Source organism: Embleya scabrispora DSM 41855, from assembly GCF_000372745.1.
Taxonomy (GTDB): Bacteria; Actinomycetota; Actinomycetes; order Streptomycetales; family Streptomycetaceae; genus Embleya; species Embleya scabrispora.
Window position 1 is genome coordinate 114336 of sequence record NZ_KB889563.1, and the last position, 57671, is coordinate 172006.

Genomic DNA, 57671 nt, shown 5'->3' on the forward strand with positions numbered 1-57671 from the left:
GCCGCCGATCCATACCGGGTTGGAGATCCAGTAGAAGACCTGGTTGAGGCCCGCGGTGAAGCGGCCGAAGGCCAGTTTGGTCCAGACGTAGGGTCCGCCTTCGTCCGGGAAGGCGGACCCGAGTTCGGCGATCAGGAGCCCGTAGGGAGCGAAGAACAACAACCCGAGAACGGCCAGCCACGTCAGTCCCTCGGGGCCGTTCGCGGCCACCGAGCCCAGGGTGTCCAGGCCGACGATCGCGCACAGCAGCATGGCCAGCACGTGGAAGCGCCGCAGCGCGCGGCGAGATTGGGGTGGGTCGGCCGTCGTCATGCGGCCTCCTTCGTGGTGGGGTGCCGCAATCATGGAGAGTCGCGTTCACAATCGTCAATGACTCATGCGTAAATTGATCGCGCTAGGGTGGTGCGGTGACCACGACCTTCGACAAGGGCCTCGCCCTCCTGCATGCGGTCCTCGCCGCGGAACTGGGCTCGGCCGGCTACCCGGGCAATGTCCGACTCGCCGAACTGATCGGCGTGGATGCGGCCCAGGCGTCCCGCATGCTCAAGGACCTGGCCGCGCTGGACCTCGTCGAGCGCGATGAGCAAGGACGCGGCTGGCGCATCGGCCCCGGATTCTTCGCGCTGGCCAAGGCGGCGGCCGACAGGCACCTGCTGGTCGCCGCCCGACCGCCGCTGCGGGGCCTGGTGGCGCGCTGGCACGAGCCGGCCTGGCTCGCGGTGCCGTCACAGGGCATGGTGCTCACGGTGGAGAGCCAGCTCAGCCACTGGTCGTCGTACGTCGCGGCGGCGCCCGGGGCCCTGACCCCGATCTGGTGTACCGGGCCCGGGCGGGCGCTGTTGCTCGATCACTCCGAGCAGGAACTCGCCGCGTTGCTCGGTGACGTCGAATTCGTCGGCGGTGGCCCTCGGGCGGCGCGCGACATCGCCACGCTGGCCGCCTACAACGCGACCGCCCGGGCGGACGGGGTCGTGATCGCGGACCGCGAATTCGAGCACGACGTGGTGGACTTCTCGGCAGCCGTACGGGACGGGTCCGGAGCAGTCGTGGCCGCGCTGAGTCTCGCCGTTCCACGATTCAGGCTGGCCGGCCGGTCCGCCGAGATCGCCGCGTCGGTGAAGGCGGCGGCGGCCGCACTGGAGGTCAGGGCCGCGGCCGGCCGAGCAACGCAGAGAGCCGATCGGCCAGATCCCTGATCGCCGCACCGTGCCGGTCGGCCAGCGGGGCCAGCCGTGCCGAGGGTCCTTCCGTGTGCAGCGCGCAGACGACCTCGCCGGAGAAGTCCCGCACCGGCGCGGCGACGGCGAACACGCCCGGCTCCGACTCCCCGTCCACGACCGCGTAGCCACGCTCGCGAGCCGCGATCAACCGCGCCTCGAACTCGGCCACTCCGGTCGGCGCCGCGGGGCCGTAGGCGATGAACTCGGTGTCGGCGAACACGATCTCCAACTCCTCGCGGCTGCAGTCCCACAGCAGCGCCTGGCCGGCGTCGTCGCAGTACAGCGGATACGAACGGCCCACCCACGACAGACCCGAGGGCACGTCCTCCAGGAAGGCCACCGAGCCGTCCCCGCGCACCTCGGCCAGGAACGCACTCGCCCCGGTCGCCTCCACCGCCGCGCGCAGGATCGGCGGTCCCTCGGTGAGCAGCCGCGCCCCGACCGCGCGGGACGCCTGGCTGTACAGCTGCCAACTCAGCGCATAGGCGAGGGTTTCGGGATCCCGGGTGAGCACACTCGCCGTTTCCAGACTGTGCAGCGTGCGGGACACCTGGACCCGGTTGCGTCCGAGACGCTCGGCGATCTCCGTCGACGTCGCCGGCCCCCCGCCGGCGGCCACGGCAAGCAGCACGTCGAGCCCACGGCCCAGACTCCTGACGGCTCCGGTATTCACCCGGCGATGCTATCGGCACGCGGGCAGCGGCATCCGAGCCGCACCACCCGCCTCCGCGAGGGCCGGCGAGCACCGGGGCGCGCAGCGCGCCGACGGCCCGCGCCGGCCTGTGGTGGAGCGCCGCCTCGCACGCCCACCCGGGCCGCCGACCGCTCAGCCCGCGTCGCCCGGCAGCACCCGGGCCAGGAAGTCGTACGTGCGCGTCCACGCCGTCGCCGCCGCGTCCGGGGCGTACTTGTCCGGGCGGGCGTCGCACGCGAAGGCGTGCCCGACGCCCGGGTAGGTGTACTGCTCGAAGGCCACTCCGGCGCCGGTGAGCGTGGCGCCGATCGCGGCCGCCTGCTCGGCCGGGATGGTCGGGTCCAACCCGCCGGTGTGCAGGAGCAGCGGCGCGTCGATCCTCGCCGCCCGGTCCAGCACGGCATGCGGTCCGGCGGCGATGCCGGGGCCGTAGAAGACCGCCACACCGGCCAGCCCCGGGCAACACGTGGCCGCGGTGAACGCGGCCCGGCCGCCGAAGCAGAAGCCGACGATCGCGGTACGGGCCGCGGGCACCTCCTCGTGCTCGGCGAGGTGGGCCAGCAGCGCGCCGATGTCGACGGCGACCGCGTCCGGCCCGATCGCGCCGATCAGCCCCATCGCGTCGGTGTGCCGGTCGTAGGGCAACTCGGCGACGCCGCTGCGATGGAACAAATCGGGGGCCACCGCGAGGTAGCCGTGCTCGGCGATCCGGCGGGCGACCGTACGGATGTGTTCATTGACCCCGAACGCCTCCTGCACCACCACGACGGCACCCGCGTGGGCGGTCGCGGCCGCGGGGCGCACGGTGAAGGCCCGCATCGGGCCGTCGGCGGTCGGGACGGTGATCCATTGCTCGCTCATCGGGGTGCTCCTTCGCTACGAAGTGGAATCGGACCGGTCACGGCCGGCGGTCACAGCCAGGGGGGCGGTGTCGGTGGGGCGGTGGCCGAGTGGGTCAATCCCGCGCCGTCGCCGCGGCCGGTGAGCCAGCCGAGCAACTCGGCGGCGCTGCCCTCGACATGGTCCACGATCTCGCCCGGCGCGGGTGACCGGGTGGTGCGGACCGAACCGCCCGTTCGATCATGGAGGACCAACGCGGGGCAACCCGCGTTCTTCGCCGCGAGCGTGCCCACGACGTCGTCGAGCAACGCCTGCGCCAGATCACCCGGCAGCTCGGCGAAGGTCGCGCCGGTGCCCAGGTCGACCACATGGATCCACACCTCCCGCACCCGCAACCACGGCACCCGATCCGCCCGGACCAGGCGGCCCTGCGCGGTGCGCACCTCCCGGCCCCATGCCGCCTCCGGCACCGCGGCCAGGCAATCGCGCAGGCGCGTGGCGCCGGCGCGCACGTCCGCGCGGATCGCCTCGGGCGGGCGGGCGGCACCCGCCTCGATGTCCGCCGCCCGCCGAATCGCGCCGTGCGGGTACATCGGCGACTCGACGCCGGTGACCGCCCAGTCGAGCAGGTTGCCCAGCGCGTCGGCGTTGCGGGCCACGTGGGTGAGCAGGTGTGCGTTCGTCCAGCCCGGCAGGGTGGACCGGCCGACCAGACGGGCGTCGTCGAGGGCATCGACCGCGTCGAGCAGCCGGCCGGTGCCCTCGCTCAGCCAGTGCGTGAGCACCGTCCGGGACGGCCGGTCAGGCGTCATGGGGCTTTTCCGCGACGCATCGGTTGCGGCACTCGCCGAGTCCCTCGATCGCGGTGGTGAGGACGTTGCCGTCGACGAGGTAGCGGGCCGGGGTGCGGGCGTGGCCGACGCCGCCGGGGGTGCCGGTGGCGATCACGTCACCCGGTTCGAGCGTGATGTCCGTCGACAGGTATGAGATCAGGTGCGCCGGGTCGAAGACCAGGTCGCCGATGTCGGCCTGCTGCACCGTCTCGCCGTCGACCTCGGTGCGCAGCCGCCCGGGCGCCTCCCCGGCCTCGTCGGCGGTGACCAGATACGGCCCGAACGGGGTGGTGGCCTCGAAGATCTTGCCCTGAAGCCATTCCTTGCGCGCACCGCGATGGGCGGGTCGGCGGGGTCGGTCCCCGACGAATGCGCCGGCCGAGACATTCGGCCGGGCCGGGGCCTCGCCGACCCCCCGCCGGCCACCCTGCCGCGGCCAGGAGTTCACCCCGCGGTGGTCGACCCGCAGCGTCCGGGCATCGATGCCATCATCGCGCCGAGTTCGTCCGGGACGGCCCTCGTTATCACGCACCCTCCATCGGATCACCGCAATCGACTTTCGGCGGTATCGCGTGGCCGCGGCGAACGGCATCGTGGGTCCGGTTCGGGTGTGTCCCGGATCCAGGCGGGCCCCGAGCACGATCGACGTCCCGTCTTCGATGGAAGGATCGTGCACTCATGAAACGTCTGTCCCGCGCGCTTGCCGGCGGCGTGCTGTCCGTGGCCGTTCTGTGCGGGTATCGGCTCCGCGGCGGCGGCCGGCCACAACTCGACCGCGCCCGCCGTCACATCGGATGGTTCCTCGGTCCAGGCGCGCACCGTCAACTCCTGCTCAGTGGACTACACGGTGGCCTACTACCACGGCATGCAAATGGGGTGGGGCCAGGGCTTGTCCGAGGAATACGCCGACATGGTCTACGAAGCGTGCATGGCCAGGTCGCAGGGATGATCCCGACCAGGTAGCCGGCTCCACCACGACCACAGCCGGCGGCGCGCCCGCGTCGATGCCCGGCCGGTCGGAATCGGCCGCGGATCCTCCTTCCGTCCCCGGAACGGAAGGAGGATCAATACCTCGCGGCCGGTGGGACGTTCGCCCTCGCCGGGCCACCGATGGCTCGCGAATCATCAACGTGGCACCGTCCGAACGATCGCCGTCCATCGGCGCGCTCATCGAACGGTTGGGGCGCGGGCGCCACGAGCGCGCCCGGCTGATCACGGGCGACACGGCCCGTGGGCGCCGGATCCCGTCTCGGACCCCGTCCCGGCCGAGGCCGTTCCGTGAATGTTTGTCGGTCGCCCGCTCAACCCGGACGCGACGGGCTTTTCGAGACGCGAATCGCCAGGTAGGTCGACCCGAAGACGACATGGACGACGGCCGGGTTCGCCGCGACGACCCGGCCCGAGGGCGGGTTCGGCACACGATCGGTCACAGCGCTCATGGCCTGTCCCTGCGCGGGACGGCCCTTCCGAAGCTCCGCCGAAAGCGGGCGGCCCGCACGCGAGCCGAACGCCCGGGTCGCGAAGCGCCGATGCCCTCGACGCGGAGCAGCTGGCCGGGACGACGGCCGGTGTCGAATATCGTGTCGCGCTCAGCGGGGCGCCTTGGCGGCGAGGTACTCCTCCCACGTCCTGACGCCCACCGCGTTCTCCCGCGTGACCAGGCCCCCGGCGCGGAACCCGGCGCCCGCCTTGCCCGGGACGCGCACGGGCAACACCCAGCGCCGCCTGCCCACCGCCTTCAGCCACGAACGTGCCAGGTCCGCTGCCCGGTAGATGTGCGGGCCGCCCATGTCCGCGACCCGCCCGGCCGGTGCGTCCTGGGCCAACTCGACCAGTCGGTCGGCCACTTCACCCTGATCGACCGGCTGGCACACGGTCCTCGACGGAACCAGGACGAAGGGCGCTTTGGACAGCACGCCGAAAGCCCTATTCAGCAGGTCCGGGAACTGCGTCGCGCGCAGGTTGGTCCACGGGATGCCCGACTCGGCGAGCAACCGCTCACCCGCGACCTTGATCTTGTAATAGGAGTACGGGATCCGGTCGACGCCGACGATCGAGATGTTCACGATGTGCCCGACTCCGGCCCGCTTCGCGGCGTCCAGCAGGTGCCGCCAGCCGGGAATGTCGTGCTTCGGCTTCCGCGTGTCCGACGCGCAGTGGATGATCGTCGCGACACCGTCGAACGCCGCGTCGAGGCCCGCACCGGTCTGCAGGTCGGCGGTCACCCAGGTCACTCCCGGGTCCTCGGGCAGCGTCGCCCTGCGGGTCATCGCGCGCACCGGCAGGCCCGTACGGCGTACCCGCTCCAGCACCTCGCGCCCGAGTACACCGGTCGCGCCCGTCACCAGGATCACGTTCTCGCTCATCGTTCCTCCTCGATCCGGGGGCACCGCTCCGCCGCGGCGTCGCCCTCGTCAGCTGAGAACCGGGCGGCTAAGCGTTATGTGACAACTCTCGGCACTGTTCTTCGAGAAATTTCAGCTTCTCCGGATTCCGGACGATCCGCACGCCCGCTATACCCTCCGCGCCGACTTCCACCACGGCCGCCGTCGTGAGTACCCCGCTCTCCCGGCCCAACAGCGCGGTGTCGCCGTTGACCTCGGCGAAGCCCAACTCCATGCCCGCCGAGAAGCGCTCCAGCAGACCCATGAGGAACCGGGCCACCTTGTCGCGGCCGGAGATCGGGCGCGTCGCCGCGGACACCTTGCCACCCCCGTCGGACCACGCCATGACGTCGTCCGCGAGCAGCGACTCCAGGTGCTCGAGCGCTCCCTCGGCCGCCGCCGTGAGGAAGCGCTCCAGCAGGTCGGCCCGCGCCTGTGCGGGGACCTCGAAACGCGGCCGACCGGACGCGAGATGTTGCCTGGCCCTCCGGTAGGTCTGCCGGGAGTTGGCCTCCGGCCAGTCCAGCACCTCGGCGATCTCCCGGTGGCTGTACGCGAACGCGTCCCGCAACACCACGACCGCCCGCTCCGGCGGCGACAGCCGCTCCAGCATCACGAGCATCGCCATCGACACGGCGTCCCGCTGCTCGGCGGTCTCCATCGGCCCGAGCGCCCCCGTGTCCGTTCGCACCGGCTCGGGCAGCCACGGCCCGACGTACTCCTCGCGCCGCGCCCGTGCGGACGTGAGCCGGTTGAGGCACAGGTTCGTCAGCACCTTGGCCAACCACGCTCCCGGCGCGTCGATGTGGCCCCGATCGGCCGCATGCCAGCGCAGGTACGCGTCCTGTACGGCGTCCTCGGCCTCCGCCGCCGACCCGAGCATCCGGTACGCGATCCCGAACAATCGCCCCCGCTCCGCCTCGAACTCGGCGGTCCGGTCGGGAAACGCGTCAGCCGTCACGAAATCCACCGTACAAGCCCCGCATGCCCCGCAGACCACCGCCTCGGCGATGCCCGCCTCGGCCCTGTGAGGTTCGCCGTCGAAAACGACGCGTTCGGTCCCGCCGTTCGTGTGGCCGGAACAGGCCCCGAGGTCCGTACCAGACTTCTAGGCTGGGCCGGTGACTTCACCGTTTGCGGTTTCCGGGCAAGAACAGCGGTTCGTCGACGCGGCGCGGGATTTGGCCCGGCAGTTCGCGGCGGCCGCGGACGAGCACGATCATGAGGCCACCCTCCCGGTCGCCAATCTGAAGGCGTTACACGAGGCCGGCTTGGACATGGCGGCGATGCCCCGGGAGCGGGGCGGTTCCGGGCTGTCGTACCAGGCGCTCGGCGAGATCCTCCGCGTCGTCGGCAAGGCGTGCCCGTCGACGGCGTGCGTCTGGATGATGCATCTGGGCGCGGCGCAGGCGCTGGTCGGCTACGGACCGCCGGTGTACGCGGAGGAGCTGGCGGCGGGCAAACGGTTCGCGAACGCGCTGTCGGAGCCGACCGGCGGGAACCTGTTCCTGATGCCGCTCCAGCGCGCCGAACCGGTGGACGGCGGATTCGAGTTGGACGGCGCGAAGCGGTTCGTGTCCGGGTGCGAAATCGCGGACCACTTCCTGGTCAACGCGCTGCTCGACGACGGACCGGCGTTCTTCGGGGTGAGCCGGGACGACAGCATCGAGATGGTGTCGATCTGGGACTCGATGGGCCTGCGCGGCACCCGCAGCCAGTTGGTGAACTTCCGCAACACCCTGCTGCGTCACGAGAACCGCTGCCGGATCGTCGACCCGACGGCGCCGAACATCATCGCGCTCGGCCTGCCGTGGTTGTCGATCGGCATCGCCGAGGCCGCGCTCGACGCGTCGGCCGCGCACGCCCGCAAGCGCGTCGTGCCGAGCACCGGCAGACCGGTCGGCGACATGCAATGGGTCCATTTCGACGCCGCCGACGCCCACGTGAAGCTCCTGGCCGCACGCGTCCTCGCGGAACGATCCATGTGGCTTGCCGACCGGAACGCGCCCGGCGCCCTCGACGCCGCCGTGGAGGCGAAGCTCTACGCCAATCAAGTGGCCAAGGAGATCGCGGAGTTCGGGCTCCGAGTCGGCGGCGGCTCGGGCTTCCTGCGATCCTCCCCGATTCAACGACACTTCCGCGACGCCCAGGCCGGCGCGCTGATGGCCTTCTCGGTCGAGGTCTGCCGGGACATGATCGGCAAGCGGCTGACCGGCAGCGAACAGCTCCGGTACGGCAACGACACTTCGTGACGCTCTGCGCGTCCACGTCCGCAATGGCCGATCCGGGTCGGACCGGCAGCGGCCGGGCCAACGCGGCGACCAACGCCGACCGGTGCACCCGCCTCGGCCGAGGCCGGCCGGATCAGGGGAGCTGATCCGGCCGGCCCCGGCCTTGGACACCGCCCCACCGGTGCCGTCAATCGCTGTAGACGCCGACCTCCCGGAGCGAGTAGCCCCACTGGGTGCCGCGCTCCAGCCCCTGGATCCGGACGTAGCGCGCCAAAGTTCCGGCGAACCGCGTCGTGTCCAAGCCGCCGTCACCAGCGGTCGTGGACCAGGCCGTCTGCCAGTTCGTGCCGTCGGCCGACAGCTCGACGCGGTACGACTTCCCGTACGCCGCCTCCCAGTCGAGGGTGACGCGCTTGATCAGGTTCGTGGATCCGAGGTCGATCCGCAGCCACTGGTCGTTGTTCCACTCGCTGGCCCAACGGGTGCCGTTGTCGCCATCCACGGCCCGGCCGGGCGCGAAGCTGACGAACGGGTTCCACCATTGCGACGTGGACGCCGAGGCGGCCGCGCCCGAGGCCAGGTTCACCCCGGACTTGTGCTGTTCGGAGTTCCCCCAAGTGCGGAGGTAGGACTCGGCGCCCGCGAAGAGGTCGTCCACGACTCCCTGGCCGCCGACGATCCGGATGTCCTCGATCCAGTCCGGGACCATGCCGTAGTGCGCCGCGCCATCGGTGTTGAAATCCCAAGTACGCTCGCCGGCGGTCTGCTTGTCGATCACCGAGCCGCCGTCCGTGCTGCGGAACGGGTACTTCACCGGGTTCGGGGTGTCCCCGCCCCGCGGGCCCGGCCAGCCGCCGACACCGTTCATGTCGGTGCCGTAGCCGTAGCCGACCCCGTACTTCTCGCGCAGCGCGTCCGTGCGCTTGGCCTCCGCGCTGAACGCCTCCGATCCGTTCATGTACTGGCTGACGAACCCGCCGAGCTTGTAGAGCCGCTCGGTCCAGCCCAGGTCCATCCAGCTGTGCGAGGAGATGACGCCCGGGTACGACTCGGATTCGAGAATGTCGAAGGCCTGACCCGCGGCCTTGACGCTCATGTGGTCCATCTCCAGCATCATCTTGCGCTTCATCATGCCGCGCACCGCGTACTCACCCAGGTCGGTCAGCCCGCGGGTGTTGCACTGCGCATTCGAGGCGTACGAGGGGACGACCACCCCCGCCGGAAGTTGCTTCTCCGCCTCCGACGCCGCGTTGCCGATCGGGTTGTCCTGCTGCGGGCCGCGGCAGACCTCCGTCTGCCAGAAGGTGCCGGTCGACAGGAACTGGCCGACGTTGATCGCGGTGCCGAGGGTGCCCTGGTCGAAGCGGACCCCGCAGAGCGCGTTGTCGAACTTGTGACACAGGAACATGCTGCGCACGCCCAGCTTGTACAGCTCGTCCAGGCCGCGGTCGATGTCCGCCTTGCCGCACTGCCCGACGTCCAGGATCTGCTTGCAGCCGAAGGGCTCGGAGGTCTCGACGCCCAGCACGACGGCGAGCTTGCCCTGCTTGATCACCTCGCGGGCCTGCGCGCTGTCGGTGACGATGCGGAACCAGCCCTTGCCCGGGCCGCCGTACATCTTGTCGATGAACGCCTGCATGTCGTACGACTTCTGGGCCTCGAGACGGATGGCGGTCATCTCGTCGCAGCCGCGGTCCTTGAAGAAGTAGACGGAGCAGATCACACCGTTGGTGACCAGGTCGTTGACGAGGATCCTCTGGCCGCCGCGCCAGGCGCGCTCGATCCACGCGTAGTAGTTCTGCTGGTGGGTCAGCGAGTCGTGCGCGGGCCAGTCCTTGAAGGTCGGCCACCCGTTGGGGTCGTGCTTGCCGTCGCCGCCCTTGGTGATGAAGTCGAAGATGGCGAGCGTGCCGTCGGGGTAGTGCTCGGGGCAGTCCTTCAGCGCGTCGGCGACGCCCTGCTCCGAGAACGGCTTGCCGCAGATGAGCCGGCCGCCGAAGCCCTCGTTGGCCATGATGTGGTCGTGGGCGTCGACGAAGCCCCTTACCCGCCCCTGGGCGTCGGTGCCCTTGAAGGGCTCCCCCGAGACGTTGATCTGCGAGTCGGGCGTGGGCCGCGCGGCCGGGTTCCACCAGCCGGGCTCCGCCGCGGAGTTGGGCATCGGACCGAGTACCAGGGCCATCACGGTGAGGAGCAGTGACACCGCCGTGAGGGATCCGAGTCTGCGACGCAGAGGTTGAACCATGATCATCACCCAGTTCTTATATGTGAGTTGGGCTCATGTTTCGCCTCTTACGTTAGGCATGCGCGCCCGCGACGCCAACCCTTGACGGGGCTATCGTCGCGAAATGGGGGAGATCGCTCCATCGGGAGCAGGGTAGCCATGCGGCCGCAGGACCGTCCTGTTGAGCAACCCGCCGAGTCCCGGGACCTTCCGGGGCTCGGCGGGTGGCGTGCATCGGCCGTGTGGAAGTGGGCGGTCGCCCGGAACTCCGGTTCGGGCGGCCGGTGTCCGGGCGCAGGGCGGTGGCGTGGCCGTCGAGACGGGCTACCACCGGCTCGGCGGTGACGTCGGTCCCGGCGGCCGCGACCACGACGGTGGGGTGGGGGTCAGTCGTCTGCCTTGAGCCCGGAGGGCTCCTGGGTGGAGGTGTAGTCCGCGACCAGGTCCGCGTCCGCTGCGTGGACGAGCAGGGTGCCGTCGGCGACCACGTTCGCGCACAGGTCGGGATCGTAGTGGTGGTCCGGCAGCGGGAGCGGCTCACCGGCGGGGGCCGCGAGGCGGCGGGTCAGGAGCAGGGGTATGGCCATGGGAAACCTTTCGCGTGCGTCGGGTGGTGGTGGTGGTGGTGGTGGTGCGAACTGCCGTGCGGCGGGGTCGACCGGGCCGGTGCCGCGGACGCGCGGGGAGCCGGCCGAGACGCCGATCCGACGAAGCGGCCCTCGTGGTTGTGTGTCGTACCGCGTTCTCCACCAGGCCGGTGACCGACTGACGCAGCAGCAGCGGGCCGCCTTCGAACCAGCCCCCCGTTTGTACGCGACCTCGTGTTGGCTCCGGATAACCGATTCGGGTAACGGCCTGGTAATGCGCCGGCACGTAGACCTATTGGCGCACCCCCGCCGTCACGGCGGGGACGGTGAGGGGTGACCACGCGCCACCACCGGCCGTCGGCCGGCGTGTCCGGATCGCGCCGGAGCATCGGGAACCCGTACGCGAATGCCCGGGCAGGTAGGGCCACCCGCACGGGTTGTGGCTGCTGTCAGCCGTCGAGTCGGGCGGTGCATGGGGAGGGTGTACACGGCCGCGGGGGCAGGAGGGCTCGGTTCGTTCGCTCCCGCCGAGTTGTCGACGGGTGCGAAGACGCGGGCCGCGCTGCTGCGTCTCGTGCGCGTCCGGTCTCGGTGGCGAGGCTTCGCGCGTGGAAGGAGGTGGCTTCCACACGTTCGAGAACACGGCGGACCCGGGCGCGTTCGGCGCGGCGGGGATTGAGTGGATGCACCAGGGGACGGCAGGCCGCGCGGAAGGCCTCCAGCGCCCGATCAAGATCACGTGCATCGGGTGCGGGCTTCGGGACGCCGGCCTGCGGCGCGCAGCGCACGTAGTGGTCGAGGAGAAGAAGCAGCTCCCTCAGGCGCATTTCGGCGACCGTGCGGACGGTCATGGGGACGACCAGCGCCGCTGCCAGAATCCCGCACCCGGCTCCCAGAGCGGTCTCCTGGACACGAAGCGCGAGCAGTTGCGGGGAGAACGTGTGCAGGACCGCGAGCACCATGCTGAGCGAGCCGGTGATGAAGAAGGTCACCGCCCAGTAGCTGCCGGAGGGGATGTAGAACATCCCGAAGACGCAGCCGAGGAGAAGGGCCAGGGCCGAGGTGCTGTGCCCGTCGGTCAGGACGGCGAGGCCGTATCCGAACGGCACTCCGGCGACGGTGCCGATCAGCCGCCGGCCGCTCTGCAACAGGACGTCCCCGGTGTGCTCGGCATTGATGAAGACGACCCATGCCGTGGCCACCGCCCAGTACCACAGGTGTGGGGAGAGAAGGTGTCCGCCGGCTACCGCGAGTGCGGCCGCGGCGGTCACCTGCAACGCCTGCCGCGTCGTGTGCCGCGACGGGCCTGCGGGCCGTACCGCCCCTGGACGCAGCGGTACACGGTCGCGCTCCGTTCGGTCGGTCGAGTCCCCCGTCTCCACCTCCCGCATCGTGCCGCCGGAGGTCCCCGTCGAATCCTCCGCGGCGCGGATCGCGAGTACGCCGAGGCGTTGCGCGATCGCGTCCGCACGTGCGGTCCGCTCCAGCTCCGCCGCAGTGTCGGGAAGCAGCCCGACGGGAGCCTCGTCCAGGAATTCCTGAAGCAGCAGCGCGCAGGCGTGCAGCCGGTCGAGACGTCGTTCGACTCGGCGGACGCCCGCTCCGCCGTCTGCGAGCAGATCCGACGTGGCCTGCTGTGCGTCACGAAGTCGTCTGTTGAACGCCGCCCTCAGCCGCCTCAGGATCTGGTGGGACGTCGTGGGCACCAGACAAAGGCGAGTGATCGCGGCAGCCGCGAAGGCGACGGCCGACGCCGCGGTCAGTTGCGGAAGTTGGTGGGGCTGAATCCTGGCGAACTGGGACAGGAAGTAGGCCATGAAGGCGAAGATCCCGAGGTCCAGGCCCCGTCGTCCGAAGCGGCGCGCATAGACCGCGGTGAAGATCAGCAGCAGGAAGGCCAGGTGGGACGCCAAGGGGAAAGGCGCCAGCAGGCCCCCAACCGACAAGGCGGCAAGGGTCACAGGCGCCCCGGCGAGCAGAGTGCGGAACTGATTGCGGGGGTGCGGGTCGCTGCTCGCCAACGAGGTGACCACCGCTGTGAAGCCGCCGGCCAGGAGCACGACAGGGGACTGATCCCGTACCGTCAGCGCGGCCAGGGTGAGGGTGAGACCGAGGACGGCACGCAGCCCGGCGGCCAGACGCAGCAGCCCGGGGTCGGCTGCGGCGAACCGGTCCCATAGCGACGCTGTCTTCGCAACCACCGTGGAATTCCGTTCCTTCGTCGTGGTTGGCCGTCCCCGTACCGCCACGACGAGCGAGGCCGTGTTCAGCCCGGCCCACCGGCCTCGGGCCCGCCTTTTCGCAAGGCTTCGGGGACAGCGGAGGCATCGGCATGCCAGGGCGAAGGGGTCACCCGGCGGGTTACCGCTGCCTCGCCGTTGTGGCCAGTCTGGTCCGGCGGGATGGCGCCGCGGTATGCGTCAGGTGACTGCTTCGACGGCCGGGCGTGTCCCTACTCCTGGTGTACCGCCGTCACTGCTGGTGGGCCGCCGTCGCGAGGGTCCCCTCGACGAGGTCGCGCAGCTGGGAACGGGCGGTGATGCCCAGCTTCGGGAAGCTGCGATAGAGGTGCGAGCCGACCGTGCGCGGGGAGAGGAAGAGCTTTTCGCCGATCTCACGGTTGGTCAGCCCGCGGGCGGCGAGCCTGATGATCTGCTGCTGTTGCGGGGAAAGTTCGGCGAGGGCGTCGGGGACCGCATCCGTGACGTCGAGGCCGGCGGCGCGCGATTCGGCCCGGGCACGCTCGATCCATGGGCGCGCGCCCAGGCGACGGAAGGTCTCCAGGGCCTCGGTGAGCGGCCCACGCGCCTCCGCGATGCGCCGACGGCGCCGCAGCCACTCGGCGAGGTCGAGCAGGGTCTGTGCGCGTTCGAAGGGCCAGTGCTCCAGTACCGGATCCGCCAGAGCCGCCCGGAAGTGCGGCTCGGCGTCCTCGGGGTCCGCCAGCAGGCCACGGGCTCGACTGATCAGCGCACGCAGACGAGGTGAAGCGTTGTCCGCCAGTGCGGATGCCGAGCGCTCGACGATCGCGACAGCCTCCGCACGGCGGCCGCAGCGCACGGCGGCGGCGGCCAGGTCCGCGAGGGCCGGGTAGGAGGCGTGGTAGTGCACGGGCGCGCCGTCTGCCGTGAAGGCCATGCGGAGTTGGCCGTACGCGGTCTCGTAGGCACCTTCGGCGACTGCCGCCGCACCGAGCGCACGACGGGCATAGACGGAGACCGAGCGGCTCTCCAGCGGATCGATCAGTGTGAGCGCGTCCTCGGCCCGGGCGCGGGCCGAGGACGCGTCGCCCTGGAAGGCCAGCACGGTGGCGTCCACGGTGGCCGCACAGGCCACGGCGTGGTCGAGGCCGGCCGCCCGGCCGACCGCGGTGGTGCGGGTGCAGGCCTCACGGGCCTGTTCCCACCTTCCTCGCTCCACGTAGGCCCAGGCGACCGCGCCGCCCAGGCCCTCGGGCAGTGCTCCCTGCGACTCCCAGCGGTCGAAGGCCTCGTCGAAGACGCGGACGGCCTGTGGGGTCTCGTCCAGGAGCCATGCCGAGATCCCGACGGCGGTGAGCCGCTCCGGCCGGATTTCCGCCTCGGCGAGCGATTGCCGCAGCAGGGAGAGGAGTTGGGCCCGATCGTCGAACGGATCCGAGACGACTCTCACCCAGGTGCGCAAGCCTGCGTGTGAGGCGTTCTCGGGAAGGCGCCGCAGGATGTCCCGGATGCGGTGGCGCTGGGTGTCCTCTCCGGAGTAGAAGCGGACCACGGCGGCGCCGGCCACGAGGTCCAGCGCGGCGGCGGGCTGGGAGACGGCCGACTCCGCGGCGGCGTCGGCCAGTCGGGAGAAGACCATGGTGTGGCGTCCGGTCAGGACCGCCAGCCGGCCGGCCTGCGCGGCGGCGGAGGCCAGCAGGGTCGCGTCATCCGTGCGCGCGCGTGCCGCGGCGACCAATTCCTCGACCCAGGCGATGTTCCCGGTGAACACGGCCGCACCGGCGGCTTCGACCAGCAGCCGGGCGCTGTCCTCGCGCCGCGGTGCGAGTTCCGCGGCGCGCTGCAGGGCCTGGGCCGCCGCCGCGTGGCCGCCGCGGCGGCGGGCCCGGCCGGCGGTCCGCTCCAGCTCCGCCGACACGGCCGCGTCCGGGCGCGGGCAGGCGGCGGCAAGATGCCAGGCGCGCCGGTCCGGTTCGTCCCGCAACATCTCGGCGAGCGCGAGGTGGGCCTCGCGCTGGGCGGTCGAGGACGCGGCGTGATAGACGGCGGACCGGATCAGGGGGTGGCGGAACCGGACGTCCCGGCCGGTCCGCCGGACCAGCCCGGCCTGCTCGGCCGGCAGCCAGGCCGTGTCCTCCGCGCGCGGCAGCCCCGCCGAGACGGCGATCGCGGAGTCGGCGCTGTCCATGGCGGCCAGGAACAGCAACGCCCGCGTGGTGGAAGCGGGGAGGCTGTTCAGGCGGGCGGCGAAGATCCGCTCCAGGCGATCGGTGAGCGGAAGCGGACCTGCGGACGGCAGCCCCGCAACCGTGTCGTGTGCCGATGCCGTCCTCGTCAGTTCCACCAGCGCCAGCGGGTTGCCGCCCGCCTGGTCGAGGATTCGCGACCTGGTGTGGCCAGTGGGGCTCTTCGGCTGCAGGTCCAGCAGTTGGTTGGCCGCAGCGTCGTCGAGCGGTCCCAGGGTGAGCATCGGCACATGACGGTCGAATCCCGGAAGGTGATCGCCACCACGGACCCCGATCAACATCGTGACCGGTTCACCTTCCAACCGTCTGGCAGCGAAGGACAGCGCATCCAGGGAAGCACGATCGAACCACTGCGCGTCATCCAGCACCACGAGCACGGGATGGCGGTCGCCCAGGCCCGACAACAGGCTCAGGAGGGCGACCCCGACCAGCATGAGATCGGGTCCCGCGATGGCCGACCCCTCGCCGAAGGCGTCCCGCATCGCAGCGCGCTGCCTCCCTGGCAGTTCGTCCACCTCGGCCGACACCGGCCGCAACAACTGATGCAGTGCGGAGAACGCCAGGCTCGCCTCCGACTCGCTCCCCTCGGCACGCAGTACGCGAGCACCGCCGGCTTCGGCCCGGCGCACCGCGTGCTCCAGCAGCGCGCTCTTGCCCGTGCCCACCTCACCGACCAGCATCAGCACCGGGTCGGCCGACACCGAGTCCACCGCACGAACCAGGCGTACCGATTCCGCGTCCCGGCCGACGATCAACTCCCCCGGATCCGGTCCCATGACCGCACCGCGGTCGCCTGTGCGCTCGTCCACGGAGTCTCCCGGATTGCGGCTTTCGATCGGAGTCGCCTTGCCCTGGCCCGCCCAGGCTACAAGCGGCCGGGCTCCGCGCCCGGACCATGCGCACAGGTGCAGTCACGTTACGGATACCGCGCGCGCCGAGGCCGCTCGTACGGTTCCGGGAATGCCTCCCCATTCCCAAGGACGCCCCATGGAACAGATCACGCTCGGCAACGTCACCATCACCCGGGTATGGGAGTACTTCGGTTCCGTCGAAATGACGCCCGGCACCTTCTTCCCGGAAAGTCCGGAGGAAGTGTGGAACGGCGGCGCCTCCTGGCTGACTCCGCATTTCCTCGACGGCGAGACCAATATCGTCAATTCCGCGATCCAGACCTGGCTGCTGCGCAGCGGAGGCAAGACCATCCTCGTCGACACCGGCGTGGGCAACCACAAGGACCGCCCGTACGCGCCGGTCTGGAACCGTCTCGAAACAGGCTTCCTGGCCAACCTCGCGCGCGCCGGCGTCGAGCCCGAGGACGTGGACATCGTGATCAACACGCATCTCCACATCGATCACGTCGGCTGGAACACGTACCTGGACGACCGGCAGTGGGTACCCACTTTTCCCAACGCCACCTATCTGATGCCGAAGGACGACTTCGACTTCTGGAACCCCGAGAACGACCACAAGCCGCTGCTCGGCCGCGGCAACCAGAACGTCTTCGAGGACAGCGTGGCCCCGGTGCACCGGGCCGGCCGGACACTGCTGTGGGAAAACAGCCACCGGATCGACGCCGACCTCCGCCTGGACGCGGCTCCCGGACACACCCCCGGCTCCTCCGTACTGACCCTCACCTCCGGGACGGACCGCGCGGTGTTCGTGGGCGACATGCTGCACAGCCCCGTGCAGATCCTCGAGCCCGACTCGAACAGCTGCTTCTGCGAGGACCCCGCGGCCGCCCGCGCCACCCGCCGCAAGGTGCTGGGCTGGGCGGCCGACAACAACGCACTCGTGATCCCCGCGCATCTGGGCGGCCACGGCGCCGCCGAAGTGGCCCGCGAGGGAGACAAGTTCGCCATCAAGGGCTGGGCCCCCTTCGCCCCGTACACCGAGCAGACCTGAGCTGCACAAGACACGAGACACGAGACACGAGAAACGAGACATGAGCCACCACCCCAACCCCGTCGTGACCACGGCGCAAGGGGCCGTCCGCGGCCTGCGCCAGGGCGACACCACCACTTTCCTGAACATCCCCTACGCCGCCCCGCCCCGCGGCGCCGGCCGGTTCGCTCCGCCGCAGCCGCACGAGCCGTGGGACGGCGTACGGGACGCCACCGTGCCGGGACCCAACGCGCCGCAGTCCGAGCGCAAGCTCGGCAGCATCGACATGTCCCCCTACTTCGGCACCGGTTGGAGCCGCGGCGAGGACTACCTCACCGTCAACGTCTGGACACCCGCCGCCGCGAACGGCGACCTGCCCGTCATGGTGTTCGTCCACGGCGGCGGATTCGTCGCCGGATCGACGCGGTCCGCGCTGTACGACGGCTCCGCCTTCGCCCGCGACGGCGTCGTCCTCGTCACCCTCAACTACCGGCTCGGCATCGCCGGGTTCCTCGACATCCCCGGCGCGCCCGCCAACCGCGGCCTGCTCGACGTCGTCGCCGCGCTGCGCTGGGTGCGGGAGAACATCGCCGCCTTCGGCGGTGACCCGCACAACGTCACCCTCTTCGGCCAGTCGGCGGGGGCGACCATCGTCGGCGGCGTGCTCGCCGCCCCGGAGGCCGCCGGTCTCTTCCGCCGGGCGATCGTCCAAAGCGGCAGCGGCCTGGGGGCGTTCACCACCGAACAGGCCGCCCGCGTCACCAGGGCAGCAGCCGAGGCCCTGGGCATCGAGCCTCGGGTCGACGCATTCGCAGACGTCTCCGACGAGCGCCTGGTCGAGGCCGCCTCCCGGCTCGCGGGCATCGACCTGCGGACCGACACGCACCACGACCCACTGATCGGACTCAGCCCCTTCAGCCTGGTCCTCGACACACAGCCCGCCGAATCCATCGCCGCCGGCCTCGGCAACGACATTCACCTGCTCATCGGGACCAACACCGAAGAGGGACACCTCTATCTGGTGCCGGTGGGCAAGTACGCCACCTCGACCCCCGGTGACGTCGACGATGCGGCGGCGCGCGCGCACCCGAATCCGGCGCGACTCGTCGAGACGTACCGGAAGACACGCCCCGAGGCGTCCCTCGGCGAGCTGCGCTCCGCCATCATGGGCGACGCGCTGTTCGGCGCGGGCAGCCGGGCCTTGGCCGGCGCACATGCCGCCCGCCCCGAATCCACGACCTACGCCTATGAGTTCGCCTGGCGCTCCCACGCCCTGGACGGAGAACTCGGCGCCACCCACGCGGTCGAGCTGCCTTTCGTCTTCGATGTCGCCCACCTTCCACAGCTGCACGGATCCGCCGCCCTGCTCGGCCCCGACAAACCCCCCGCGGATCTCGCCGCCCGTATGCACGAGACATGGGTCCGGTTCGCCGGGACCGGCAACCCCGGCTGGGACCCGTACGACGACGAGCGTCGGGCCACGATGCGCATCGACGCCGAGTGGACCCGGGTCGACGACCCCCGCAGCCAGGAACGACGGGCCTGGCACTGACCCTCCGGCCACCACTCCCAAGGACACACCATGACCAGAACCGTCATCACCACCGAGAACGCACCCGCCCTGGCAGCCCCACTGTCCCAGGGCATCCGCGTGGGCCCCGTCCTCCAGGTATCCGGACAGCTCCCGCTCGATCCGGACACGGGCGAGGTCGTCGGGACCACCGTCGCCGAGCAGACCGAGCAGACCCTGCGCAATGTCACCGCCGTACTCGAGGCGGGCGGCGCGGGCCTGGAGGACGTCGTGATGCTCCGCGTGTACCTCACCGATCCGGCCCACCTGGCCGAGATGAACGGGGCATACGCGGCGGCCGTCGGCGAGCCCTTCCCCGCTCGCACCACCGTCTACATGCAGCTCCCGCCGGGACTGCTCGTGGAGGTCGACGCCCTGGCGGTGCTGAACGACTGAGCACAACGGCCGGCCGTCCGACGAGGGCGCGCACCAGCCGAGGGTTCCGCCGGTGTTGTGTCGGGACCTCGAAATCCACGTAACCGGCTGCGTGATCGTGCGGTGAGAGGGCCGGAAGGGGGGCTGTGTCGGCGCGAGATGCTCGAGTGCGGACAAAGCCTCCCTTCCTCCCACATCATCCGAGGGAACGAGCCGGCGCGCGTTCCGGATCGGCACGCCCTCGATCTCACCTCACCCGAGTTGCCCGAGGAGCCGTGGTCGGTCCGGAAGGCGCGGACAGCCTCGAACGACACCCGGCCCGGTGTGCACCCCCGCACGGGGGCCCGCACGTTCCACCGGCGCGCCCGAACCCTCACGACCAGACCTGCCCCGCGGCCATCACGGATGCCAGGACACCACCGACCACCACGGCCGACGCTCCGGCGATCGGCAGTCGGTGCGTCCATGCCCGCAGGGCGGCCGACTTGGACGCCTGGGCCAGCAGCACGTCGCGTCCTCGCAGCACCGCCAGACCGACGCCCGCGAGGGTCAACGCCATCCCGAGCCCGAAGGCCGCCACCATCAGGATGGCGATGCCGAACCGACCGGTGAGCAGCCCGGTGAGCAACACGAGGAACGCCGAAGGGGAAGGCAGCAGGCCGCCGGATGTGCCGAGCAGCACGAGGCCACGCCTGGTCAGCAACGATTCGGTAGGGACAACATGACTGTGCCCGTGGTCATGTCCATGCCCGTCGTCATGTCCATGCCCATGGTCATGCCCGTCCCCGTGGTGGTGGCTGTGTCCGTGTGTGTGGATCGACCGCCGGCGCCGTAGCAAGTCCACCCCCACGGCGACCACGACCAGCGCGGCGATCAATTGCAGCCAGCCGGTCAGCGCCGCGACGTCCGGGGCACTCTCGGCGGCGAGCCACCACCCGACGGCGAGCGCGGCCACGGACACGGTGTGCATCGCGGCCACGATGAGGCCCAGCCACAGCGCGTGTAGCGCCCGACCCCGGCCGCCGATGAGAAAGCCCGCCGCAAGCGTCTTCCCGTGCCCCGGGGCGCACGCGTGGAAGGCGCCCACGAGCGCGGCGACGAGCAGCGCCAAGGGCAGTGCGACACGGTGGTCCAGTAGCACGGTCAGATCCGTGGTCCAGACGCTGAAGGGCCCCTGCGGTCCTCCCGCGTCGACGGAGTGATCGGCGCCGGATGGGCCGAGGGCGAGCGTACGAGTCGGCTCGCTCGCCGTGTGCAGCCCGCCGGCGCCCGTCGGCGTCACGGAGATGGTCCGGTATCTCGAATCGACGTTCGACAGCGCGGTGATGGACAGGGCGACCGTGTTCACCGGCTCGGGGCAGCCGTAACGCAGCCGGGCGCCGTCGCCGGCCAGGCGCAGGGTGTTCGCCTCGTCGAGTCGGCAGGCCACTCCGTTTTGGATGACCTTGACGTGCGCGCCCAGGTACTGCGCTTCGGACATCGCCTCGGCCCTGGCCGCCTCGCCGAGTACGGTCAGGTCGTCCGCCGCGGCCGACCAGATGACGTCGACGGTCGTGCCGTCGGCCGCGATGCGGGCGACCGGCGGGGTGCCGAAGGGGTGCGCCTCGGCCACGCCCGCGAGCCCGAGGACCGACGCGGCTGCCGCCAGGATGCCCATGAGCAGGAGACGGAACGCTCGGGAGCGAGCCGCCGTAAGGAGTTTCACGGTAATTTCTTCCGATCGACGGAGCTCCGCGGGTTGCCCTCCCCTGCCGGGGAGGGCAACCCGCGGAGCGTGGATGTGCCTACCGGTGGGGTGTCAGGCGGTGTGGCCGCGCAACTGCCGGGCCGCCAGCGCGTGGATCGTCCCGTCCTCGGTCAGGGCGAACAGCCAGTCGCCGCTGACGGACGGCGCCGAAGCCAGCCCGGCACCGAGGTTGTACTCGGTCAGCAGCTTGCCGGTGACGCGGTCCAGGACCACCAGCCGACCGTCCCAGGTGCCGGCGTACACGAGGGACTTGGTCACCAGGGCGTGCATCGCCGGCGAACCGGCTCCCGGGGTGGTGCATCCCATCGCGACCCGCCATTTGTCGTCCTGCGGGCTCTCGCCGGGCAGGTAGCCGACGCGGGTCTCCCACAGCGGCTTGGCGGGGTCGACGGCCGTGGTGTCGTACGCGCGGACGACGCCGTCGCGACTCGCGATGTACACGATGCCGCCCCAGACCGCGGGGCTGGTCACCGGAGCGGTGCCGGGCTCGCAGGAAGTGGCGCCGCCCACACTCGACTGCCAGGTGACCGCGCCTTGGTTCTTCGGGTCGTGCCCGCGGGCGCCGCTCGCGGTCATCGTCACGAGTTGCGGGTTGCCGTTCGCCGGGTTGGTGAGGACCGGGGAGGAGTGGCTGTCGATCCCCCCGGCGGTGCCTTGCACCCACAACTTGCTGCAGCTCGCGAGGTCCATGGCGACCAACGTGGTGCTGGAGTCCGTGTGCAGGTAGGCGGTGTCGGAGCCCGGCTCGCGTACCGCCGTGCTGTGGAACTGGCCCCAGCTGGTCGCTCCGCCGAAGCCTCCCAACAGGTCACCGCTCTTGGCGTCGCGGCACTGGATCCTGTCCCAGTCCTGGTAGACGGCGACCGTTCGCTGCGCGTTCTTCAGGTCGAAGACGCTGACCGGGCCTCCGGCGCGGCCGTAGCGGCGCACCGTGTCCCCGTGCTGCTCCTCCTTCTCGATCGCCTGCCAGACGACCCGCCCGTCGGACGCGTCGAGTGCGTAGACGCGGCCGACCGCCGTCGTCAGGTAGACCTTCCCGTCGTGGAACGTCGGCGCGGACTCCGCGTCGCCGTCCAGATACGTGCGCCAGATCTCGCGGCCGGACGTGATGTCGTAGGCGAGCATCATGCTGTGCGGCGAGTCGAACGCCCGGGACGAGACGATCACCTTGCCGTCGACCACCACCGATCCGTTGAGGTTGAACTGCTCGCCGGTATTGGCCGCCCAGCGCAGGTCCAACGCGGTGCCCGGTTCATCGGCACTGGCGGAGCGCCCCGCTTCGTCCCCGCCCTGACGAACCCAGTCCCGGCCGGTGTTCGGCTTCTCCAACCGGCCGCCGGGGACCACCTCGAAGCTGTTCGTGATCGTGGTCCACGGCTTGCCCTTCGTGTCGACCGCGGTCATCTCCGCCGTGTACGCGCCGGGCGGAAGAGGCTTGGTCGCATCGCTTGCCCGGGTCCAGGAAGTCCGCGCCGCCGGACACGGTTCCGGTACGCCCCCGGGGGGTGTGTAGCAGTTCCGGATGCCCGTCTTGGGGACCTTGCCTCCGAACGTCAATCGGCTCTCCTGCCGCACCTTGCCGCGCGTGTCGCGGATGGTGAGGCGGGCCGTGGCCGGAGTGCGGCCGTCGTCCTCGGCATACAGTTCGATCGGGATGGCGGTACCCGTGCCGTACACGCTGCCCTGCGCGGGGCTCACCAGGGCGGCGTCGTCGTCGATGGTGAATTGGCGGTGGACGCCCATCACATAGCCGGTGTCCTCGTTCCCCGGGGTGCCGGGGTTGTCGGTGATCCCCTTGAAGTCGAGGACCTTGTAGTCCGGGCGCGCACCGTCGATACCGTACGTGCCCTGGTTGTTGATCTCGACCGACCGGTCGAAGGCGCCGCGACGGAACTCGGCCTGCTGGTTGTGGCCGGCGGCGAACATGCGCACGTCGTACTTGGCGAGTTCGTCGACGGTCGGCTGCATTCCGGCGCCGGGGCCCCACACGGTGAACAGGGAGCGATGCGCGAAGACGAGCACCTGCTTGCCCACCGCGTGGCGCTTGAGATCCTCGCGCAGCCACGCCAACTGCGGTGCGAGGCCGCTGGAGTCGTAGTTGTTCTCGAGTACCACGATGTGCCGGCCGTTGCGGTCGAAGCTGTACCACTCGGGGCCCAGGTTCCTGCGGAAGTACTCCAGGCTGCCGCCGTATCCCTTGGATGTGGCGGTGCCGCCGACGTCGTGATTGCCCACCACCGGATAGAACGGGTGCCCCAGCTTCCCGTCCACCAGTCCCTTGCGCAGGATGTCGTATCCGCCCTGACGGCGGGGCTCATCGGCGTAGTCGGTGACCGTCAGGTCGCCCGTCGTGATGGTCAGGGTCGCGCCGTCGACCTCGGACATCGCCTCGACCTGACCGGTCCACTGCGGCAACGTCGTGGCCGCGGCCGCGTCCTTGGTGTTGCTGACCTCGACATCGGAGACCATCTCCCACGTCTCGGTCGGATTCGCGGCGTTCCTGTCCGGCATCAGGGCGAAGTCGACACCGGTGCGCGGTCCGGTGCCGTCGGGCACCTTGCGGAAGAACCCCGGGACGTAATCGTTGCGCAGGGTGGGCGTGTACCCGTTCGGCGAGACGATGCTGACGAGGTCCGTCTCCCGGCGCGACAGGTCCACCGGCAGGCTGTACGAGCCGTCGGCGCCGGTGGTCGTCCAGACCGCACCGTCGGTGACGTCGACGCCGGGCATGGGCGTCTCGCCGTTGTCGCGCACCCCATTGGCGTTGCCGTCGGCGAACACCGTGCCCTGAACGGTCACCGGGTCGGCGGTCACCGACTGCTCGGCGGCGAACGCCACTCCCGAGGTTGCCTGCTGCGCCAAGCCGGCCATGATCGCGGCACCGCCGACGGCGATTCTCGCGCGGCGTCGGCGGGAAGTCCGGACCGGACGCGGCGGCGTCGCGCGGTACCGGATCACCAGACGCACGATGAGCAGCACGATCGCGGCGGCGAGCGCCACGCCCACCACCAGCGGGCGCCACGGGAACGAGGGAGCCGTGGGAGCCGCGTGGAGCCCCGCCGCGTCGACGATCGGCGTCGCCGCGGTCGCGTCGACCGTCGTACCGTCGAACTCGGTGACCACCTGGGTCAGTCCGCCCTGCTTCAGCAGCGCGGCCAGGTCCAACTTGTCGACGCGGCAGCCCCACGCCAGTTCGACCACGACACCGCCGGGCACTCCGCCGCTGTCGCCGGCTACGCCCGATCCGCTCGCCGGGCAGCCGGCGGTCAGCAGGCGCGCCGCCCAGGCACCGGCCCGGTCCGGGGACACCAGGTCGCGGTGGACGATCAGCCGCCCGCTGGTGACTCCGTCCTTGGTCGAGACGACGAGTTCGGCATGTTGTGGCGACACGTGCGCCGATGCGGACTGCACCCCGAAACACAAACCGAAGACGAGCAGCACAAGACCTGTCCTGGCCGCCATACGTATCCATTTCATGCGGCGGAGGCTATTTCCGCCGGGGTGGAATTGCGCCGTGCGAGCGGAGAGTTCGCCGCCGGGACGGCGAGAGTTCGCCGATGGGCCATGTCACGACGAAGCGCGATCGATTCCCTTCACGCAACCGCCGCTCGCAGGTAACCCGACAGGCACCCGGCGAGTGATAGCCCGAACGCCCGTTCGGGACCAAGTCGAGAGGCCATGCGGTTCTGCTCCTGTGTGGGGGCCTGCTCAGCCGAGGTTCTTCTCCAGGACGCCGATGTAGTTGTCGATGAAGTGGTCGCGGACCCCGTCCGACGCGGGGGCGAACGGGTCGGCGGTGGCGCCCTTGACCTTGTCGGCGAGCGTGCCGAGGGCCGGCATGCGGTCGTGGAGCCTGCCGCTCGCGTCGAAGTACCGGACGGCGTCGACGTGGTGGAACATCGGGGCGGGCGGGACCTGGGGAACGATGTCGTTGTTGTTGACGAACCGGAATGTGCGGCCCTTGAGCGCGGTGTCGTACGCGGTGGCCAGCATCCGGTCGCAGGTGCGCGGCTGGCCGTAGGTGTAGACGCCGTCCGGGACCAGGTTCGGCGCCTCGAAGTGCATCCGCGCCCCGGACAACATGGCCAGGGCGCCGCCGAGGCTGTGTCCGGTGAACCACACGCTCTGCCCGTTGTCCTTGAACTCCGCGACGGTGTCGCGGACGTCGGCGTGGACGACGTCGTGCGCGCGGTGGAACCCGTAGTGCACGAAACCCTTCCCCGCGGGGCCGGGCACGGGCGGGGTGTTGGCGTCGGACAGCCAGTCGCGGATCTGCGCCGGCTCGGTGCCGCGGAACGCGACCAGCACCATGCGGTCGGAGGCGGCGATGTATGCCTGCGTGTCGTCGATCGGGAACGGCATCGTGTGCGGGGAGGAGAGGTGCCGGAATCGGTCGAAGCCCCAGTCGCGGGAGAGCTGTTCGGCCTGACCTGGCGTCTTGTAGGCGGCGCGGGCCGCGTGGGCGAGCCGGTACGCGTGGGCGAGGGAGTATCCGGAGACCGAGTGGTCCCATGGCGCGGTGGCAGGCACGGACAACACCTTCCGACGAAATGGTTGGTGTATCGACCCTGGCCTACCCTGCCGAGACTCCGGCGTTGCGACGTTCGGCAGACGGCGGGCGCGCGAACGCACCACGGGGGCGCGCGCCGCCGCCGGCGCGCCCTTGCGTCCATCGGATGCGGCGTGCCGGCGCGTCGGCGGCGCCGCGGAGCAACCCTCGGGCGCCGGGACATCGCGGTGTGATGAACGCCCCGTACGGTGGGGGCCTGTGTCCGCGATGGGTCGGCGCACGACGGCCTGCCGGATTTCGCCTGGACCGTGCGTTGCCGCCGCGGCCCGAGTTCAGCCGGTCATCGCGCCGGTGGGGCCGAGGATCCCCCAGGCCGGGGCCAGCTTGGAGGGATGCAGATTCCGGCCGTCTCCGTAGAACTCGCAGAACTTCATGATCAGCGGATCCCACCGGTCGGCGTCGATGTGGCGACGACTGCCGGGCACCAGAAGACTTTCCTCGACATGGACCCGCACCACGCGTACGTCCACGGCCACGACCCCGGAGTCCTTCTCCCCGAACGCATGGACCCGGTCGACGACGGCCTCCAGTTGAACGGGGCACTCCTGCACCCGCGGCGGACGAACCACCTCGGACGCCGTCTCGGACAATCCGGCCGCGCCGAACTTGTGGCGTTCGAACCGATAGCCCTTCCGCAGTTTGTGGTCGGGGACCACTCGCGTACCGGTGAGCAGAGCCAACCGGTCGACCGCGCCGACGAGGGCGGACGAGGCGAGATTGAGCACACACTCGCCGCTTGCGATCAGGTTTTCCGTGGTCTTCGAGGACTCGTCCAGACCCAACATGCACGACTGCCCCACCCACCAGGCGGAGGACATCGGCGCCAGGTTCGCGGAGCCGTCCTCGTTGCTCGTGCTCACAAGCACCACGGGCGTGCCGAAGTAGAGGACTCGGGGTTCGATGCTGACATGCATGAATTCCTCGCTCGGGCGGTGAGGGACATGAGGGACGTGGAAGGCGGTCGACCTTCGGGCCGGCCGGCGCGCCGCTCAGGCCACCTTGTAGAGGAAGACACCGCGCTGCCGGCGGAAATCGGACCGCACGCTCCACCCGCGCGGTCGTGGAAGATCACGCGGCACTCCTTCGTGAGCACCGGTCTGGCCCTCTCGGTGAACCGACCGCAGCCGACCCGCCTCGCGGGGCGGGCTCGCGGGACACCCCTCGCCCCTTCCGGCGCTGTACCGAGAATGGCGTCCGGGCTTCGCCGGGAACTCCGAAGCCGGGTGGGGAAATTCAGTAAGACACTACGTACTACCTGGTCCGTCGTCGGCCATCTTTCGCATCAGGTCGGCGGCGAGCCCGAGGAGCCCGCGCTCGGTCTCGGTGAGCGATTCCATCGCCGTCGCCAGCCACGCGTCACGCTCGGCCGCGTCGTGCAGCAGCGCCGTCCGGCCGGCGGGGGTGAGGGTCAGCACGGACTGCCGGCCGTCCCGCTCGTCGCGCGAGCGACCGACCAGACCGGCGCGTTCCAGCTCGGCGAACACCCGGGTGAGGGACTGGGGTTGTTGGCGCTCGGCGGCGGCCAGCGCGCCCGGCGTGCTGGGCCCGTCGCGCAGCAGCCGGGCGAGCACGCCGACCTTGTTGCTGCTCAACGCCCCGGCGGAGCGGCTTGCCCGCATCCGGCCCGCAATCCGGGTGACCGCGCGGCGAAGCTCCGCCGCCTCATCCCGGGACACCGTCCCGTCGGACCCGCAGGGTGCCGATTCCCGATCCATCGCACTGGTCATATTCCTACGCTATCACTTAGCATCTAGAGGCATGGACTCACTACGTCCGACCGTCGTCGCGATGATCTCCGTACTCGGCGCGTACGGCTCGGCCCTGCTTCTCGAACGCGGCGCGCACCTGCGGGTGGACGTCGTCGTCACGGCGGTGGTGCTCGCGCTGACCCTGGCCCGCGCACAGCGCGACGCGGCCCCGGGGGACCGCCTGCTCGCGTGCGTCGTGATGCCGCCGGCAGCCATGGCGGCGACCTGGATCGCCGAACTGATCCCCCGGCATCCCGCGCTCGGCGGCGCCCTGTTCGCCGGCGCGATGGCCGCGACGATCGAACTCCGCCGGTTCGGCCCCCGAATCGCCGCCGCCGGCACCGTCTCGGCACTCCCGCTCGTGGCAAGCCTGGTGGTGCCGACCGGTGACGGGCCGGCCCCGCCTCTCGCGCACACCCTGTGGCTCGGTCTCGACGCGCTGATCGTGGGCGCCTGGGTCGGCACGGTGCACCTCTGCGCGAAGCACCTCCGCGCGAAGCACCTCCACACACAGCACCTCCACACACAGCACTTCCGCTCGAAGCGCGTCCGAACGAAGCGCGTCGACGCGGAACACACCGACTCACAACACCCGGTCGCCGCGCCGAGCCGGCCGCAGCCCGGTCCGCGCCCAAGGCCGCGCCCGACCCCACGCCCGGTCCCGGCGACCGGCGCCGCGCGGCGGCTGTCCGCGAGTACGCGCATGGCCATCCAGACCGGCGTCGCCCTCGGCGCCGCGTTCGCATGCGGCCGACTCCTGTGGCCCGAGCACTGGTCCTGGGCTGTGCTGACCACGTACATCGTCTGCGGCGGAGCACGTGGACGGGGCGACGCGCTGCTCAAGGGCGTCCTGCGCACCCTCGGCGCCGCGGCGGGCACCGTGCTTGCCGCCATGCTCGCGGACACCTTCGGCACGCACGACCCCCGCGCGGTGCCGGTCATCTTCGCCCTGCTCGCGCTCGGCACCTGGCTGCGCTCGGCCAACTACGCCTATTGGGCCGCGTGTGTGACCGCCGTGCTCTCCCTGCTCTACGGCTGGTTCGGCCAACCGGCGACCGAGTTGCTACCCGAGCGGCTCGCCGCGATCCTGCTCGGCGCCGCGTTCGGGGTCGCCGCCGCGTGGCTGATCCTGCCGATCCGCACCGCGGACGTGTTGCGCCGCCGGGTCGCCGACGCCCTGGCCGCACTGACCGACCTGCTGGGCGGCCTGCCCGACGACCGAGGCGCGGCGACTTCGGCGGTCTCGGCCGCCGAGCACCCGCTGCACCGCTTCGACGCCGCCGTGGCCGGGCTGCGCGATCTCGAACCCGCGCTGCGCGCTCACCACCGGCTGGTCCGGCATCGCCGCGGGGGTCCGCGTCCGGCCGCGGTCATCGACGCCCTGCGCGCGTGCACGGCTCCCGTACACCGGGTGGCCGAGCGTCCCGCCGCAGTCCTCGACCACGCTTCCGCTCGCGCCGCGGTGGCCGCCAACGTCGTCGCGGTCCGCCGCGCGATCGGCCGCCGACCAGGCGCTCCGTATCATCCCCTGCCCGCCGAACTCCGTTGTTCAGCACCGCAGTTGGCCGATCTCGACACCGCCCTCGGCCGCCTCGCCGCAATCTACGCGCCCCCGCCCGGCGCCCCGTGCACCACCACGCCGATCGAGCCACCGGCGGCACCGAACGCCTCGACGATCTTCCGCCGGCGATGACCTTCGACGGCTCCCACCCCGGCCTCGGGAAGCGACCTTGTCCAAGCGAGCAGACAATGATCGTGAGGGATCCTGCCGCGGCCGCGGCGGGACATGTGTGGTTCTGCGGTCTCACCATCGTGGGATATGGGAATCGGTGTGGCCATGACTATCGACGAGCGGAATCCTCCGGTCTGTGCATGCCTTCCCGTCGAGGGCTCGAGTCGCTACCACGGGCCGATGGAGCGCGCCGATCCCGCCGGCCCGCCGAACCTCCCGTCACCCGGCTCCCATGACGAACCGGTGTCGATCCGGGTCATGGTGGCGCGGCTCAGGGCTGCGTACCCCTCGGTCGACGCGGTCACGGTCGAAACGACGGTCAGCACGGCGTACGACTCGTTCCGGCAGGCCAGGATCAGAACCTACATCCCGATCCTGGTCGAACGCCGGTCCCGGAAGGTGCTAGGCGCCGCCTGCCGCGCCGCTCCGGGTCCGGCCATCGACGGCGGGGCGACCGCGGCCGACCCGGGGCCGGAGGCCGCCCGCGCGCGTGGTGCAGGCCGGTGGAGACTCCCCCGACTCCGGAAGCGGTGAGGATCGATCTCTCACCACCCCGGCCCCGAAAGGCGCCGTGCTCACCCCGGACCAACGAAGGACTGATAGGTGATGTCGGACGAGAGAGCCGAACGCATCGCAGGATTCATCGAGCCACTACGGGTGAAACCCGGGTCCAAGGTGCGCCTGGAGCGGGACTTCGATCCTCGCTACAAAGCCGGTCTGAAGAAGCGGGACGGGATCGAGTTGCTGCGGACCGGGGTGTCGTTGCTGGCCGAGTACCAGGAGCGGCTGGCCGCCCAGGACACGTACGGGGTACTGCTCTGTCTCCAGGCACTCGACTCCGCAGGCAAGGACGGGACGATCCGCCACGTGATGAGCGGCGTCAATCCCCAAGGCGTACGGGTCAGCAGCTTCAAGGTGCCCTCCGCCGAGGAACTCGACCACGACTATCTGTGGCGCTACGTTCGGCGGCTGCCCACGCGCGGCGAGATCGCCATCTTCAATCGCTCGCACTACGAGGAGGTTCTCGTCGTGCGAGTCCACCCCGAGAACCTCCTCCGCCAGAAGCTGCCGGGGAACGCGTCGGGTCGGGATCTGTGGGACCGGCGCTATCGGGAGATCAACCGCTGGGAGCGTTACCTCACGGACAACGGGTTCAAGGTGGTGAAGATCTTCCTGAACCTGTCCGAGGAGGAGCAGCGCATCCGCTTCCTGAAGCGGATCGACCTGCCCGAGAAGAACTGGAAGTTCTCCGCGGCTGACGTCCGGGAGCGGCGGCGGTGGGACGACTACCAGCACGCGTTCTCCGAAATGTTGTCGGCCACGAGTACGAAGTGGGCGCCGTGGTACGTCGTGCCGGCGGACCGGAAGTGGTTCGGGCGGATCTGCGCGGCGGCGATCCTCGCGCACACCCTGATCGACATCGATCCTCAGTACCCCGATGTGGGGGAAGAGGCGCGAAAGGACCTGCTCGTCACCAAACGGGACCTGGAGCGAGAGGCCCCTGCCGGGGCGTCGGCGGATCCGTACGCCGAGCGGCATCCGTCGGCCGCCCGGGCCACCGGGCGAAAGCACCGGCCGAAGAAGAAGCGCGGCTAGGACGGAAGCGGGGCTACGGCCAGGACCTGTCGGAGCGGTGCGCGACCGGGCCGGACCGTCCGCGGCCACGGATCGGAGGCGAAACGATGACGGTGCGTTCGAATCCCATCGGAGAACAGCCCGCTTCGGGGGACGGCTGGTACGCGCGCGCTCCCGAAGAGGTCGCAGCGGAGTTCGGCGTCGATCCGGCGGCCGGTCTCTCCGCGGCACGAGCCGCGGAAATCCTGACCGCGCAGGGCCCGAACTCGCTGCCCGAGGAGAAGCGGGCTCCGGCCTGGCACCGGTTCCTGAAGCAGTACCGCAGTTACATGCAGATCGTCCTCGTGGCCGCGGCAATCGTCTCGCTGCTCATCCAGGAGTGGACCACCGCGATCCTGCTGATCGTGCTGACCCTGCTGAACGCGGTCGTGGGCCTACGCCAGGAGGGCAAGGCCGAGAGCGCGATGAACGCGCTGCAGTCGATGATGAAGGCGACGGCGCGGGTGCGCAGGGACGGGACGGAAGCCGAGATCCCCGCCGAGCGGCTTGTCGTCGGCGACATCGTGCTCATCGCCGCCGGGGACCAAGTGGCGGCGGACGGACGCATCATCGAGGCCAGTGCCCTGCAGGTCGACGAGTCGACCCTCACCGGCGAGAGCGTTCCCGCCACGAAGGACGCCGACACGCTGCGGGGCCTGCGACCGGCACCCGGCGATCAGACCAACATGGCGTTCATGAACACCCCCGTCACCCACGGCAGCGGCGTCCTCGTCGTCACCGCGACCGGCGCCGAAACCGAGGTCGGCAAGATCTCCGGGATGCTGTCGGCCACCGAGAAGGAGGTGCCGCCGCTCACCAGGGAACTCGACACCCTGACGCTGTGGATCACGGGGGCGGCGGCCCTGACCATGATCGTGATGTTCGCCTTGGGGCGGCAACGGGACCAAGCCTGGGACGTCCTGTTCGTCAGTGCGATCTCGCTGGCGATCGCCGCCATCCCCGAGGCCCTGCCGACCGTGACCCAGGCGATCCTGTCCGTCGGCAGCCTCAACCTGGCGAAGCGGAACGCCATCGTCAAGGAACTGCCGTCGGTCGAGACCCTGGCGTTCACGTCGGCGATCAACTCGGACAAGACCGGCACCTTGACGATGAATCAGATGACCGTCGTCGAAGTCGTGAGTCCGACCGACCGGTACACCGTCTCGGGCACGGGCTACGGGCTCGACGGGAAGATCCACCATGCCGCGGGTTCCTCCGCGGGCATCGAGGACGCGATCCTGCCGTACGTGGTGGCCGGCGACGCGAAGCTGGTGGACGGCGAGGTGGTGGGCGATCCCACCGAGGGCGCGCTGCTGGTGCTCGCGCACAAGGCCGGGCTCGACATCGACGCCACGAGAGAGGGTCTGCCCCGGCTCGCCACGCTGCCTTTCGACCCGGATTACAAGCTGATGGCCACCTTCAACGCAGCCGTCGACGCCTCCGGACGGCAGATCGTGCGATGCTTCGTCAAAGGCGCGGTACCCGCAGTGGTGGCGCGGGCCGCCACCGCGCTCGCGGCGGGCGAGACCATCGCGTGGGACGCCGAACTGGTCGCGCGCGCCGAGGCGCAGACCGAGCGGATGGGCGGCGAGGGGCGCCGTGTGATGGCCGCGGCCACCCGTGATCTGGACCGGGCCGATTTCGATCCGGACGGCGACCTGCTCGGGTACGTCACCGAGCTGCGAATGACCAGTCTCGTCGGCATGGTCGATCCGCCCCGCGAGGACGCCAAGGCCGCCGTGGCCGGTGCCCAGGCCGGGCATATCCGGGTCCGCATGGTGACCGGTGACGACGTCACCACCGGTGCGGCGATCGCCCGGCAACTCGGCATCCCCGGTGAGGCGGTCCTCGGCGCCGATTTCGCCGCCATGAGCGAGGATGAGCAACTCGCCCGCATCGACGGCATCGGTGTGGTGGGGCGGGTCGCACCGGAGCACAAGGTGTTGCTCGCCGACACGCTCAAGAAGAAGGGCGACGTCGTGGCGATGACCGGGGACGGCGTCAACGACGCGCCCGCCATCAAGGCCGCCGACATCGGCATCGCCATGGGCAGCGGCACGGACGTGGCCAAGAACGCCGGCCGCATGATCCTCTCCGACGACAAATTCGCCACCATCGTCTACGCGGTGGAGCAGGGCCGGCGAATCTACGACAACCTCACCAAGTACATCCGCTTCGTCCTGCTCCTGCTGGTCACTTTCGTGCTGACCTTTCTCGGGGCCACCGTCTTCGACATCGCCGCCGGTGAGCCCTTCACCCCGCCGCAGGTGCTGTGGATCCACTTCGTCGTCAACGCCTCGTTCGGCTTCGCGCTCGGCTTCGACCGGGAGAGTCCCGGGCTCATGCGGCGCAGGCCGCGTCCACGAGGAGAGTCGGTGCTCACCCGGCCCGTACTGGTCACGGTCGGAATCGGCGGGCTGGCGATCACCGTCTTCCTGCTCGGGCTGATCAAGCTCGGTCAGGCCCACTTCGACAGCGTCGAAACAGGTCGGTCGATCGCGTTCACCGCCTTCGCTCTGTGTCTGATCGTGGCCGCGTTCGAGTGTCGCAGCGAGACGGACTCGGTGCTGGCGACGTCCACCTTCGACAGCAGGCAGATGAACTGGGTGGCACTGGCCCAGTTCGTGCTCGCGGTGTCGGCGACCCAACTGGACGGCTTCCGTCGCATCCTCGGGACAACGCGGATCAACGCGCGGGAGTTCGGCTGGGCGCTGCTGGCCGCAGTCGCGCTTCTCCTCCTGTGGGAACTGGGCAAGCTCCTGGCCCGCCGGGCGAGAGGCGCCTGATGCGTCGACACCGGTCGGGCCGGACCGGGAGCAGCGGCGCAGGAGGGAAGGACGGTAGGTGACCACCCGGCACACGAGCAACGCACTGCTCTCCCGGTTGCGGGCTGTTCCCGGGATCCGTGCGGTGTCGTCCTACCGGCGCGAGTGGCTGGTCAAGGACCTGGTCGCGGGCATCGTTTTGACCACGCTGCTGGTGCCGCAGGGCATGGCGTACGCCGAGCTGGCGGGCCTACCGCCGATCACCGGCCTGTACACGACGATCCTGTGCCTGCTCGGGTACGCGGTGTGCGGGCCGTCCCGGATCCTGGTGCTGGGCCCGGATTCCTCGCTGGGCCCGATGATCGCCGCCACCGTGCTGCCCCTGGTGGCGGCCGACGGGGATCCCGAGCGGGCGGTCGCTCTGGCGTCGACACTCGCGCTCATGGTGGCGGCCATCATGATCCTGGCCTCGGTGGCGAAGCTCGGTTTCATCGCCGATCTGATCTCCAAACCCACGATGATCGGCTACATGAACGGCCTGGCCCTGACCATTCTGATCGGTCAGCTGCCCAAGCTGCTCGGGTTCGAGGTCGAGGCGGACAATCTGATCGGCGAGTGTGTCGGCCTGGTCCGGCACCTGGCCGACGGGGCGGTGGTGCCGGCCGCCGCCGCGGTCGGCGGCTGCGGGATTGTCCTGATCCTGCTGCTGCAGCGCTTCCTGCCGAAGGTCCCCGCGGTGCTCGTGATGGTGGTCCTGGCGATCGCCGCGGCAGCCGTCTTCGACCTGGGCGAGCACGGCGTCGGCCTGGTCGGAGAACTCCCCGAGGGCTTCCCGCCGTTCACCGTGCCCACGGTGCCGCTCGCCGACCTCGCCCCGCTGTTCGGCGGAGCGCTGGGCATCGCCCTGGTGTCCCTGGCCGACACGATCTCCAACGCGTCCGCCTTCGCCGCCCGCACGGGCCGGGAGGTGCGCGGCAACCAGGAGATGGCGGGGGTCGGTGTCGCGAACCTGGCGGCCGGTCTCTTCCAGGGCTTCCCGGTCAGCACGAGTGGATCCCGTACGGCGGTGGCGGAGCGCGCCGGGGCCAGAAGTCAGCTCACCGGGGTCGTCGGAGCGGCGCTCATCGTCCTCATGCTCGTGCTGGCTCCGGGCCTGTTCCGCGACCTCCCCCAGCCGGCCCTCGCCGCCGTGGTCATCACCGCGTCGCTCTCCCTGGCCGACATCCCGGGGGCAGTACGGCTGTGGCGGCAGCGCCGGACGGAGTTCATGCTGTGCCTCGCGGCCTTCGTCGGCGTGGCCGTACTCGGCGTGTTGCCCGGGATCGGCATCGCCGTGGCCCTGTCCGTCCTCAACGTCTTCCGGCGCACCTGGTGGCCGTACAACACCGTCCTGGGGCGGGTACCGGGCCTGGAGGGCTTCCACGACGTCCGCTCCTACCCGCAGGCCGGGCAGCTGCCCGGCCTGGTGATCTACCGTTTCGACGCCCCGCTCGTCTTCGCCAACGCGAAGGCTTTCCGTGACGAGATCAGGCGTCTGGCCGGCGCCGACCCGCGGGCGAGCTGGATCGTGGTCGCGGCGGAGGCGATCACCGACGTGGACACCACCGCCGCCGACATCCTGGAGGAACTCGACGTGACGCTCAACGCGAACCACATACACCTGGTGTTCGCCGAGCTGAAAGACCCCGTGCGAGGCAAGATCGAACGGTACGGGCTCACCCGCACCATCGACCCCCGGCACTTCTTCCCCACCGTGGAGGCCGCCGTCGCCGCCTTCCGCCTGCGCACCGGAGCGGAGTGGACGCCCCCGACCACCGCCGAGCAACCTGCCCCGCCCGAACCCGACGCCGCGGCTCCTCCCCCTGCCAACGAACAGTGACCGGGAAATCCGGTGGCCACCGGGCCACGGACCCGGGCATCGCCTCGCCCGTATCGCACGCCCTACGCCCGCCGGACCGACCCGAGGCGTTGCCTCAGGCGGCGCCGCGTCCTGTCGTACCGCGTCCCGCCGCGACCCGCCCCATCGTCAGCGCCAGACGCCGCACACGGTGCCAGTCCATCGGCGGAGCGCCGTGCGGCACGCCCGGGCGGTCCCGGGGCACGCGCACGCGCAGAGCGCCGGCCAAGAGGCGACAGCGCACCGGGGTGGGCAGCGTCAGGGCCTCGCCGTCGACACCGACCGGGATGAGGGGAACGTCGGCGTCGACGACGACCTCTCGGGCGGTGGCCGCGGTCAGCCCGCGGCTCCGCCCACCACGCAGCAGGAGCTCCGACGCTTCGGCGGCGTTTCCGACCCGGACACACAGCACCCCCAACTCGCCCGAGTCCAGTCGCTTTCGGCGCCCCAGTCCGGCCGAATCGCCCCCCTCGTAGGGGTTGTTGCTCACCAGTACGGCCTGGGGACCGTCCATGGTTCGCGAACCGGCATGGGCACTCAGCCGCGCGCCGCTGTGGTGAGTCAGCAGATCCGGCAGCATCTCCAGGATCGTACGGGCCTTGTCATCGCGATAGGCGGGACTCTGCACGATTTCCGCGTACACGCCGAACGAGGCGTTGTTGATGAAGACTTGTTCCGCGTTCCGGTCCGCGGGCTCTCCCACACGGAGGTAGCCGAGGTCGACGCGCAGTTCGACGCCGTCGGTCAGTGCCTCCAGACATCGGGCGGGGTCCTGCCGATCCAGGCCCAGGTCCATGGCGAAGTGGTTTCGGGTGCCGGCGCTGATTACCATGAAGGGAATGTCGTGCTCCGCGGCCACAGCGGCGACCGATGCCTGTGTACCGTCACCACCCGCGACGCCGAGCAGGTCGGCTCCGCCCCGGACCGCCCGCCGCGCCAGATCGGCCACATCCTGGCGCCGGGTCGGATCCAGCACGACGACCTCGGCACCGAGAGCTCTGGCTCGCTCCACGAGGTGGAACTTCTCGACCTTTCCGCCGCCCGAGAGCGGATTCATGATCAGGAACGGTCGCTCGGCCCGACGGACCGAGCGCTCCGGCATGCGTGGCGAGGCGTCTTCGACAAGTGCGGACCTGCCCGCGGTAACGGCCAGCGCCCAGAGGCCGACCGAGACCAGCACGACCCACAGCAGCCCGGCATTCGTGTACAGAAGCAGGACACCCAGCGGCGCGCCGACCACCAGCAGCGCGGCCAGCGCCCTGATCCAGCCGGTGTGGGTGAGCATCCACCACACGCCGGCCGCCGTAAGCGCCAGTCCTGCCCAGCTCACCGCCATGAGCACGAGGCTTGCGAGCCCGCCGAAGATCACCAGCACCACAAGCGCCGCCGCGCCCGCCGCCAGGGCCAGACGCGCGGTCCAGCGCCCGCTCATCGGAAACCTCCCGCCACTCCACCGGCCGCCGGAGAAATCTCGAACACTGCGTACCGGGCGAGCCGACTCCCTGCGGACATGAACGTCCGCGGGCATCACGTTCAGGGTACGAGCGCGCAACCCGCGCGGCATGTCCACCATGGAATCCCGATCGGCCGCACGGGATGCCCTTCGTGACTGGACGCCCGAGTTCAGGATTCGGTGTCGCCGCCCGGTAGGACATGACGCCAGATCTCCCGTTGGAACTGCCGGGCGGTCATGCAGATGTGCTCGGCCATCAGGCCCTCGGCGCTGCTCGGCTCGCCGGACGCGATGGCCGCGGCGATCGCCTCGTGCTGCGCCGCGGCCACCAGCAGCGACCCGCCCGCGACCCCGGCCAGTCCGATCACCATGACCTGGCGCTGCAGGCGCCGCACCGCGTCGACGGTGGAGGCGAAGAACATGTTGGCCGCCGCGTCCGCGATGCCGGCGTGGAACGCCTCGTCCGCGGCGGTGAAGCCGTCGACGTCGTCCTGTTCCGCCGCCAGGGTGGACCGCCGCGCGGCCTCGCGCACCGCCTTGACCTGCGCCGGGGTGGCTCGCCGCGCGGCCTGGCCGGCGGCGCTGGTCTCCAGGTGCCGACGGAACTCGAACAGCTCGTCCACCTGCCGCAGGTCCGCGGGGAGGAAATTGGTCAGCGACCTCTGCCAGGAGGGCTGCTCGGGCTCGGCCACGTGGATTCCACGGCCTTTCCGTACGGACAGCCGCCCCAGGGCGGAGAGAATCTTCACCGCCTCCCGAACCACGGTCCGGCTCATCCCCACCTCGTCCGCGAGCTCCTTCTCGGTGGGCAGCCGCGCGCCGGGCTGAAGTCCCGTTCCGACCACGTACTCGAGGATGCGTTCCGCCGCGACCTCGTACCCGGGACGGTAGACACCCCCCGCGCTCGTGGGCGCGGAGACCTTCTCTGAGCGGGTCAACGATCATCCCCTCCACTCCGTCGCCGCAGGTGCCCTGCCGGCCGGCCCGCATCAGTTTTCGTCATCGCGCTCTTCGCTCCGGCCCGGGTCCCCTCCGGGCAGCGAGCTTGCTTCCGATGCGCTCGCCCGGCCCATCCGCGGGTGCGCCGAGCACGCACCGACGGCAGGGTCACCGATGCCCTGGCGGCGGGCTGGGATCCGACCGTCTGCGAAGTACGCGGCCACGTCCGGGTCCACGGGGGCGACGTCGATGGCCTTTCCTCCGTTCCGTAGCGACATGGTGGCCGCGTAACCGGCGGCCACCGCCTCGCGGGCGGCCACCGGTGAGGTGACGGTGGCCCCGCCCTCCCGGACGAACCCCAGGAACTCCTCGACCAACGCGGGATCGGCGCCGCCGTGCGTGCCGGGCGGGGTGTGGACGCGCACCACCACGTCCGCTTCCGCCCGGTACTCGGAACGGCGGTTCCACACCCGCACCTCCGCCCCCTCGGAATCACCGAAATTCTCCAGTCGCCCCTCGGTGCCGATCACGGTGTAGTTGCGCCAGGTGTCCGGGGTGTAGTGGCACTGCTGGTAACTGGCGAAAACGCCGTTGTCCAACCGCATCTGCATCATGCTCAAATCCTCCACGTCCATCACCGGGGCCAGACCGGTCTGACTCAGCGGCGGCCAGTTCTCCTGCGAAAGCCACTCGGTCATCCGCTCCCCGGTGCGGTCGCGGCGCGAGGTGATGCCGCCGTAAACCGTCAGCGCGCCCATGGCGTTCACCCGCCGGGTGTACCCGCCGGCCAGCCAGTGGACGACGTCCAGATCATGGGCCCCCTTCTGCAACAGCAGACCGGTGGTGTTGCGCCGGTCGGCGTGCCAGTCCTTGAAATACCAGTCCCCACCATTACCCACGAAGTGCCGACACCAGACCGCCTTCACCTCACCCACAGCCCCGCCCGCGATCAACTCGCGCATGGCCACCACGACCGGCATGTGCCGCATGTTGTGACCTACATACAGCGGCGTCCGATGCTCCCGGGCCGCCCCCAGCAACCGATCACACCCCTCGGTGGTGATCGCCATCGGCTTGTCCAGAAACACCGGAACACGCGCCGCGAGGAAGTCCAGACCGATCCGCTCGTGCGTGTGATCCGGAGTCAGCACGAACACGCCGTCGAGCCCGGCATCCAGCAACTCGCGGTGATCCGGAGAGGTTTTCACCCCGGCACCGAAACGTTCCCCGGCAACCCCAAGCACCCGCGAATCACGATCACACACCGCGACCACCACGGATCCCGAACCGGGCCGATGAGCCAACCCGACCAGATCACTACGAGCGCCCAACCCGATGACGCCGAGCCTGATGTCGTCCAACGCGCTGTCCTTTCGTGGGATTTCGGGGAGTTGCGGTTGCCGCCGGCCAAGGTGGTGCCCTGGATGAAGTGCCACTCGGGCGGCATGCGGGCCACGCTCACCGACGTGGGGGCCATGGGTGGAGGCCATGGCGACCCGGCGGTCACATCGGACAGCCGGAGAAGGGCTGCCTTGGAACCCGGCTGGAGGGGCCATCGGCGGCACAAGGGCGGTGCCGAGCGGAGGCGATGGCTCGCCACCGCGCTGCGCGGCTTGGTTGTTGGTCCCCATCGCGGACCTCATGGGCAAGCTGGACTGGGAGACGCCCTGCTGCTGTGCCGAATGTACATGGAGACATCCCATCCGCGCTACGATGGGAAGGCGATAAATCAGATACATATCGACCCTCAAGGTGGAACCTCGCCGGCTTCCCCGGGCCTCGTGCGCGGATCGCGAGGGTTTCGGGAGTGGTTGTCCAGTCGCGACCCAGGGGCGGTATCGCGTAGTCACGGTCAGGGGGTGCGGTGCGATCGGGACGAGAGGCTCTTCGGGCCGCCTGATCCTGGCACTTGGGATCTGAATGTGATTCACTGATTACGAAGCGTATGATATATGTGAAACATAAGTCGACGTCGAGGTGTGGTCAGCAGACCGGCGGCCACAAGAGGGAAGCGAGAGAGAGTCGTTGACCCACTCAGAGAAGACCTCTGCGCCCACGCAGGCGACGGGCACGGCGCGGGGATACCGCCCCGGCTACGAGGTCGCAGCGGAACTGATCCTCGAGTACGTCGTCCAGGCGGGGCTTCGGCCCGGTGACCGGCTGCCCACGGAGAAGGATCTGGCCGACGAGGTGCGGATGAGCCGGACCGTGGTCCGCGAGGCGGTGAAGATCCTCTCGGCCCTGGGGCGGCTGTCCGTGCAAAAGGGCCGCGGCATCTACGTGGCCGAGCCCGAGCAGTCCTCCTGGCAACAGTCGCTCGCCAACTTCCTGCCCGCGGACCTTCGGCAGGTCGACGAACTCTTCGAGTTCCGCCGCCATCTGGAGACCACCGCCGCGAATCTGGCCGCGCAGCGGGCCACTCCCGCACAGGTCAAGGCCATACGCGAAGCCGCACGGCAGTCCACGCATGCGGCACAGCAGGGCGACATCGATGCTTTCACTCGCGCCGACGACGCCTTCCACACCGGCATCGCGGCCGCTGCCGCCAATATGTTCTTCGTCTCCACCGTCGACGCGATGCGACGTCTGCAGCAGCAGGTCATGGCCATCGGGCTGGCCGGGGTCGCCGGCGGATCCCTTCAAGTGGCCGCCGAACAACACGAGGCCATCGCGGAAGCCATCGCCGGCGGAGAAACCGGCCGCGCCGAGACGCTGATGGCCGAACACATCGACATGACCGCCCGGCAATTCCAGCAGGAGATCTGGCGCCGCGTCGTACCGAGCGACGACAGCCGCCCCTGATCAGGCACCCGTGCTCGGGTGTTCGGACTTGCGCGACGCCGTCGCGCCATTTCGGGCCCACCATCCGCGGAGCGATCCCCGGCGGGTCGCGGTGGGTCGCGCGGGCGTGCTCGTACCCGATAGGGCCGCAAGTGCCACCCGATCACCGCACGGAAGCGTGGAGCCTCTCGGTCGGCTCTTGCACACCTCGCCGACCGGCGGGTCGTAGTCGCAGCGTGTGATTTGGGCCGGTAGTTGGTCTCATCACGGTTGGCGCCCTTCCGATGAGCGGTCATCAGTGCATGGCGCAGCGCGAGATGGATCGCATACATGCCGGATCCAGCAAAATCGAACCGCGCTGACGTTTCAGGAGCCCCGTAGCAGGTGGGAGGGGACGCCGCCGGTCGCCTGACCCTTCCCCCGCACCGACGTCCGGGTCGGAAAAGCCCGACCGTGAAGGGGAAGAGTCCGGGATTATCGAACCTGGCGTCGAGATTTTTGATGTGATTTACTGATCCAGCGTCACATCATATATCCGAGACATATGATGGCCGCCAGGGCCGGAACGTGCCGACAGGCAGCCTCAGGGAGCAACCGAGGAAGTGTCGTTGCCCCCTCGGAGCATTGCTCCGCGCCCGGGTACAAGGTCGCTGCCCTACGCATCCTCGGCCACGCCGTCCGGGCGAAACTCCGGCCCCGCGACGACATCCACTCCGGATCCCCGTGCCTCCAGCCGTGAAGGACATCCATGCGAATCATCGATGTGACTGTGGAATTGGTCGATCTGCCCGCTCAGCCGCCCTTCCGATGGCGCGCCGGCCTTCCGGGCTCGGAGCCGGCGGTGGTGGGCGGAATCCTGCGCGTCCACACCGACGAGGGCCTGGTGGGCGAGGCGCACACGAGGCGCGGAGTCATCGTCGCCGACCTGGTCGCCCGACGCATCCGCGAGGACCTCATCGGTCGCGATCCAATGATGCGCGAGCTGCTGTGGCAACGGCTGTGGGAGCTGGACCGCATCGAGGAGCTTCCGATCTATGCCCTCGGTCTGGTCGACGTGGCGTTGTGGGACCTGGCCGGCAAGGCGACCGGGCAACCCGTCCACCGACTGCTGGGCACCTACCGCGAGGCCATCCCCGCCTACGCGAGCACGGTCACCTTCGGCAGCGTCGAGGAGTACCTGGACATCGCCACCCAGTGCCTGGAACTGGGCTACGTCGGCATCAAACTCCACGCCTGGGGCGACCCGAGGGCGGATGCGGACCTGTGCCGGAAGCTGCGGGCGCACGTCGGCGACGACGTCCCACTCATGTACGACGGCTCGGCCGGGTTCGACCTCGCCGACTCGATCCACCTCGGTCACGTGCTGTCCGAGGCCGGTTACCTCTGGTACGAGGAGCCGATGCGCGAGTTCAGCGTGACCGCCTACCGCCGGCTGGCCGAACGGGTCGAGGTCCCGCTGCTGGTCGCGGAGACCTCCGACGGCGCACACATGAACGTCGGCGACTTCATCGCGGCCGGGGCGGCGGGCCGGGTCAGGACGAGCGCGCAGTACAAGGGCGGAATCACCGGGGCCCTGCGCGTCGCACACCTGGCCGACAGCTACCAACTGCGAGCCGAAGTGCACGGCAGCGGCGTGGTCAACGCCCACCTGTGCATGGCGATCCCCAACACCACCTACTACGAATCCCTGGTCTACACCAACCCCGTGCAACGCGAGCCGGCCGTCGGCGCCGACGGGCTCGTCCACGCCCCGACAGCCCCCGGCATCGGCTTCGACCAACCGGGCTGGTGACGAGTTCGCGAGTGGTCGCCGCGGGCGGCAACAGGGAGGGCGGGCGCAGCTGCGCCCGCCCTCCCTGTTGCCGCCTGTCTGCCGCGCCTTCCGAGCGAGTGGGGCCGTAGCTCCGGCACGGGACACGACGATCCGGGTCAGCGGCCGTCTTCGTCCCGATGCCGGTCGGGTACCGGCGCGTTCCAGGGCAGCAGGCCCCGAGAACGCAGTGTGAGCCACATATCCGAGGGGATGTGATGGCGCATCATCGCGGCGGCGTCCACCACTTCGGCAGCGGTACGCGCCCCGAGCACAACACCGGCGACCGCCGGATGGCCGAGCGGGAACTGCAGTGCCGCTGCCCGCAGCGGGACCGCGAAGTCCTCGCACACATTCCGCAACACCAAGGCCCGTTCCAACATGCGTGCGGAGGCGGGGGCATAGTCGAAGGTCGCGCCCGGCTTGGGATCGGCCAGCAGGCCCGAGTTGAACACGCCGCCCACCACAACGGACACCCCGCGTCGCTCGGCCTGCGGCAGGAGCGAGGCCAGCCCGCTCTGATCGAGCAGCGAGTAGCGGCCGGCCAACAGGACCACATCCACGTCGGTGTCACGGATGAACCGCGCCGGCATCTCGGCCTGGTTCATGCCGACGCCGATCGCGCCCACGGTGCCCTCCGCGCGCATCCGCTCCAGCTCGGGGTAGGCGTAGTCGAGAGCCTCCCGCTCATGGTCGTCGGGGTCGTGCAGGTAGACGATGTCCACCCGATCGAGACCGAGGCGGGTGAGGCTCTCCTCGACGCCGACGCGCATACCGCGGGCGGTGAAGTCCCACACCCGCTCGTGGGTGGCCGGGACGGCGAAGCCGTTCGCCCGGTCGTCGGCGTGCGGTCCGGTGAGTGGGCGCAGCAGACGACCGACCTTGGTGGAGAGCGTGTACTGGTCACGCGGCCGGGTGCGCAGGGCCGCTCCGAGGCGACGCTCCGACAGGCCCAGACCGTAGTGGGGGGCGGTGTCGAAGCTGCGGATCCCGCAGGCCCAGGCGGCTTCGACGGTGGCTGCCGCGTCCTCGTCGCTGATCGCGTGGAACAGGTTGCCGAGGGGAGCGGCGCCCAGCGACAGTTCGCCGACCGCCGGGGCGGTGGGCCCGAGTTCCGTGCTGCGCATGGGTTCGGATTGCCTCTCGATCGAGGGCCTCGGCCGCGCTCCTTGGAACCGTTGTCCCCGCGGCGGGGCCGGATGCTTGGAAATCGGGCTTCGGCAGGCCCGCACGGCCGGGTTCGCCCCTGCCGCGGGCGGCGTGGCCGTCGCCCGATGCGGTGTGACCGCGCACGATGACGAGACGGCACAACGGGGCGGGGGCTTCCACGGCCCCCACCCCGTTGTGCCGGTCGACCGGTCAGCCCTTCGTCGCTCCACCGGTGAGGCCCTTGACGAACTGCTTCTGGAAGACCAGGAAGAACACCAGGATGGGCAGCGTCGCCAGGAACATGAGGGCGAAGACCGAGCCGTAGTCCGCCTGGTGTTCGCCGATGGAGCGATAGATGCCGACGGTCACCGTGGTCCCGGCGGCCGGGCCCAGGATGATCAGCGGGTTGAGGAAGTCGTTCCAGATCCAGACGCCGAGGAAGATCAGCACGCTGGACGATGCCGGTCGCATCAGGGGAAAGACCACCTGCCAGAAGGCACGGAACGCACCGGCCCCGTCGATGGCCGCCGCCTCCTCGATTTCACGGGGAATCGTTTTGGCGAACCCGGCGAAAACGAAGACTCCGAACGGCATGTAGTAGCCGACGTACGCCAGGACCAGACCGGGCACGGTGCTCATGAGGCCGAGCGTCCTGAGCACTTCGGTGATCGGGGTGAGGATGACCGCCGGCGGCACCATGAGGCCGCACAGCAGCGTGACCATGGCGACTTTGGCCAGGACACCGTTCGACCGGGCCAGGTAGTGGCCGAGCATGGCGGAGATCGCGGTGACGATGAGGATGGAGATCACGGTGACCTCCGTGCTGTTCATCAATCCGTACCAGAAGAGATGGTCCGGTCGGGACAGCACGCTCTGGATGTTGTCCAGGGTCGGTGGGACCGGCAGGCCCACCGGGTTCGACACGATGTCCGAACCGTCCTTGAAGACATTGACCAGCACGAGGTAGATCGGCAGGAAGAACAGGATGCCTGCGAGCAGCGCGGCAGCCGGACGGAGCCAAGCCCTGGGTTTGTTCATGTCAGGAAGACACCTCGCGTTTTTGCAACAGGCCGAGCGCGATCACCGACACCACCGCGACCATGACCAGCATCGCCACGGCCATCGCCGAGGCGTAGCCGATGTGGTTGCCGTTGAACGCGGTCTGTACCACCTCGAAAGCCAGGGTGGATGTGGTGCCCGGGCCGGGGCCGCCATTGGTGAGGACCTGGACCTGGTCGTATGCCTTGAACCCGCCGATCAGCGACATGACCGTATTGATGGTGACGGCCGGCGCCAGCATCGGCCAGGTCACGTGACGGAACCGCATCAGCGGTCCGCAGCCGTCGATCGATGCCGCCTCCTGCAACTCCTGCGGGATTCCCTGAAGCCCCGCCAGGTAGATGACCACGCAGAATCCGAGCCCTTGCCAGGCGATGACCCACGAGACCGTGTAGAGGGCGAGATCCGGGTCGGAAAGCCATCCCGGCGGATTACTCGTCCCCAGCCGACGCAGCATGGAATTGAGCAGGCCGTCGTCGACGAGAATCGCCTGCCAGATGACGCTGACCACCACGGCGCTGAGGACGACCGGGAGGAAGAACACGCTGCGGAGCACGTTGTACAGCCAGCCGCGTCGATCGAGGAGCAGCGCGATGGCAAGCCCACCCGCGTTGGTGGCGATGGTCACGATCACGGTGACGAGGACGGTGTTCCCCAGCGCTGTGAGGAATTCGTCGTCCGAGGCGAGGTTCGTCAGGTTGTCGGCGCCCACCCACCGGGTCGGTGGATTGAACGGATTCTTGTTGGTGAAGCTGTAGCCGATCGTGATGCAGACGGGCACGAGCACAAGAGCCAGGTAGACCAGCAGACCCGGCGCCGCGAAGAGGGTGAAGCGGCTCAGTCGGTCTCGTGAGCGCGCCCGTCGGGACCGATGCGGCGACCGCTTCGGCACGGTGGTCGGCGGCCCCTCACCTGCCACGCCCGAACTTTCGAGCGTGGCAGGAAAACGTGCCGGACGGGTGAGGGTACGGATACGCATTACCGGGTGGCCTTGTCCCATTGCTCATCCATGTAGGTACCGAATTGCGAGGCTGTCATCCGACCGCTGAGGAGGTCCTGAACGCCTGCCGCGGCCTTGTCGGCCAGACCCGGCGGCAAGGAGCCGTCACCGGTCTCCTGGGAGAAGGAGTGGACGATTCCATTGGCCGTCTGGGCCTGCCGATACGCCGCCACGGTCTCCTTGTAGACAGGTCCCATGTCGTCCGGGGCCGCGTAGCCCTTGATGTCGATGATGAGCCCGTCGGCCTTGACGCCGGCGTTGAGGTTTTCGGTGTCTTCCATGAAGGCCTTCGCCCACTTCTTGGCGAGTTCCACGTCCGGCGCCTTGGAGCTCACCGTCATCCCGCCGCCCGTGTTGCTCGGAAGCGCCGACGCCCCCTGGTCGGTGGGCCAGGCGAACACACCCGTGTCGAAGCTCGGCTTCTTCGTGTCGGCGGAGGCGGAGAACCAGCTGCCCATCGGGTACATCGCACCCTTGCCGTCGCGGAAGGCCTGCTCGGTGTCCGAGTAGGAGCGGGACAGCCCGGCCCGGTCGATGTAGCCCTTGCCGGCCAGATCGGCGACCTTTTGGGCGGCCGCCACGAAAGCCTTGTCGGTGAACTTGACTTTGCCCGCGGCGCGTTGCGAAAGCCAGTCCGGCGTCTCCTTGTAGACCTCACTGGCCACGGTACACATCAACGGGAACATGTCGGCCCAGGAGTCCTTGCCGCCACCGCCGACCACGAACGGATTGAACCCCTTCGCCTTCAACTTGGCACTGTCGTCGAGCAGCTCGGCGTAGGTACGGGGCGGGGCATCGATACCGGCCTCGGCGAAATTGCTCTTGTTGTAGTAGACGAGCGTCGTCTGGGTGGAAAAGGGCAGTTGGTAGACCTTCCCGCCGTACGTGTTGGCGCGGGGCTGGGCGTAATTCGCGAGGTCGGTGTCCGACCACTCCACCAGCTTGCCCGCCTGGGCGAATCCGGCAGGGTTCAGGCCGATCATGATGTCCGGAAACTGGCCCGTACTGTCCAACTGCTTCGCGTACCCGGTGCGGTCGGAGCTGGGTGCCACGAGCTTCTTGATGGTCACCCCGGGCACCTTCGCCGAGGCACGGGCTATCGCCGCGTCCCAATACTTCGCATCGAGGTTGGGCGTTTCGAAGGTGAGGAAGGTCAGGGTGCGCTTGTCGCCTGATGACGCATTTCCACTGGAAGTGCTACCGGCCGTGCATCCGGTCAGTACGAGCACACCCGCGAGGGCGGCGGCCCCCAGGAGTTTCGAATTGCTTGTCATGGGTCTCTTCCCCTGCCCGTCGATGTCGGAGGCGGTGGTGTGCCGGTGCCTGTGTCGTTACGATGCCGACAATGGGGCCCGACGTCCGCCACGTCCGTCCCAAGGTTCGGACTCTTCCGAGAGTCCTCCTGCGCTCGGCGGCGACCGACCGAAAGCGCTCTGAGTCCGAGGGCTTCGAGTATCGAAGTCCGCCCGCGACAGTGTCAAGAGATAAGACCCAACTATCCCGCCTTGCATCCCTCATAGATGCGATACATCGGAGATAGCTGGAGTTCCGGCCTGCGGCGGGCCGGCGGCCCGGACCGGGCCGATGGCGACCTGCGCGGTACCGACGGCTTGATGGAGCGCCTTGTGAGCCCGTGTGAACGTCGCGTCGTCGCACCCGGTAGCGCGCACCGGCACCGGTGGCGGCCTCGCCGATGCCCCCGGTCGGACAGATGTGGCGCCCGCGGCCCGCGGCCGACCGGCCCCGACCCCAGCGAAGCGCCGGCGCCCGAACCCAGATAGATCCGAACTAAGCCTTGACTCGCTGGTCGGTCGGCTGCACGCTGGTTCGCACTTGCGCTGGGCATCTTCCCGTGAGAGGCAAGGCATTTCACGTAGCCGCGGCAGCATCGGCTCGACGCTTCTCGTCTGCTCGTACTCGATTGAAGAGTACGAACTATGTGGGGACACCGTCCGTCGTCCCCTGCGGGACTCCGAACCCATGCAGCCGCAGCACGAACGATCGGCACTTACACGCTTCGTCGAGATTCGCTTCACCGAGGAGAAAATATGGACAGACGCCGGTTTCTGATCGTCAGTGGCCTCGGTTCGATCGCAACGGTGGGGACGATGGGGCTTACGGCCTCCCCCGCTCAGGCGGTGCGGGCAACCACCGAGGGGATATCCACCGATGGGGTATCCACCGATGAGGCGTCCCAGTTGCACCGGATCACCGCGGGCTTCCTGTCGGTGGGCGTCGACGGCTGTGGTCGGGTGAACCGCCTGTTGGATCTGCGCAGCGGCACCGACTATCTGGCGGCGGGCACTTCGGTGCCCCTGGTCAGTGTGGTGGCCGATGGCCGACAAGAGGTTCCCACCAAGGTGAGGGTCTCGCCGCGGGACCGGCGAGTGCTGGTGTTCGCCGGCGAGAAGGTGACAATCGAAGTAAAGGTCGTCGGTTTTCCGACCTACTCCACACTCGAGGTGACCGGCTTGACCGCGGCCCCGGGGGTGGATGTGCAGACATTGTTGTGGGGGCCGCTGCCGACGAAGATCACCCAGACGATCGGTGAGACAGTCGGGATGGTCGGCGACGACAATTTCGCCGTGGGGGTTCGCCCGCTCAACGACAAGACCGTGGGCGGATGGCCGAACGAGCACCTCGCCTACGGGTTCGGCCCGGATCTCGTCTGGAATCCGTACGGCCTGCAGACCGGCGAGAAGGACGAGTGGCTGGCGAGCAATGTCGCGGCGAAGACGAAGTGGGGCAGCGTGCTGCGCGCCACCACCTATGACTACAGCCGGGAACGGATCCGGCAGCGCACCAACGGGTACGAGATCCCGCTCGGACCGCTGCCCGGGCCGGAGGGGCGGATCGTCGGGTCGAAGATCGCGCTGTTCGGCAGTGCGCCGGATCTGTCCCTCACCGTGCTGAGTCAGATCGCCCAGGAGCACGGCCAGGCATACCCGACCCTCGACGGCCAGTGGCAGAAGGTGTCCCAGCGCACCTCGCAGTCCCATTTCTGGGTCCACGATCTCAACACGAGCAACGTCACCGCTGCCAGCCGGTACGCCCGGCAGGCCGGGGTCAGGAACATCTACGCCATCTCCGGCGACGGGCCCTGGGTGTCGCACGGGCACTACCAGTTCAACGGTGCGTTCGGCGGATCCGACGTGGCAGCGGCCCAGTTGGTGGCCACGGCAGCGAAGGAGGGCATCGAGGTCGGCGTGCACACTCTGTCCAACTTCATCGACGCCCACGACCCGTATGTGAAGGCCCCGGCCGACGCGCGGCTGTCGGTGGGCGGAAGCGTCGGCCTGACCCGACCGCTCGACGCCTCGGACACCACGCTGTACGTGGACGCCGACCGCCCGCTGGGGCCCGGCGTCGACGGCCAACGACTGCGGATCGGCGACGAGTTCATCACCTACGGCACCGTCACCAAGGTCAGCGACGGCGAGTGGAAGGTGAGCAACCTGGCGCGGGCGCAGTGGGGATCCACCGCGCAGTCCTGTCCGGCCGGCACCCGTGTCAGCCGGCTCATCCAGAACGGCTATGGCGGCGCGATGGGCGGCCTGCCGATCATCGACGAGGTAGCCACCCGGCTGGCCACCGCGTACAACGACACCGGCATCCGGGCCACGTCCTATGACGGGTTGGAATCGGCGGGCTACACCGGGTGGGGCGGCTACGGCTTCGCGCATCTGGTCAACGGCGTCCACCGGCAGCTCGGCTCCCAGGAGTTCGTCACCGAATGCAGCAACCTCGCGTCCAACACCTGGGACGCCCAGTCCCGGGCCAGTTGGGGCGAGATCGGCAGGACGGACTACGCCCAGATCCTTCGCAGCAACGCGTTCTACCGCGCCAACTGTCTGCCCGGGATGATGGGCCAGCAGGGGTTCTCCGGCGGCGACAGCCTGCAGAAGATCGAAGTCACCATGGCGCGCGCGGCGTCCCTGAACGCCGGCATCAACTTCGAGACCAGCGTGGGAAGTCTCGCATCCGGAGCGAACACCGCCGCGCTGCTGCAAGCGGTCAAGACGTGGGAGTCCGCGCGCGGCGTCGGCGCGTTCACGGCCGAACAGAACAAGCAGTTGGGCGACCCGAACACATACTGGCACCTGAGCGAGGTGACGCCGCGTCAGGAATGGTCGCTGCAGCAGCTGGACTCGTCCGGTCAGCCGATCGGTGAGCCGCAGCGGGTCAAGGCGCCGACGCCGAGCTTCATCACACCCGAGCCGCCCGATGCCCGGGTCGGTGTCCTGTACGCGTTCAAGGTGACCTCGAGCACGCCACAGACGGTCCGCTACGAAGTCACATCCGGCAGTCTTCCGTCCGGACTCACCCTGAACAAGGACACCGGCGGCATCACGGGCGTGCCTCGCACCAAGGGCACCAGCAAGTTCACCATCACCGCCCGCAACGGTGGGGACACCGCCGACGCCAAGATCACCTACCGGGTGAAGACCACGTCGCCGCGGTGAAAACCGTGAGGGTGTTTCGCCGTCGGTGATCCACCGAAAGCGCGTAAGGCCGCCATCTCACGGCGGTTGCCGGCGGTCGTCGACCACCACACCCGCAAGCGGGGAGGTCGAACTCGCCGTCGTCATCGGCCGTCGGGCCCGCTACCTCGACTCACTGGAGGATGCCGCGGACTGCGTCGCCGGCTATGCGACGAGCAACGACGTGTCCGAACGCGAGTTCCGGCTGGAGCGCGGGGGCCAATGGGACAAGGGCACGTGCTCATCTGTCAACGCCTCGGGGTGCGCAGGTGGATGCGTTCGCCCTTCTTCCCGAAGAGGCTGAGTACTTCGACGCCGCCGAGACCGGCGGCGCCGAACCAGTGCGGAATCCGGCAGTCGAACTCGGCTGCTTCACCGACTCCCATGGTGAAGTCGCGGTCGCCCAGCTTTACGCGGAGTTCTCCACGGAGTACATAGAGCCATTCATATCCGGTGTGGGCCCGTAGGTAAGGCTGTTCATCGTGCGCGGGGATGGCCATCTTGTAGGCGCGCGGTTCTCCCCGATGTCGCGACAACGGGATCAGCACTCTGCCGTCTTTCCTGGTGGGACGTTGCGGCACGGGAGCGTCGAGGATCCGGGGCGCGGCGACGATTTCGTCGAGGGGGATGGCGAGCGCTGCGGTGATCGGCAGGAGGAGCTCAAGACTCGGCTTGCGCTGACCTGATTCCAGTCGGGACAGCGTGCTGGTCGAGATGCCGGTGGCTCGCGCGAGGTGGGCCAGGCTGATGCCCTTCTTCTCCCGGGCCCGCCGCAGTCGAGGAGCGATCTGCTCGATCACGGCATCGAGGCTTGGTTGCTCGTCCATGCGAGGCAGTCAACCAAATGTGTCCCGGAATCAGCAAGGGAACTTGCTGAAACCGGGCGGCCGTCGCGATCCTCTCGGTGGAGGTGACCGAATGAACGCGACAACGTATTCAACGAACGGATCGGCGACAGAGGTGCCCTGGGACGCCGTCGGCGTCGGCACGACCGCACGGGTCGGGGGCGCCGACTGATGGCCGCTACCACAACGGAGGCGTCCCGTACCCATTCCTCCGACAGGTTGCCCGCCGGCGTGTACCTGCTCGGTTTCTGCCTGTTCGCGATGGGAACCGCCGAATTCCTGTTGGCCGGCGTACTGCCGGCGGTGGCCGCCGATCTGGACGTCACGCTCTCCTCGGCCGGGTTCCTGATCACCGCGTTCGCCATGGGTGTCGTGATCGGCGGGCCACCATTCGCCGTGCTCAGCCTGCATTGGCCCCGCCGTGCCACGCTGCTGACGACTCAGGGCCTCTTCGCCGCCAGTATCCTCGTCGGACTGCTGGGCAACTACCAGGTCCTGCTACTGACCAGAGCGGTTTCCGGTATCGCCTACGCGGGCTTTTTCGCTGTCGCGTCGGTGACCGCGATCGGCCTGGTGACACCGGACCGGAACGCTCGCGCCTCCGGAATCGTGGTCAGCGGGCTCGGCGCGGCCATGGTCGTCGGCGGTCCCACGGGCACGCTGATCAGCCACTTCACCCAATGGCGCGTCGGTTTCTGGGTGGTTGTGGCCCTGACGGTCGCCGGGATCGTCGGTTGCCTCCTCGGGCTCCCCGCCCTCGACTCGGACGACGACCGACGCACCGGGCCGCGCGTGTCGCGGGAACTCGCCACCATGCGGAGCCCGATGCTCTGGGTCATCTACGCGATCACGATCCTGACCACCGCGGCTTACATGATCACGTTCAACTACCGGGCGGCCCTGCTCACCGACGTCACCGCCATCCCCGAAGTCTGGATCCCGCCGATCCTCGCGCTCTTCGGTGTCGGCGCCTTCGTCGGTCTCTCCATCGGGGGACGCGTCTCCGATCAGCGCCCTCACCTCGCGCTGCTCACCGGCGCGACGGCGATCGTGGTCCTGTCGGCCGTGCTGGTCTTCGCGATCCGGCACGTCTGGGCGGTCGTTCCCGTCGTTTTCCTGATCGGCATCGCCGCGTTCGTGCTGAACCCCGCCATCTACGGACGGGTCTTCGCCATCGCGGCCGACGCCCCGAGCCTGGCCGGCGCCACGAACGTATCGGCATTCCAACTGGGCATCAGCATCACTCCCGTCCTCGCGGCCGCCTCACTCACACAAGGGGCTGCCCTCACATCGGTCTGCCTGATCGGAGCCGTCCTCGCCGCCGCGTCCGTGCCCCTCATCCTGCTCGACCGATCACGACAGGCCCGCTCGACGCGAGACCGGGCCGCTGACACACCTTCAGCCGCCATCCGTCCGATGCGAGACCCGGGATGAGCTCGACGTCCCCGGCCGGCGAGAGAGGGTGTGTCGGCCGCGGTAGCGAGCCGCCGCGCACTGTGCCGTCGGCGCCGCCCATCACGTCCGCCCGACGCCCAGCGCCCGTAGCTTTGTTCTCTGGAAGGAAGAAAACGCCTCTCCGACACCAAAGTTCTTCTCAGGACAGTCGTAAGTCGGTTACGTTCACGACAAACAGCGGTCGTACGACGACGAAGAGCAGAACGTGTGCGCGAAGCGCATGCGACCCGCGGATCATGGAGGCGTAATGGCGCGACCGATCACGCTGTTCACCGGCCAGTGGGCCGACCTGCCGTTCGAGGAGGTGTGTCGGCTGGCCGCCGAGTGGGGTTATGACGGCCTCGAAATCGCTTGCTGGGGCGATCATTTCGAAGTCGACCGAGCGCTGGACGACGACACGTATGTCACCCGCAAACTGGCGACCCTCGAGAAGTACCGCCTGCGCGTCTGGGCGTTGTCGAACCACCTCGTCGGGCAGGCGGTCTGCGACGACCCCATCGACGAGCGCCACCGCGCGATCCTTCCCGCCCGAGTATGGGGCGACGGGGCGCCCGAAGGTGTACGAACCCGTGCCGCCGAGGAGATGAAGGACACCGCGCGAGCCGCCGCGCGTCTGGGCGTGCGTACGGTCGTCGGATTCACCGGGTCGTCGATCTGGCACACCGTGGCGATGTTCCCGCCCGTGCCGCAGTCGATGATCGACGCCGGGTACCGCGACTTCGCCGACCGCTGGAACCCGATCCTCGACGTGTTCGACGAAGTCGGCGTGCGGTTCGCGAGCGAGGTCCATCCCAGCGAGATCGCCTATGACTACTGGACCACCGTGCGTGCCCTGGAGGCCGTGGGGCACCGGCCCGCTTTCGGGCTCAACTGGGATCCCTCGCACTTCATCTGGCAGGACCTCGACCCGGTCGGGTTCATCCTCGACTTCCGCGACCGCATCTACCATGTCGACTGCAAGGACACCCGCGTTCGGTGCGGCGACGGTCGCCGCGGACGATTGTCCTCCCACCTGCCGTGGGCGGATCTGCGACGCGGTTGGGACTTCGTCTCCACCGGCCACGGCGATGTGCCTTGGGAGGACTGCTTCCGCGCGCTGAACGCCATCGGATACGACGGGCCGATCTCGATCGAGTGGGAGGACGCCGGCATGGACCGGCTCCTCGGTGCGCCCGAGGCGCTCGGCTTCGTTCGCCGCCTCGACGGCATTCGTCCGCCCGAGGCGTCCTTCGACGCGGCGTTCGGCGACGGTTCGAGCAACTGACCTCGTGGACCGCGTCGTTGGGTAGGTCGGGGGCGCCGCCCCCACGCCTCGCCCCGCCCGCCGGCCGGCGGGCGGGGCGAGGCGTTCACGCGGGCTTTCGGTCTGCGCCGAGGTCGAGCAGGAAACGCTTTACCTCCGTGGCGTGTATCGACGACCCGCCGGGAAGGTGCCGCAGGGCGGTCGGGTCGTCGCACAGCAGGATCGGGCCGTCGTCCGGGTCGGCGGGCAGCCGTCCGTGGGTGCCGCGCACGGGCGAGGGGTCGAGCGGGACGACCGACATGCGATAGCGCAGCCCGAGCTTCTTGCGGGCGAGCGCGATGCCCGCCTTCACCTTGACCGCGCGGTCGCTCGGGTCCCAGAACAGTTCCGCCGGGTCGTAACCGGGTTTGCGGTGGATCTCGACCTGACGGGCGAAGTCGGGGGCGCGCGCGTCGTCGAGCCAGTAGTAGTAGGTGAACCATGCCTCCGGGTCGGCGATCGCGACGAGGTCGCCCGCGCGCTCGTGGTCGAGCCCGTGGTCGTGTCGGCCGTCCTCGTCCAGCACCTCGGCCACGCCCGGCAGCTTGGCGAGCAGAGCGGACACGTGCGCACGGTCGGCGGGATCGGGCACGTACACGTGGGCGATCTGGTGGTCGGCCACGGCGAACGCGCGGGAGGTCCACGGATCCAGAAATTCCATGCCGGCCTGGGTGTGCACCCGCAACAGGCCCTCGGCGCGCAGCATACGATTGATGTCGACCGGCCGGCTCGCACCGGTGATGCCGTACTCGCTGAGCACGACGACGGTATACGCGTGGGCACGGGCGTACCGAAGCAGCGGCCCCATCGCCGCGTCCACGGCACGCGCGGCGTCGCGCGCCCGGGGAGAATCGGGACCGTAGCGCTGGAGGTCGTAGTCCAGATGCGGGAGGTAGGCGAGGGTGAGGTCGGGCCCGTGCCGGGTCAGGACATGCCTGGTGGCGTCGACGATCCATTGGGACGAGCGGATCGAGGCGGTCGGCCCCCAGTAGTCGAAGAGTGGGAACGTACCGAGGGCTGCGGTGAGTTCGTCGTGCAGTTCCGGGGGATCGGTGTAGCAGTCGGGCTCCTTGCGGCCGTCGGAGTAGTAGATCGGACGGGGCGTCAGCGTCCAGTCGACGTCGGCGCCCATGGCATACCACCAGCCCATGTTGGCCACCGTGTAGCCGGGTCGCTCCCGTCGGGCGGCTTCCCAGATCTTCTCGCCGTGCACCAGGCGGTTGTGCTGGCGCCACAGGAACACCTCACCCAGATCACGGAAGTACCAGCCGTTGCCGACGATTCCGTGTTCACGCGGGAGGGACCCGGTGAGGAAGGTGGATTGCACGGAGCACGTGACGGCCGGGAGCACCGTGTCCAGGCGGGCCTGGAATCCGACATCGGCGACGGCGCGCAGGTTGGGCATGTCGGCGATCAGGCGGGGGGTGAGTCCGACGACGTCGAGCACGAGCAGGCGGGGCATCAGATTCCTTTCCGCTCGGCCGACTTCAGGCCCAGGTCGAGCAAGCCGGTGCGGAGCCGGTCCAGTTCGGCGGCGATACCGGCGACCAGGGTGTCCCGTGTGGGCGGCCCGTCACGGTCGAGCACGGGCCACGTGTACGTCTCGACTTCGACGTGATCGGTGCGCGCGACGGGGCCGCCGAACAGGGCCTCGATCGCCCGGTCGAGCACGTCGTGGGTGGCGGTGAGCGGGGCGGGCGGCACGCCGTGCAGGGGCAGGTGGTAGTGGACGCGCCACGGCCGTAGGCCGGGCAGGCCGCCGGCGAGGGCGTCCGGCAGGTCGTCGACGGCGAGCGGCGTCTTCTGCGTGGTGGCCCTCTCCTCACGGGTCTGGTGAAGGAAGCGCGGTTCGGCGTAGGCGCGCAGGGCTTTTGCGGTGGCCTGCGTGTGTGGGTCCTCGGCGTGCAGGGCGCACGCCGCCTGCGCCTTGACCACGGGGATCGCGGCGGCGGCCAATGTGTCGAGCGCGGCGGCGGGATCCTCGAATCCGACGGCGAGGTGGCAGGTGTCGAAGCAGACGCCGATCCGGTGGGGATCGGTACCGCGCAGTGCCGCCGCCGCCTGGTCGGTGGTCTCCAGGACACAGCCGGGTTCGGGTTCGAGGCCGACCCGGATTCGACGCCCGTAATCGGCTTCGATCCGTTCGAGGCCCGCGGCCAGGTCGTCGAGTGCGCGGCGTGCGGCGTCCGCGCGCTCGACCGGCCAGGGCTCGCGCCACGCGAGCGGGAGCGTGGAAACGCTTCCGCGCGCGGCGTCGTCGGGAAGCAGCCGGGCGAGGAGTCGGGAACAGTCGAGCGTGTACTCCAGACGCGCGGGATCGGCCCAATCGGGGCTGTACACCGCCTTCTTGACGACCTCGTGTTGAAACCCCGTGTACGGGAACGCGTTGAGGGTGACCACTTCGAGGCCGCGTTCCGCGAGTGCGCGGCGGAGCCGGTCGACGGACATGGGGTCCTCGACCAGGGAGGTCGCGACGGGACGGGCGAGCCACAGGCCGACACCCAGCGTGGCGACGTCGAGGCGTTCGCGGATCGGCTCGCAATAGACGGCGAGTTGGTGGAGAACACCGGCGAGGTCTTCGGCGGCATGGACGTTGGTGCAGTAGGCGGCGTGGACGAGGGTGCCGTCCGGGTGTCGGAACCTCATGCGCGAGCCCCGCGCAGGATGGAGTTGCCCTCGAAGGTGGCATTCGGGCCGGGCGAGCGCGTCGGGTCCCTCCGCGCGGGCGTCGGGTCCTTCGGGGACGTCGGATCGGTCGGAACCGCTGCGAAATCACGTGACTCGGAGGGCAGTTCGAGACGGCCGCTCTGGGCGTAGAACGCGACGGGGTTGCGCCACAGGACGAGGTCGACGTCGTCCTCGCGCCAACCCGCGGCGAGCATGGCCCGGCCGGTGTGCAGGGTGGACAGCGGGTCGCTGTGTCCCCAGTCCGCCGCCGAGTTGACCACCACGCGTTGCGGACCGAGGTCGAGCAGGACGTCCACGGTGCGTTCGGGGGTCATCTTGGTGTCGGGGTAGACGGAGAAACCCATCCAGCAACCGGTATCGGCGACCAGCTCGACGGTGGTCTCGTTGAGGTGGTCGACCAGGACGCGGCCCGGGTCGATGCCGCTGTCGCGGACGAGGTCGAGGGTGCGGCGGACACCGGCGGCCTTGTCCCGGTGCGGGGTGTGCACGAGGGCGGGCAGGTCGAACTCGACGGCGAGGGCCAGTTGGTGCCTGAACGCGAGTTCCTCGGCGTCGGTCATCGAATCGAAGCCGATCTCACCGACGGCGACGACGCGGTCCTTGGCGAGGTAGCCCGGCAGCACGTCGAGTACGGGTGTGCAGCGCGGGTCGTTGGCCTCCTTCGGGTTGAGCGCGATCGTGCAGTGGTGCTCGATGCCGTACTGGCCGGCCCGGAAGCGCTCCCACCCCAGGAGCGCGTCGAAGTAGTCCGTGAACGTCGAGACGGCGGTCCGCGGTTGGCCGAGCCAGAACGCCGGTTCCACGAGCGCCAGTACGCCCGCGTCGCGCAGGGCGCGGTAGTCGTCCGTGGTCCGGGAGGTCATGTGGATGTGCGGGTCGAAGATGCGCATCGGATCAGTACTCCTCGGGCGTCGGCGTGAAGCGGGAGGTGATCGGGGCGATGTCGGCGGGGACCGGTCGGCCGGCCGCCGCTCGCTCGCGGGCGAAGCCGGCCAGCATGCGCGCGAGTTCGGCGTCCGCGCGGTCGTCGAGGCCGGTGACGGTCGGGCCCAGCGGCAGCCCGAGGAAGACGCACTTGAGGACGCCGTGGCGCCACGCCTCGGGCGCGAGCGCCCGGTACCCGCACGGGCCCATCGCGGCGGCGACGAGCCGGTGGTCGTTGGTGCGCAGCGCGTCCTCGACGAGGAGGCGGCGGCACAGGCACGCGTGCGGGTCGGGGAGGGTACCGGCGTTCGGCTCGGGTGGGTGCGGCGTACACGGCAGGTAGGGCAGAGCGCGGAGTATCGCCCGTCGCTCCCGGGCGTCGCCTCCCTCGTACAGGGCGCGCACGAGCGCCGGCAGGTCCCCTCGTGTCGGGTGGGTGCGGCCGT

General features: G+C 69.8%; 44 protein-coding genes and 1 pseudogene (2 of these 45 cut by a window edge). 17 read left to right on the top strand and 28 right to left on the bottom strand.

Going from position 1 to position 57671, the window contains the following annotated elements; all coding sequences use genetic code 11:
* Positions 1–312 carry the 5' end (the start) of an APC family permease gene (locus tag A3IC_RS0104550; protein ID WP_020548883.1) on the bottom strand. It extends 1230 nt beyond the left edge of the window, so only the first 312 of its 1542 coding nucleotides appear in the window; the start codon lies at positions 310–312; the stop codon falls past the left edge of the window.
* 95 nt (positions 313–407) lie between these two features.
* Between A3IC_RS0104550 and A3IC_RS0104555 the strand changes: the two genes are divergently transcribed.
* On the top strand, positions 408–1196 hold the full coding sequence (locus A3IC_RS0104555; protein ID WP_020548884.1) for an IclR family transcriptional regulator: 789 nt from the start codon (positions 408–410) through the stop codon (positions 1194–1196).
* On the opposite strand, the gene A3IC_RS0104560 is transcribed toward A3IC_RS0104555, so the two are convergent.
* From A3IC_RS0104560 to A3IC_RS64230, 4 genes are all read right to left on the bottom strand, one after another.
* A complete protein-coding gene (locus A3IC_RS0104560) occupies positions 1144–1893 on the bottom strand; it encodes an IclR family transcriptional regulator (RefSeq protein WP_026217883.1) in 750 nt (249 codons plus the stop codon). The genes A3IC_RS0104555 and A3IC_RS0104560 overlap by 53 nt on opposite strands.
* A gap of 153 nt (positions 1894–2046) precedes the next feature.
* Positions 2047–2775: a dienelactone hydrolase family protein gene (locus A3IC_RS0104565; RefSeq protein WP_020548886.1), complete on the bottom strand. Its 729-nt coding sequence runs from the start codon at positions 2773–2775 to the stop codon at positions 2047–2049.
* A gap of 50 nt (positions 2776–2825) precedes the next feature.
* On the bottom strand, positions 2826–3566 hold the full coding sequence (locus A3IC_RS52465) for a maleylpyruvate isomerase family mycothiol-dependent enzyme (protein ID WP_020548887.1): 741 nt from the start codon (positions 3564–3566) through the stop codon (positions 2826–2828).
* On the bottom strand, positions 3556–4035 hold the full coding sequence (locus A3IC_RS64230) for a fumarylacetoacetate hydrolase family protein (RefSeq protein WP_245599145.1): 480 nt from the start codon (positions 4033–4035) through the stop codon (positions 3556–3558). The genes A3IC_RS52465 and A3IC_RS64230 overlap by 11 nt, the downstream gene beginning before the upstream one ends.
* Positions 4036–4287: 252 nt before the next feature.
* On the opposite strand from A3IC_RS64230, the gene A3IC_RS52475 reads away from it, so the two are divergent.
* Complete coding sequence (locus tag A3IC_RS52475) at positions 4288–4536, top strand: hypothetical protein (RefSeq protein WP_040876132.1); 249 nt, start codon at positions 4288–4290, stop codon at positions 4534–4536.
* 640 nt (positions 4537–5176) lie between these two features.
* Here A3IC_RS52475 and A3IC_RS0104585 read toward each other — a convergent pair.
* Entirely contained in the window at positions 5177–5953 is a 777-nt protein-coding gene (locus tag A3IC_RS0104585; protein ID WP_020548891.1) for an SDR family oxidoreductase, read from the bottom strand.
* Positions 5954–6020: 67 nt separating this feature from the next.
* Complete coding sequence (locus A3IC_RS0104590) at positions 6021–6932, bottom strand: RNA polymerase sigma-70 factor (protein ID WP_026217884.1); 912 nt, start codon at positions 6930–6932, stop codon at positions 6021–6023.
* 160 nt (positions 6933–7092) lie between these two features.
* Here A3IC_RS0104590 and A3IC_RS52480 point away from each other — a divergent pair, with 160 nt between their 5' ends.
* Positions 7093–8223 carry an acyl-CoA dehydrogenase family protein gene (locus A3IC_RS52480; RefSeq protein ID WP_052173196.1) on the top strand — a complete coding sequence of 377 codons (1131 nt, stop codon included), beginning with the start codon at positions 7093–7095 and terminating at the stop codon, positions 8221–8223.
* Between the two features lie 166 nt (positions 8224–8389).
* Here A3IC_RS52480 and A3IC_RS0104605 read toward each other — a convergent pair whose 3' ends face one another.
* The 4 genes from A3IC_RS0104605 to A3IC_RS0104620 form a co-directional block, all read right to left on the bottom strand.
* Entirely contained in the window at positions 8390–10453 is a 2064-nt protein-coding gene (locus A3IC_RS0104605) for a galactose-binding domain-containing protein (protein WP_052173197.1), read from the bottom strand.
* Between the two features lie 359 nt (positions 10454–10812).
* On the bottom strand, positions 10813–11013 hold the full coding sequence (locus A3IC_RS0104610) for a hypothetical protein (protein ID WP_020548896.1): 201 nt from the start codon (positions 11011–11013) through the stop codon (positions 10813–10815).
* A 449-nt stretch (positions 11014–11462) separates the two neighbouring features.
* Positions 11463–13214: an FUSC family protein gene (locus A3IC_RS52485; protein WP_020548897.1), complete on the bottom strand. Its 1752-nt coding sequence runs from the start codon at positions 13212–13214 to the stop codon at positions 11463–11465.
* 271 nt (positions 13215–13485) lie between these two features.
* A complete protein-coding gene (locus A3IC_RS0104620) occupies positions 13486–16269 on the bottom strand; it encodes a helix-turn-helix transcriptional regulator (RefSeq protein ID WP_020548898.1) in 2784 nt (927 codons plus the stop codon).
* A gap of 178 nt (positions 16270–16447) precedes the next feature.
* Here A3IC_RS0104620 and A3IC_RS0104625 point away from each other — a divergent pair, with 178 nt between their 5' ends.
* Genes A3IC_RS0104625 through A3IC_RS0104635 form a run of 3 tightly spaced genes read left to right on the top strand, consistent with a single transcriptional unit; the run spans position 16448 to position 19307 of the window.
* Entirely contained in the window at positions 16448–17362 is a 915-nt protein-coding gene (locus tag A3IC_RS0104625; protein WP_020548899.1) for an MBL fold metallo-hydrolase, read from the top strand.
* 40 nt (positions 17363–17402) lie between these two features.
* Positions 17403–18893 carry a carboxylesterase/lipase family protein gene (locus A3IC_RS0104630; protein WP_020548900.1) on the top strand — a complete coding sequence of 497 codons (1491 nt, stop codon included), beginning with the start codon at positions 17403–17405 and terminating at the stop codon, positions 18891–18893.
* Between the two features lie 30 nt (positions 18894–18923).
* On the top strand, positions 18924–19307 hold the full coding sequence (locus A3IC_RS0104635) for a RidA family protein (protein WP_020548901.1): 384 nt from the start codon (positions 18924–18926) through the stop codon (positions 19305–19307).
* Positions 19308–19659: 352 nt separating this feature from the next.
* Here the strand turns inward: A3IC_RS0104635 and A3IC_RS0104640 are convergent, their stop codons facing one another.
* The 5 genes from A3IC_RS0104640 to A3IC_RS0104660 form a co-directional block, all read right to left on the bottom strand.
* Positions 19660–20991 carry a hypothetical protein gene (locus A3IC_RS0104640; RefSeq protein WP_158695802.1) on the bottom strand — a complete coding sequence of 444 codons (1332 nt, stop codon included), beginning with the start codon at positions 20989–20991 and terminating at the stop codon, positions 19660–19662.
* Between the two features lie 93 nt (positions 20992–21084).
* Positions 21085–24510, bottom strand: a complete 3426-nt coding sequence (locus tag A3IC_RS0104645) for an outer membrane protein assembly factor BamB family protein (protein WP_106668784.1) — start codon at positions 24508–24510, stop codon at positions 21085–21087.
* 231 nt (positions 24511–24741) lie between these two features.
* Positions 24742–25563 (bottom strand): lipase family protein, encoded by an 822-nt coding sequence (locus A3IC_RS0104650; protein ID WP_040876160.1) that lies wholly within the window; start codon positions 25561–25563, stop codon positions 24742–24744.
* Between the two features lie 312 nt (positions 25564–25875).
* The gene (locus A3IC_RS0104655; RefSeq protein ID WP_020548905.1) at positions 25876–26517 is read right to left on the bottom strand and encodes a flavin reductase family protein; all 642 of its coding nucleotides are present in this window, start codon (positions 26515–26517) and stop codon (positions 25876–25878) included.
* A gap of 330 nt (positions 26518–26847) precedes the next feature.
* Positions 26848–27330 carry a MarR family winged helix-turn-helix transcriptional regulator gene (locus A3IC_RS0104660; RefSeq protein ID WP_245599146.1) on the bottom strand — a complete coding sequence of 161 codons (483 nt, stop codon included), beginning with the start codon at positions 27328–27330 and terminating at the stop codon, positions 26848–26850.
* 31 nt (positions 27331–27361) lie between these two features.
* On the opposite strand from A3IC_RS0104660, the gene A3IC_RS0104665 reads away from it, so the two are divergent.
* The 5 genes from A3IC_RS0104665 to A3IC_RS0104685 all read left to right on the top strand — a co-directional run bounded on the left by A3IC_RS0104665 (position 27362) and on the right by A3IC_RS0104685 (position 35341).
* Entirely contained in the window at positions 27362–29044 is a 1683-nt protein-coding gene (locus A3IC_RS0104665; protein WP_079026249.1) for an FUSC family protein, read from the top strand.
* A 219-nt stretch (positions 29045–29263) separates the two neighbouring features.
* Positions 29264–29617, top strand: coding sequence for a three-helix bundle dimerization domain-containing protein (locus A3IC_RS73345; RefSeq protein WP_020548908.1), 354 nt, complete (start codon positions 29264–29266; stop codon positions 29615–29617).
* 72 nt (positions 29618–29689) lie between these two features.
* On the top strand, positions 29690–30679 hold the full coding sequence (locus tag A3IC_RS0104675) for a polyphosphate kinase 2 family protein (protein WP_020548909.1): 990 nt from the start codon (positions 29690–29692) through the stop codon (positions 30677–30679).
* Positions 30680–30765: 86 nt separating this feature from the next.
* Complete coding sequence (locus A3IC_RS0104680) at positions 30766–33483, top strand: cation-translocating P-type ATPase (protein ID WP_020548910.1); 2718 nt, start codon at positions 30766–30768, stop codon at positions 33481–33483.
* Between the two features lie 58 nt (positions 33484–33541).
* Positions 33542–35341 carry a SulP family inorganic anion transporter gene (locus A3IC_RS0104685; RefSeq protein WP_020548911.1) on the top strand — a complete coding sequence of 600 codons (1800 nt, stop codon included), beginning with the start codon at positions 33542–33544 and terminating at the stop codon, positions 35339–35341.
* Between the two features lie 94 nt (positions 35342–35435).
* Here A3IC_RS0104685 and A3IC_RS0104690 read toward each other — a convergent pair whose 3' ends face one another.
* The 3 genes from A3IC_RS0104690 to A3IC_RS52495 all read right to left on the bottom strand — a co-directional run bounded on the left by A3IC_RS0104690 (position 35436) and on the right by A3IC_RS52495 (position 39112).
* Positions 35436–36791: a diacylglycerol/lipid kinase family protein gene (locus tag A3IC_RS0104690; RefSeq protein ID WP_020548912.1), complete on the bottom strand. Its 1356-nt coding sequence runs from the start codon at positions 36789–36791 to the stop codon at positions 35436–35438.
* Between the two features lie 191 nt (positions 36792–36982).
* Positions 36983–37750, bottom strand: coding sequence for a FadR/GntR family transcriptional regulator (locus tag A3IC_RS0104695; protein WP_020548913.1), 768 nt, complete (start codon positions 37748–37750; stop codon positions 36983–36985).
* Between the two features lie 51 nt (positions 37751–37801).
* The gene (locus tag A3IC_RS52495; RefSeq protein WP_079026250.1) at positions 37802–39112 is read right to left on the bottom strand and encodes a Gfo/Idh/MocA family protein; all 1311 of its coding nucleotides are present in this window, start codon (positions 39110–39112) and stop codon (positions 37802–37804) included.
* Between the two features lie 664 nt (positions 39113–39776).
* Between A3IC_RS52495 and A3IC_RS0104705 the strand changes: the two genes are divergently transcribed.
* The gene (locus A3IC_RS0104705; protein WP_020548915.1) at positions 39777–40553 is read left to right on the top strand and encodes a FadR/GntR family transcriptional regulator; all 777 of its coding nucleotides are present in this window, start codon (positions 39777–39779) and stop codon (positions 40551–40553) included.
* Positions 40554–41280: 727 nt separating this feature from the next.
* Positions 41281–42324: an enolase C-terminal domain-like protein gene (locus A3IC_RS0104710; protein WP_026217888.1), complete on the top strand. Its 1044-nt coding sequence runs from the start codon at positions 41281–41283 to the stop codon at positions 42322–42324.
* Positions 42325–42461: 137 nt separating this feature from the next.
* Here the strand turns inward: A3IC_RS0104710 and A3IC_RS0104715 are convergent, their stop codons facing one another.
* The 4 genes from A3IC_RS0104715 to A3IC_RS0104730 all read right to left on the bottom strand — a co-directional run bounded on the left by A3IC_RS0104715 (position 42462) and on the right by A3IC_RS0104730 (position 46824).
* Positions 42462–43469, bottom strand: a complete 1008-nt coding sequence (locus A3IC_RS0104715; protein WP_020548918.1) for an aldo/keto reductase — start codon at positions 43467–43469, stop codon at positions 42462–42464.
* Positions 43470–43701: 232 nt separating this feature from the next.
* Complete coding sequence (locus A3IC_RS0104720) at positions 43702–44529, bottom strand: carbohydrate ABC transporter permease (RefSeq protein WP_020548919.1); 828 nt, start codon at positions 44527–44529, stop codon at positions 43702–43704.
* 1 nt (position 44530) lies between these two features.
* Positions 44531–45550 (bottom strand): carbohydrate ABC transporter permease, encoded by a 1020-nt coding sequence (locus A3IC_RS0104725; protein WP_245599147.1) that lies wholly within the window; start codon positions 45548–45550, stop codon positions 44531–44533.
* Positions 45529–46824, bottom strand: a complete 1296-nt coding sequence (locus A3IC_RS0104730; protein WP_020548921.1) for an extracellular solute-binding protein — start codon at positions 46822–46824, stop codon at positions 45529–45531. The genes A3IC_RS0104725 and A3IC_RS0104730 overlap by 22 nt, the downstream gene beginning before the upstream one ends.
* Positions 46825–47658: 834 nt before the next feature.
* Between A3IC_RS0104730 and A3IC_RS0104735 the strand changes: the two genes are divergently transcribed.
* Both A3IC_RS0104735 and A3IC_RS70600 read left to right on the top strand, forming a co-directional pair.
* Positions 47659–50013 (top strand): Ig domain-containing protein, encoded by a 2355-nt coding sequence (locus A3IC_RS0104735; RefSeq protein WP_245599149.1) that lies wholly within the window; start codon positions 47659–47661, stop codon positions 50011–50013.
* An 85-nt stretch (positions 50014–50098) separates the two neighbouring features.
* Positions 50099–50293 (top strand): annotated as a pseudogene (locus tag A3IC_RS70600) (fumarylacetoacetate hydrolase family protein); the annotation flags it as partial.
* Here the strand turns inward: A3IC_RS70600 and A3IC_RS0104740 are convergent.
* Positions 50280–50858: a helix-turn-helix domain-containing protein gene (locus tag A3IC_RS0104740; protein WP_026217891.1), complete on the bottom strand. Its 579-nt coding sequence runs from the start codon at positions 50856–50858 to the stop codon at positions 50280–50282. The pseudogene A3IC_RS70600 and the gene A3IC_RS0104740 overlap by 14 nt on opposite strands.
* Positions 50859–51047: 189 nt before the next feature.
* On the opposite strand from A3IC_RS0104740, the gene A3IC_RS52500 reads away from it, so the two are divergent.
* The gene (locus A3IC_RS52500) at positions 51048–52310 is read left to right on the top strand and encodes an MFS transporter (RefSeq protein WP_052173198.1); all 1263 of its coding nucleotides are present in this window, start codon (positions 51048–51050) and stop codon (positions 52308–52310) included.
* Between the two features lie 268 nt (positions 52311–52578).
* The gene (locus A3IC_RS0104750; RefSeq protein WP_020548925.1) at positions 52579–53595 is read left to right on the top strand and encodes a sugar phosphate isomerase/epimerase family protein; all 1017 of its coding nucleotides are present in this window, start codon (positions 52579–52581) and stop codon (positions 53593–53595) included.
* Positions 53596–53680: 85 nt separating this feature from the next.
* On the opposite strand, the gene A3IC_RS0104755 is transcribed toward A3IC_RS0104750, so the two are convergent.
* The 4 genes in view from A3IC_RS0104755 to A3IC_RS52505 are tightly spaced (at most 4 nt apart) and all read right to left on the bottom strand, a layout consistent with a single transcriptional unit that may run on beyond the window.
* Positions 53681–55075 carry an alkaline phosphatase family protein gene (locus A3IC_RS0104755; RefSeq protein ID WP_020548926.1) on the bottom strand — a complete coding sequence of 465 codons (1395 nt, stop codon included), beginning with the start codon at positions 55073–55075 and terminating at the stop codon, positions 53681–53683.
* On the bottom strand, positions 55075–56259 hold the full coding sequence (gene eboE / locus A3IC_RS0104760; protein WP_020548927.1) for a metabolite traffic protein EboE: 1185 nt from the start codon (positions 56257–56259) through the stop codon (positions 55075–55077). The genes A3IC_RS0104755 and eboE overlap by 1 nt, the downstream gene beginning before the upstream one ends.
* Positions 56256–57191, bottom strand: coding sequence for a TatD family hydrolase (locus tag A3IC_RS0104765; RefSeq protein ID WP_020548928.1), 936 nt, complete (start codon positions 57189–57191; stop codon positions 56256–56258). The genes eboE and A3IC_RS0104765 overlap by 4 nt, the downstream gene beginning before the upstream one ends.
* 4 nt (positions 57192–57195) lie before the next feature.
* Positions 57196–57671: the 3' portion of an EboA domain-containing protein gene (locus A3IC_RS52505; RefSeq protein ID WP_245599150.1), read on the bottom strand. 334 nt of this gene lie beyond the right edge of the window; the window shows 476 of its 810 coding nt (coding positions 335–810); the start codon falls outside the window, past its right edge; it ends in the stop codon at positions 57196–57198.

What these genes read in the sequence shown, in the direction of transcription:
- A3IC_RS52500 (WP_052173198.1), top strand. Translation starts at nt 51,048, where the DNA reads ATGGCCGCTACCACAACGGAGGCGTCCCGTACCCATTCCTCCGACAGG.
- A3IC_RS0104665 (WP_079026249.1), top strand. Translation starts at nt 27,362, where the DNA reads ATGGACTCACTACGTCCGACCGTCGTCGCGATGATCTCCGTACTCGGC.
- A3IC_RS0104725 (WP_245599147.1), bottom strand. Translation starts at nt 45,550, where the DNA reads ATGGGACAAGGCCACCCGGTAATGCGTATCCGTACCCTCACCCGTCCG.
- A3IC_RS52465 (WP_020548887.1), bottom strand. Translation starts at nt 3,566, where the DNA reads ATGACGCCTGACCGGCCGTCCCGGACGGTGCTCACGCACTGGCTGAGC.
- A3IC_RS0104565 (WP_020548886.1), bottom strand. Translation starts at nt 2,775, where the DNA reads ATGAGCGAGCAATGGATCACCGTCCCGACCGCCGACGGCCCGATGCGG.
- A3IC_RS0104735 (WP_245599149.1), top strand. Translation starts at nt 47,659, where the DNA reads ATGGGGCTTACGGCCTCCCCCGCTCAGGCGGTGCGGGCAACCACCGAG.
- A3IC_RS0104750 (WP_020548925.1), top strand. Translation starts at nt 52,579, where the DNA reads ATGGCGCGACCGATCACGCTGTTCACCGGCCAGTGGGCCGACCTGCCG.
- A3IC_RS0104680 (WP_020548910.1), top strand. Translation starts at nt 30,766, where the DNA reads ATGACGGTGCGTTCGAATCCCATCGGAGAACAGCCCGCTTCGGGGGAC.
- A3IC_RS0104765 (WP_020548928.1), bottom strand. Translation starts at nt 57,191, where the DNA reads ATGCGCATCTTCGACCCGCACATCCACATGACCTCCCGGACCACGGAC.
- A3IC_RS0104715 (WP_020548918.1), bottom strand. Translation starts at nt 43,469, where the DNA reads ATGCGCAGCACGGAACTCGGGCCCACCGCCCCGGCGGTCGGCGAACTG.
- A3IC_RS0104740 (WP_026217891.1), bottom strand. Translation starts at nt 50,858, where the DNA reads ATGGACGAGCAACCAAGCCTCGATGCCGTGATCGAGCAGATCGCTCCT.
- A3IC_RS0104655 (WP_020548905.1), bottom strand. Translation starts at nt 26,517, where the DNA reads ATGCATGTCAGCATCGAACCCCGAGTCCTCTACTTCGGCACGCCCGTG.
- A3IC_RS0104755 (WP_020548926.1), bottom strand. Translation starts at nt 55,075, where the DNA reads ATGCCCCGCCTGCTCGTGCTCGACGTCGTCGGACTCACCCCCCGCCTG.
- A3IC_RS0104630 (WP_020548900.1), top strand. Translation starts at nt 17,403, where the DNA reads ATGAGCCACCACCCCAACCCCGTCGTGACCACGGCGCAAGGGGCCGTC.
- A3IC_RS0104690 (WP_020548912.1), bottom strand. Translation starts at nt 36,791, where the DNA reads ATGAGCGGGCGCTGGACCGCGCGTCTGGCCCTGGCGGCGGGCGCGGCG.
- A3IC_RS0104720 (WP_020548919.1), bottom strand. Translation starts at nt 44,529, where the DNA reads ATGAACAAACCCAGGGCTTGGCTCCGTCCGGCTGCCGCGCTGCTCGCA.
- A3IC_RS0104675 (WP_020548909.1), top strand. Translation starts at nt 29,690, where the DNA reads ATGTCGGACGAGAGAGCCGAACGCATCGCAGGATTCATCGAGCCACTA.
- A3IC_RS0104730 (WP_020548921.1), bottom strand. Translation starts at nt 46,824, where the DNA reads ATGACAAGCAATTCGAAACTCCTGGGGGCCGCCGCCCTCGCGGGTGTG.
- A3IC_RS73345 (WP_020548908.1), top strand. Translation starts at nt 29,264, where the DNA reads ATGGAGCGCGCCGATCCCGCCGGCCCGCCGAACCTCCCGTCACCCGGC.
- A3IC_RS0104645 (WP_106668784.1), bottom strand. Translation starts at nt 24,510, where the DNA reads ATGAAATGGATACGTATGGCGGCCAGGACAGGTCTTGTGCTGCTCGTC.
- A3IC_RS0104710 (WP_026217888.1), top strand. Translation starts at nt 41,281, where the DNA reads ATGCGAATCATCGATGTGACTGTGGAATTGGTCGATCTGCCCGCTCAG.
- A3IC_RS0104660 (WP_245599146.1), bottom strand. Translation starts at nt 27,330, where the DNA reads ATGACCAGTGCGATGGATCGGGAATCGGCACCCTGCGGGTCCGACGGG.
- A3IC_RS0104585 (WP_020548891.1), bottom strand. Translation starts at nt 5,953, where the DNA reads ATGAGCGAGAACGTGATCCTGGTGACGGGCGCGACCGGTGTACTCGGG.
- A3IC_RS0104625 (WP_020548899.1), top strand. Translation starts at nt 16,448, where the DNA reads ATGGAACAGATCACGCTCGGCAACGTCACCATCACCCGGGTATGGGAG.
- A3IC_RS0104635 (WP_020548901.1), top strand. Translation starts at nt 18,924, where the DNA reads ATGACCAGAACCGTCATCACCACCGAGAACGCACCCGCCCTGGCAGCC.
- A3IC_RS0104610 (WP_020548896.1), bottom strand. Translation starts at nt 11,013, where the DNA reads ATGGCCATACCCCTGCTCCTGACCCGCCGCCTCGCGGCCCCCGCCGGT.
- eboE (WP_020548927.1), bottom strand. Translation starts at nt 56,259, where the DNA reads ATGAGGTTCCGACACCCGGACGGCACCCTCGTCCACGCCGCCTACTGC.
- A3IC_RS0104605 (WP_052173197.1), bottom strand. Translation starts at nt 10,453, where the DNA reads ATGATCATGGTTCAACCTCTGCGTCGCAGACTCGGATCCCTCACGGCG.